45 protein-coding genes and 1 pseudogene (2 of these 46 cut by a window edge) are annotated in these 57,671 nt (G+C 69.5%); 21 read left to right on the forward strand and 25 right to left on the reverse strand.

The features are described from left to right. Positions 1-149, reverse strand: partial view of a sodium-translocating pyrophosphatase gene (locus V2J63_RS06685; RefSeq protein ID WP_331230238.1) — the start only. Its footprint begins 2,161 nt before the window's first position; the window shows 149 of its 2,310 coding nt (coding positions 1-149); it begins with the start codon at positions 147-149; its stop codon lies off the left edge, out of view. Positions 150-593: 444 nt separating this feature from the next. Between V2J63_RS06685 and V2J63_RS06690 the strand changes: the two genes are divergently transcribed. Both V2J63_RS06690 and V2J63_RS06695 read left to right on the forward strand, forming a co-directional pair. Then, positions 594-1,739: a glutathione-independent formaldehyde dehydrogenase gene (locus V2J63_RS06690; protein WP_331230239.1), complete on the forward strand. Its 1,146-nt coding sequence runs from the start codon at positions 594-596 to the stop codon at positions 1,737-1,739. A gap of 735 nt (positions 1,740-2,474) precedes the next feature. Beyond that, the gene (locus V2J63_RS06695) at positions 2,475-4,826 is read left to right on the forward strand and encodes a glycoside hydrolase family 43 protein (protein WP_331230240.1); all 2,352 of its coding nucleotides are present in this window, start codon (positions 2,475-2,477) and stop codon (positions 4,824-4,826) included. A 159-nt stretch (positions 4,827-4,985) separates the two neighbouring features. Here V2J63_RS06695 and V2J63_RS06700 read toward each other — a convergent pair whose 3' ends face one another. Then, positions 4,986-5,579: a DEAD/DEAH box helicase family protein gene (locus V2J63_RS06700; RefSeq protein WP_331230241.1), complete on the reverse strand. Its 594-nt coding sequence runs from the start codon at positions 5,577-5,579 to the stop codon at positions 4,986-4,988. Positions 5,580-5,747: 168 nt separating this feature from the next. After that, positions 5,748-9,743, reverse strand: a complete 3,996-nt coding sequence (locus tag V2J63_RS06705; protein WP_331230242.1) for a discoidin domain-containing protein — start codon at positions 9,741-9,743, stop codon at positions 5,748-5,750. 633 nt (positions 9,744-10,376) lie between these two features. Between V2J63_RS06705 and V2J63_RS06710 the strand changes: the two genes are divergently transcribed. The 4 genes from V2J63_RS06710 (at position 10,377) to V2J63_RS15770 (ending at position 13,971) form a co-directional block, all read left to right on the forward strand. Then, a complete protein-coding gene (locus V2J63_RS06710; protein ID WP_331230243.1) occupies positions 10,377-10,847 on the forward strand; it encodes a signal peptidase I in 471 nt (156 codons plus the stop codon). A 93-nt stretch (positions 10,848-10,940) separates the two neighbouring features. After that, the gene (locus V2J63_RS06715; RefSeq protein ID WP_331230244.1) at positions 10,941-12,779 is read left to right on the forward strand and encodes a DUF4012 domain-containing protein; all 1,839 of its coding nucleotides are present in this window, start codon (positions 10,941-10,943) and stop codon (positions 12,777-12,779) included. A 56-nt stretch (positions 12,780-12,835) separates the two neighbouring features. Next, complete coding sequence (locus V2J63_RS06720; protein ID WP_331230245.1) at positions 12,836-13,384, forward strand: LPXTG cell wall anchor domain-containing protein; 549 nt, start codon at positions 12,836-12,838, stop codon at positions 13,382-13,384. A gap of 119 nt (positions 13,385-13,503) precedes the next feature. Continuing rightward, positions 13,504-13,971, forward strand: a complete 468-nt coding sequence (locus tag V2J63_RS15770) for a CAP domain-containing protein (RefSeq protein ID WP_434056295.1) — start codon at positions 13,504-13,506, stop codon at positions 13,969-13,971. A gap of 259 nt (positions 13,972-14,230) precedes the next feature. On the opposite strand, the pseudogene V2J63_RS06725 reads toward V2J63_RS15770, so the two are convergent. The 11 genes and pseudogenes from V2J63_RS06725 to V2J63_RS06775 all read right to left on the reverse strand — a co-directional run. Next, positions 14,231-15,081 (reverse strand): annotated as a pseudogene (locus V2J63_RS06725) (IS30 family transposase); the annotation flags it as partial. A 55-nt stretch (positions 15,082-15,136) separates the two neighbouring features. Beyond that, on the reverse strand, positions 15,137-15,292 hold the full coding sequence (locus V2J63_RS06735; RefSeq protein ID WP_331230246.1) for a hypothetical protein: 156 nt from the start codon (positions 15,290-15,292) through the stop codon (positions 15,137-15,139). Between the two features lie 353 nt (positions 15,293-15,645). Next, positions 15,646-17,061 (reverse strand): tyrosine-protein kinase domain-containing protein, encoded by a 1,416-nt coding sequence (locus V2J63_RS06740; RefSeq protein ID WP_331230247.1) that lies wholly within the window; start codon positions 17,059-17,061, stop codon positions 15,646-15,648. A 16-nt stretch (positions 17,062-17,077) separates the two neighbouring features. Continuing rightward, positions 17,078-18,505, reverse strand: a complete 1,428-nt coding sequence (locus tag V2J63_RS06745; RefSeq protein WP_331230248.1) for an O-antigen ligase family protein — start codon at positions 18,503-18,505, stop codon at positions 17,078-17,080. 159 nt (positions 18,506-18,664) lie between these two features. Beyond that, on the reverse strand, positions 18,665-19,996 hold the full coding sequence (locus V2J63_RS06750; protein WP_331230249.1) for a lipopolysaccharide biosynthesis protein: 1,332 nt from the start codon (positions 19,994-19,996) through the stop codon (positions 18,665-18,667). A gap of 20 nt (positions 19,997-20,016) precedes the next feature. After that, positions 20,017-21,108 (reverse strand): glycosyltransferase family protein, encoded by a 1,092-nt coding sequence (locus tag V2J63_RS06755; RefSeq protein WP_331230250.1) that lies wholly within the window; start codon positions 21,106-21,108, stop codon positions 20,017-20,019. Further along, positions 21,108-22,016 carry a glycosyltransferase family 2 protein gene (locus tag V2J63_RS06760; protein ID WP_331230251.1) on the reverse strand — a complete coding sequence of 303 codons (909 nt, stop codon included), beginning with the start codon at positions 22,014-22,016 and terminating at the stop codon, positions 21,108-21,110. Before V2J63_RS06760 ends, V2J63_RS06755 begins: the two co-directional genes overlap by 1 nt. After that, positions 22,013-23,158: a glycosyltransferase gene (locus V2J63_RS06765; RefSeq protein ID WP_331230252.1), complete on the reverse strand. Its 1,146-nt coding sequence runs from the start codon at positions 23,156-23,158 to the stop codon at positions 22,013-22,015. Before V2J63_RS06765 ends, V2J63_RS06760 begins: the two co-directional genes overlap by 4 nt. Then, positions 23,155-24,063 carry an NAD-dependent epimerase/dehydratase family protein gene (locus V2J63_RS15775; protein WP_434056290.1) on the reverse strand — a complete coding sequence of 303 codons (909 nt, stop codon included), beginning with the start codon at positions 24,061-24,063 and terminating at the stop codon, positions 23,155-23,157. Before V2J63_RS15775 ends, V2J63_RS06765 begins: the two co-directional genes overlap by 4 nt. 32 nt (positions 24,064-24,095) lie before the next feature. Continuing rightward, positions 24,096-25,067, reverse strand: a complete 972-nt coding sequence (locus tag V2J63_RS06770; protein ID WP_331230253.1) for an MraY family glycosyltransferase — start codon at positions 25,065-25,067, stop codon at positions 24,096-24,098. Between the two features lie 3 nt (positions 25,068-25,070). Further along, positions 25,071-26,864 (reverse strand): polysaccharide biosynthesis protein, encoded by a 1,794-nt coding sequence (locus V2J63_RS06775; protein WP_331230254.1) that lies wholly within the window; start codon positions 26,862-26,864, stop codon positions 25,071-25,073. A gap of 205 nt (positions 26,865-27,069) precedes the next feature. Between V2J63_RS06775 and V2J63_RS06780 the strand changes: the two genes are divergently transcribed. Continuing rightward, positions 27,070-28,311, forward strand: coding sequence for an MFS transporter (locus V2J63_RS06780; RefSeq protein ID WP_331230255.1), 1,242 nt, complete (start codon positions 27,070-27,072; stop codon positions 28,309-28,311). Positions 28,312-28,451: 140 nt separating this feature from the next. Here V2J63_RS06780 and V2J63_RS06785 read toward each other — a convergent pair whose 3' ends face one another. Further along, positions 28,452-28,802: a hypothetical protein gene (locus tag V2J63_RS06785; protein WP_331230256.1), complete on the reverse strand. Its 351-nt coding sequence runs from the start codon at positions 28,800-28,802 to the stop codon at positions 28,452-28,454. Between the two features lie 225 nt (positions 28,803-29,027). Here V2J63_RS06785 and V2J63_RS06790 point away from each other — a divergent pair, with 225 nt between their 5' ends. Further along, a complete protein-coding gene (locus V2J63_RS06790) occupies positions 29,028-29,867 on the forward strand; it encodes an SDR family oxidoreductase (protein WP_331230257.1) in 840 nt (279 codons plus the stop codon). A gap of 39 nt (positions 29,868-29,906) precedes the next feature. On the opposite strand, the gene V2J63_RS06795 is transcribed toward V2J63_RS06790, so the two are convergent. Beyond that, entirely contained in the window at positions 29,907-31,265 is a 1,359-nt protein-coding gene (locus V2J63_RS06795) for a cryptochrome/photolyase family protein (RefSeq protein ID WP_331230258.1), read from the reverse strand. 145 nt (positions 31,266-31,410) lie between these two features. On the opposite strand from V2J63_RS06795, the gene V2J63_RS06800 reads away from it, so the two are divergent. From V2J63_RS06800 to V2J63_RS06820, 5 genes are all read left to right on the forward strand, one after another. Then, a complete protein-coding gene (locus V2J63_RS06800) occupies positions 31,411-32,427 on the forward strand; it encodes a LacI family DNA-binding transcriptional regulator (protein WP_331230259.1) in 1,017 nt (338 codons plus the stop codon). A gap of 239 nt (positions 32,428-32,666) precedes the next feature. Then, positions 32,667-33,695, forward strand: coding sequence for a TRAP transporter substrate-binding protein (locus V2J63_RS06805; RefSeq protein WP_331230260.1), 1,029 nt, complete (start codon positions 32,667-32,669; stop codon positions 33,693-33,695). A 21-nt stretch (positions 33,696-33,716) separates the two neighbouring features. Next, complete coding sequence (locus V2J63_RS06810) at positions 33,717-34,826, forward strand: M24 family metallopeptidase (protein ID WP_331230261.1); 1,110 nt, start codon at positions 33,717-33,719, stop codon at positions 34,824-34,826. Positions 34,827-34,845: 19 nt separating this feature from the next. Further along, positions 34,846-35,613: a 5-deoxy-glucuronate isomerase gene (locus tag V2J63_RS06815; RefSeq protein ID WP_331230262.1), complete on the forward strand. Its 768-nt coding sequence runs from the start codon at positions 34,846-34,848 to the stop codon at positions 35,611-35,613. 16 nt (positions 35,614-35,629) lie between these two features. Then, the gene (locus tag V2J63_RS06820) at positions 35,630-36,346 is read left to right on the forward strand and encodes a ribulose-phosphate 3-epimerase (RefSeq protein WP_331230263.1); all 717 of its coding nucleotides are present in this window, start codon (positions 35,630-35,632) and stop codon (positions 36,344-36,346) included. A gap of 132 nt (positions 36,347-36,478) precedes the next feature. Here V2J63_RS06820 and V2J63_RS06825 read toward each other — a convergent pair whose 3' ends face one another. After that, the gene (locus tag V2J63_RS06825) at positions 36,479-37,093 is read right to left on the reverse strand and encodes a helix-turn-helix domain-containing protein (RefSeq protein ID WP_331230264.1); all 615 of its coding nucleotides are present in this window, start codon (positions 37,091-37,093) and stop codon (positions 36,479-36,481) included. Positions 37,094-37,207: 114 nt separating this feature from the next. Here V2J63_RS06825 and V2J63_RS06830 point away from each other — a divergent pair, with 114 nt between their 5' ends. Next, positions 37,208-38,245, forward strand: a complete 1,038-nt coding sequence (locus V2J63_RS06830; RefSeq protein ID WP_331230265.1) for an NAD(P)/FAD-dependent oxidoreductase — start codon at positions 37,208-37,210, stop codon at positions 38,243-38,245. Positions 38,246-38,255: 10 nt separating this feature from the next. On the opposite strand, the gene V2J63_RS06835 is transcribed toward V2J63_RS06830, so the two are convergent. The 3 genes from V2J63_RS06835 to aztD all read right to left on the reverse strand — a co-directional run bounded on the left by V2J63_RS06835 (position 38,256) and on the right by aztD (position 40,944). Beyond that, entirely contained in the window at positions 38,256-38,990 is a 735-nt protein-coding gene (locus V2J63_RS06835) for a cation efflux transmembrane domain-containing protein (RefSeq protein WP_331230266.1), read from the reverse strand. After that, a complete protein-coding gene (locus V2J63_RS06840; protein WP_331230267.1) occupies positions 38,987-39,319 on the reverse strand; it encodes an ArsR/SmtB family transcription factor in 333 nt (110 codons plus the stop codon). The genes V2J63_RS06835 and V2J63_RS06840 overlap by 4 nt, the downstream gene beginning before the upstream one ends. A gap of 233 nt (positions 39,320-39,552) precedes the next feature. Then, positions 39,553-40,944, reverse strand: coding sequence for a zinc metallochaperone AztD (gene aztD / locus V2J63_RS06845; RefSeq protein ID WP_331230268.1), 1,392 nt, complete (start codon positions 40,942-40,944; stop codon positions 39,553-39,555). A gap of 374 nt (positions 40,945-41,318) precedes the next feature. Between aztD and V2J63_RS06850 the strand changes: the two genes are divergently transcribed. Continuing rightward, positions 41,319-44,225 carry an amidase family protein gene (locus V2J63_RS06850; protein ID WP_331230269.1) on the forward strand — a complete coding sequence of 969 codons (2,907 nt, stop codon included), beginning with the start codon at positions 41,319-41,321 and terminating at the stop codon, positions 44,223-44,225. Positions 44,226-44,280: 55 nt separating this feature from the next. Here V2J63_RS06850 and V2J63_RS06855 read toward each other — a convergent pair whose 3' ends face one another. From V2J63_RS06855 to V2J63_RS06865, 3 genes are all read right to left on the reverse strand, one after another. Further along, a complete protein-coding gene (locus V2J63_RS06855; RefSeq protein ID WP_331230270.1) occupies positions 44,281-45,102 on the reverse strand; it encodes an alpha/beta fold hydrolase in 822 nt (273 codons plus the stop codon). A gap of 209 nt (positions 45,103-45,311) precedes the next feature. Then, on the reverse strand, positions 45,312-45,758 hold the full coding sequence (locus V2J63_RS06860; RefSeq protein ID WP_331230271.1) for a DUF4383 domain-containing protein: 447 nt from the start codon (positions 45,756-45,758) through the stop codon (positions 45,312-45,314). Positions 45,759-45,975: 217 nt separating this feature from the next. Further along, on the reverse strand, positions 45,976-48,108 hold the full coding sequence (locus V2J63_RS06865; protein WP_331230272.1) for a hypothetical protein: 2,133 nt from the start codon (positions 48,106-48,108) through the stop codon (positions 45,976-45,978). An 826-nt stretch (positions 48,109-48,934) separates the two neighbouring features. Between V2J63_RS06865 and V2J63_RS06870 the strand changes: the two genes are divergently transcribed. Then, positions 48,935-50,275, forward strand: coding sequence for an MFS transporter (locus V2J63_RS06870; RefSeq protein ID WP_331230273.1), 1,341 nt, complete (start codon positions 48,935-48,937; stop codon positions 50,273-50,275). A gap of 50 nt (positions 50,276-50,325) precedes the next feature. On the opposite strand, the gene V2J63_RS06875 is transcribed toward V2J63_RS06870, so the two are convergent. Continuing rightward, positions 50,326-51,492, reverse strand: coding sequence for a MalY/PatB family protein (locus V2J63_RS06875; protein ID WP_331230274.1), 1,167 nt, complete (start codon positions 51,490-51,492; stop codon positions 50,326-50,328). Further along, the gene (locus tag V2J63_RS06880; RefSeq protein ID WP_331230275.1) at positions 51,489-52,289 is read right to left on the reverse strand and encodes a helix-turn-helix transcriptional regulator; all 801 of its coding nucleotides are present in this window, start codon (positions 52,287-52,289) and stop codon (positions 51,489-51,491) included. Before V2J63_RS06880 ends, V2J63_RS06875 begins: the two co-directional genes overlap by 4 nt. Positions 52,290-52,521: 232 nt before the next feature. Here V2J63_RS06880 and V2J63_RS06885 point away from each other — a divergent pair, with 232 nt between their 5' ends. The 5 genes in view from V2J63_RS06885 to V2J63_RS06905 are tightly spaced (at most 33 nt apart) and all read left to right on the forward strand, a layout consistent with a single transcriptional unit that may run on beyond the window. Beyond that, entirely contained in the window at positions 52,522-54,180 is a 1,659-nt protein-coding gene (locus V2J63_RS06885) for an ABC transporter substrate-binding protein (protein ID WP_331230276.1), read from the forward strand. Between the two features lie 33 nt (positions 54,181-54,213). Next, positions 54,214-55,149 carry an ABC transporter permease gene (locus tag V2J63_RS06890; protein WP_331230277.1) on the forward strand — a complete coding sequence of 312 codons (936 nt, stop codon included), beginning with the start codon at positions 54,214-54,216 and terminating at the stop codon, positions 55,147-55,149. Positions 55,150-55,161: 12 nt separating this feature from the next. Beyond that, positions 55,162-56,574, forward strand: a complete 1,413-nt coding sequence (locus V2J63_RS06895) for a metal-dependent hydrolase family protein (protein ID WP_331230278.1) — start codon at positions 55,162-55,164, stop codon at positions 56,572-56,574. Further along, positions 56,571-57,449: an ABC transporter permease gene (locus V2J63_RS06900; RefSeq protein WP_331230279.1), complete on the forward strand. Its 879-nt coding sequence runs from the start codon at positions 56,571-56,573 to the stop codon at positions 57,447-57,449. The genes V2J63_RS06895 and V2J63_RS06900 overlap by 4 nt, the downstream gene beginning before the upstream one ends. A gap of 9 nt (positions 57,450-57,458) precedes the next feature. Beyond that, positions 57,459-57,671: the start of an ABC transporter ATP-binding protein gene (locus V2J63_RS06905; protein WP_331230280.1), read on the forward strand. 825 nt of this gene lie beyond the right edge of the window; only the first 213 of its 1,038 coding nucleotides appear in the window; its start codon is at positions 57,459-57,461; the stop codon falls past the right edge of the window.

The following is a 57,671-nucleotide window of genomic DNA, read 5'->3' on the forward strand; positions in this document are numbered from 1 at the left end:
ATCGCGAGCGCGATCTCCTGCATCTTCGGCGACCCGTCGTCGGCAGCCAGCACCTGGCGCCGGAGCACCAGCGCTATGACGAGGGAGACCACCGCCAAGACGGCGATGGCCCCCACGATGGTCAGGCTTGTGGCACCCAGCTCGAGCATCCGCCCTCCTCGGCAGTGCGACGAGCACCGACGGCAGCGTCAGCGCTCGGACGGCGCAGGGCGGCATCCGCGCCGCCCCGCAGGTTGAGGCGGATTCTACGCACGGATCGAGCGGCCAGGTCTCCGAACGGCCCTCGACCATCCGGTACCGCTCAGCCGGTACCGGGCGGTACCACCGGGCGTCGCCGACGGGGCGGCGGCCTCAGCCGCGCTGAGGTGGGGGGGGGGAGGCACAGGTGGGGGGGGCGCGACCGGGAGGGGGGGGGGGGGGGCGTAGGGGGGCCGACAAAACAAGGAACAAGGGGGGGCACCCCCCCCCCCCCCCCCCACCCCTCGCCGTCTGTGTCCCGCCGGAGTCCGGCTGGTACCGAACCACCCCGAGAGGCGCCCTCCCCGACCCCGACCTAGCGTGGACAGCCCGCAGAAGGACAAGAGGAGACGCACATGAAGGCTGTCGTGTTCAAGGGCCCGTTCGATCTTGCCGTGGAGGAGGTGCCCACGCCCACGATCGAGGAACCGTTGGACGCGATCATCCGCATCACGACGGCGAACATCTGCGGGTCGGACCTGCACCCCTACGAGGGCCGCGCCGAGCTCGACGCCGGCATGGTCCTCGGCCACGAGAACATGGGGATCGTCGAGGAGGTCGGCTCAGGCGTCAACCGCATCAAGGTCGGCGACCGCGTCTCCGTCCCGTTCAACCTCGCGTGCGGCACATGCCGCAACTGCAACCACGGCTTCACCTCCGCGTGCCTGCGCGCCAACCCCTCCGGGCAGCCCGGCGCCGGGTACGGCTACCCCGCGATGGGCCCGTACTGGGGCGGCCAGGCCGAGTACCTACGGGTGCCGTGGGCGGACTTCAACCTGCTCACGCTGCCCGAGGGCACCGAGAACGAGGCCGACTTCACGATGCTCTCCGACATCTTCCCCACTGGGTACCACGGCGCCGAGCTCGCCAAGGTCGGTCCGGGCAAGACGGTCGCCGTCTTCGGCGCGGGACCGGTCGGGCTCATGGCGGCCTACAGCGCCATGCTCCGCGGCGCCGCCCGCGTCTTCGTCGTCGACAAGGAGCCGGACCGCCTGCGCCTCGCCGAGGAGATCGGCGCCACCGCGGTCGACTTCTCCAAGGCAGATCCGGCCGAGGTGATCATGGACGCGACGCAGGGCTTCGGGGTCGACTGCGGCATCGAGGCCGTCGGCTACCAGGCCCACGACCCGAGCGGCGAGGAGCACCCCGAGATGGTGCTCGACAACCTCGTCGCGGTGGTCCGGGCGACGGGCCACATCGGCGTCGTCGGCGTCTACATGCCCGAGGACCCGGGCGCGGCCACGGAGCAGGCCAAGGAAGGGCGGATCGCGTTCGACTACGGGCAGGCATTCACGAAGGGGATCAGCATCGCCGGGGGTCAGTGCCCGGTGAAGGCGTACAACCGCGAGCTGCGCGACCTCATCATCGCCGGGCGCGCCAAGCCGTCGTTCATCGTCTCCCACGAGCTCGACCTCGACTCGGCCGTCGAGGCCTACGACCGCTTCGACAAGCGCGAGGACGGCTGGACCAAGGTGCTGCTCCACCCGGGCAGCGCCGCGTAGGGCTCGCCTCTCGGAGGACGACGACGCCGCCTCCGCCCGCTCTCGGGCGGGGGCGGCGTCGCTGCGCGGAACTGGCCGAGCCAGCGGGCCCTCTCCCGTGGTGTCGCGGCACTCCTGCATGATCACGAGAGAGGGGGAGGGGGAGGGGGAGGGGGGCCGGTGTCCTGGCTCCCGACTCCGGGCGCCGGCGCCCGGTGGCCGGCGGCCGACTTCGGTCCCGTCTCCCGGAGACATGACGCGCGTCGCGCTCTAGAGTTAGCGCTAACAGTCACGCGCTCGGTCGTGGACGACGCAAGCGAGCGACTGGTGCACGGCCCTCTTTGGCAACGTACAGCGGCACATCCGGTCGGCCCGGGTGGGAGTCGCACAAGCGGGGAGGAGGAGACGATCAACGCAACGACCCAACCCGGTTACTGACCCACCACGTCGGCAGGTCCCGAGGACGCAGTCGCTTGGAGATCCGCACCGACCACCCGCGACAAACGACGTCGCCGGTGATCGAGGAGGGATCGGTGGCCATGAGCGAAGGCGAACTCACCCGCCTGGTCGTCCCGCCGGAGGGCGACAGGCCCTCGAGTGAGCGAAAGCAGAGCAAAGGAGCATGCGATGTCAGAACTCCCACACCCTCCCTCGTTGACGAGCCGGAGACCCAGAAGTAGAGCCTCGTCTCGCCTCCTCGCCGTCGGGATAGCAGGTGCTTTGTCCGTCGGGATGCTGGCAACCTCGCCGGCGGCCGTGGCCCAGCTTCCGGTCGAGGTCACGGCCCTGGCCACCGACGACGAGAACGCGCAGATCGACTGCAGCTCGGCGATCCAGTCCGACCTCACCGACGTGCGCGGCGACCTCATGCTGCCGACCGTCGGCAGCGAGTGGGGCTCGACCATCGCCTGGGCGTCGAGCGCGCCGGAGGTCATCTCGACGTCGGGCTGGGTGACTCGTCCGGCGAACGGTGAGGCCGCGGCGAACGTGACGCTGACGGCGACGGCGACCCTCAACGACGCCGTCGCGACCTGCACCTACGACGTCACGGTGACGCCGATGCCCGAGGAGAAGGTCTACGAGCGCTACCTGTTCGCGTCGTTCCACGGCGGGGACGACGGCGGCCGGAACGGCGAGCAGATCTGGATCAGCGCGTCCAAGGGCAACGACCCGTTCAACTGGTACGAGGTGAACTACGAGGACGGAACGTCCGTCTCCGACCCGATCCTCCAGACCGTGACCCCGCCCCGCGGGACGACCGGTCTGCGTGACCCCTCCCTCATCCGGTCCGCCGACGGCGACCGCTTCTACCTCCTGGCCACGGACCTCAAGACCTACCAGGACGGACAGTCCTGGTCGTACCGGCAGTCGCGCGGGTCCCGCAACCTCGTCATCTACGAGTCGGACGACCTCATCAACTGGTCCGAGCCGCGCTTCGTCGAGGTCGAGGACGAGCACGCGGGCAACGTGTGGGCGCCCGAGGCGTTCTACGACCCCAACCTCGGCCAGTACATCGTGTTCTGGTCCTCGAACCTCTACCCGGACACCGACATCGCCAACCGCAACACCTCGCAGATCTCCTACAACCGCGTCCGGATCGCGATGACGCGGGACTTCGTGACCTTCACCGAGCCGACCAGCTGGATCAACCTCGACCGGTCCACCGGCCGGCAGGGCTGGGGCATGATCGACTCGACGATGATCGCCACGGACGACAAGATCTACCGCCTGACGAAGGACGAGAACGGCTTCCGGGTCCTGCTCCAGTCCATCGACTCGTGGGAGGACCTGTACGACACGTGGGGCGCGGAGGAGACCACCCCGCACGTCGTGAACCGGAACCCGATCAACCCGCTGACGGAGAACCCGAACGCGTGGACGATGGTCGGCGACCCGAACGGGTCGAGCAAGTGGCAGATCCCCGGCCTGAGCGGCGGGAACCTCGAGGGCCCGCTCGTGTTCAAGGACAACGTCGAGGACATGTACTACGTCTTCATCGACTACGCCTCGGGCGGCGGGTACGTGGCCTGGCGCTCGCCCTCCATGGACCTGCCGCCGGACGAGTGGGAGTACCTGGGCCAGTCCTGGTGCAACACCACGGGCCTGTCCAGCAACTGCACGGCGGAGTCGGAGACCTCGCCGTACTGGTCGCTGCCGGTCAGCCCGCGCCACGGGTCGGTGCTTCCCGTCACGCTCGAGGAGTGGGAGGCCGTCATGAGCCACTACAACTCCCCGGTCCACGTGGAGACCTCGCTCGTCACGGAGGACGGCTCCGCCGTCGCCGAGGACGAGTGGGTCAACGAGGCGCCCGAGCTCGAGGTGACCTGGACGGACTTCAACGGCACCGACCACGCGCCCGCGTGGCTGCGCCTGGTCGAGGGCCACAACGACGGACCTCGCGTCGTCTCGCCCGACATCATCACGTCCGGGATCACCCAGGGTATGACGCTGCCGGTCAACGCGGTCGAGGGGACGAACTGGGCCCAGGTCGAGTACCGGGACGCCTCCCTCGGCGGAGACGACGTCATGCTGTGGACCGTCGACGTGTCCTACAAGCTCGACACGACGGCGCCGACCGTCACCGCCTCGGTCGACGGCGCGGAGCTCGCGATCGCGGCGACCGACCCGGCGCCCGCCAACGGCGCTGAGAACTCGGGCCTGGCGTCCTGCCAGTACCAGGTCGAGGACGGCGCGTGGACGGACTGCGCGCCCACCGTCACCCTCGACGCCGCGGCCAGCGACCGCACGATCACCGCCGTCGCGACCGACAACGCGGGCAACGAGACGACCGTGACGACGGTGGCCGAGGGCACGGGGCTCGACGTCACGACCGACGTCGCCATGCGCTGCGTGGTCGGCAGGACGGTGCTCGCCGTCCGGCTCGGGAACGACAGCGAGGTGCCGGTGAACCTCGAGGTCTCGTCGAGCTACGGTTCGAAGTCCTTCACGAACCTCGCGCCGGGCAGGGGCGTCGCCCAAGCCTTCACGACCCGCGCGGTGAACATCCCGGCGGGTGAGGTCGAGGTGACCGCCCGCGCGATGATCGACGGCGAGGAGTTCACGCAGACCTTCGTCGAGGACTACTCCGCCTCGAGCTGCGGCGGCTAGCTCGAGCGGATCGGCCGGATGCCGGCGGCGAGGACCCCCTCGCCGCCGGCATCTGTCGTTCCACCGAGCCCGCCGCGCGCCTCCGAGTTCCGGCGGCCGACGGGCAGCTCACCACTGACAGCCCAGTCGCTCCAGGCGAGCGTCAGATCGCGCGCGCACTTATCGCGAGCGGTCCACCCAGGTGAGGATCTGGGCGGCCGCTTCGTGAGGGGCGAGCCGGCTGTTGTCGAGGCGCATGTGGCGGTGCTCGCTGAGCAGGAGGGCGCCCGGAAGCGGTAGGCCGAGACTGGCCTCATGCCCCGTGTTCATGACGAAGCGCTCCATGTCGCGGACGTTGGAGTCCGACCACGGCACGTCCCGCTTTGACCGCTTCTCCGCCAGGCGCAGCTCGGTCCGGTTCCGCTGCAGGCGCGTGTCCAGGTCCGCGGCCAGCTCCACGAAGGCCACATCCGCGCGCCTTTCGACATAAGGGCGGATGTGCGTGGCCAACTCGTCAGCGTCCGTCTGCAGGTCAAGTCCCCAGACGTACGTGAGCAGCAGGTCCGTGCCGAACGAGGCGGCTTCCTCGACGACCTGAGCGCGCCAGGTGCTCAGGAGGCGATTGAACGGCGGCGTGCCGTAGTCGAAGACCTCCAGGAGAGGCTCGATCAACGCGTGGTTGTGGAGCAGGCGGAACTCGCTGCGGTTGGCGATCTCCCGTCCGACGGTCATCTTCCCGACGGCGGGAGGACCGAAGATGACAAGGAGCCGCATGAAGCGACTCTGCCACACAGGGGTCAGCGATCTACGCTGCCCGCCCATGCGCGCACCCCGAGGCGCCTCTCCTCACCCGCACGAGACGCAGTCGTTTGCGCCGTCTTCCTCTCGTGAGCACACTGCGCTTCCGCATGATCACGAGAGGAAGACGGACGTTGCCCGGGGTTAGCCGCAGGTGCGGGCGCCGTACGCAGCGGTCACGGTCGTCGTGCCGGGCAGCCCGTCGGCGGTGGACGACACCGTCACCTCTCCGGCCGGTACCGATCCGAGCCGGGTGGTGAAGGCGACCGACGTCGAGCGGTCCGCACCCAGCGTCACCGTCTTGGACCCGTACGGGCTCGTGATGACGGCCTCGACCGGCTGGTCGGACTCGTTCGTCACCCGCGCCGTCTCGACGACGCGGCCGACGACGCAGCGCGTATCCGCCACGACCGAGACCTCGAGCCCGGGCGGGAGCTCCGGGTTCGCGGCGCCCGGTGCGAGCACCTGGAGGCTCCGCAGGCCGGCGTCGCCCGGCGTCCAAGCGGTCGTCACCGCGACGTACCGCGCGGTCCGGTCGACGGCCACGCTGCCCACCTGCTCGCCGGCTGCCACCTCGGCGACATCCTCGAAGGTCAACCCGTCGTCGCTCGTCGACACCGTGAGGCCCGGCGCCGCGGCGCCGTCCCACGTCGCAATGACCGTGCCGATGTCGCGGGCGGCACCGAGGTCGGTCACCATCCGCCCGCCCGGGCCCGGCACCCACGAGGTGCTCGGGTCGCCGTCGACGGCGAGCGACGGTGACGTCATGCCCGCGGGCAGCACCGACGCCGGGAACGTCAGCGTGCTCAGCGCGTAATCCGGAACGGGGTACGGCGCAGCGTCGAGGAAGAGCAGGCGGGCCGTGTCCTCGGCCGCGTCCGCCCCGACGACGACGGCGCGCGTCTCGCCCGTCGCGACGTTGCGGACGTCCACCGCGGCCGCAGCGCCCTCGGGCGCCGTCAGCTCGATGCTCCGCCCGTCCGGCACCGACGCCGCCAGCCCGGCGAGCCCGCCTTCGCCGTCCCCGGCACTCACGACGAACCGCGGCGCGAGGACGACGGCGCTCCCGGCCGGCACCTCGACCTCGAGCTCCGACGAGCTCGCCCCCACGGTCTGCGACCCCGCGTAGAGCGCCACCTCGGCGCCGTCGTGGGGGACGGTGACGGTCGTCGTCATGGCGTCGGGGCTGAGGTTGAACAGGGAGACGTAGCCGTCGAGGTCGCTCACGAGCACGGCCTCGTCGTCGGCTGTCGCCACCGCGCGCCCCGCCGTCGCAGCGGTCACGGCAGCGTCCCCGACCACCATCTCGACGAGCGCGCCGCCGCCGTCGTCGGCGAGGCGGATCGTGTGCCGGGTGTCCCCGGACCGCGCCACCGTGATGGGCGCCTCGGCGCCGCGCACGACGAACCCGCCCGTGTCCTCGACGTTGATCCACCCGCCGGCCGACTCGAGGATCTCGTCGCCGCGCTCGCGGTGCCGCCCGACGGTCTCCCACGTGACGCCGTCGAGCGAGGTCTGGACGAGGTACTCCTGCCCGGCGGCGGACTCCCAGCCGAGCTGGGCGTGCGCGACGTCGCGCGCCTCGCCGAGGTCGACCTGGATCCACGAGTCGCCGCGCGTGCGGTCGGCGCGCGAGACGGCCCACCGGGTGGAGGCGTTGCCGTCGGTGACGAACCCGGGGGAGCGGCCCTCGTCGTTGCTCGACGCCGTCGCCGGGCGCCCGGCGGCGAGGTTCGCCCCGCCGCCCGGCCCGAAGACCCGGAAGTGGTAGAGCGAGTACCCGTAGTCCGGGTTGCCGCGCACGCCCTGCATGCGGACGTAGCGGGCCGTCACCGGCCCCGCCTCGCCGTCCGCCCGCGCGAGGCCGACGTCGTCCAGCCGCGCCACGTTGGCGTCCTCCGGCGCGTTGCCGTAGCGCTCGACCGTCGTCCACGTCTCGCCGTCGAGCGAGGTCTGCACGAGGTACTCCTGGCCCGCGGCGGACTCCCACGCGAGGCGGACGGCGCCCACCTGCGTCGCGGCGCCGAGGTCCACCTGCACCCAGGAGTCGCCGCGCGTGCGCTCCGCGGGGGCGACGGCCCAGCGCGTCGTCGGGTTCCCGTCGGTCACCCGGCCCGCCTGGCGCCCGTTCCCCGTGTCCTCGCTCGAGGCCGCCGCCGGCTTCCCCGCCGCGAGGTCCGCCGCGGCGTCGGGTGCGAAGACGTGGAAGGCGTACATCGAGTACCCGTACGTCGGGTTGCCGCGCACGCCCTGCATGCGCACGTACCGGGCGCTGACGGCGTCGAAGGAGAGCTCGTCCACGCGGGCGGCGTTGGCGTCGGCCGGGTCGGTCGGCCGCTCGACCGGGAGGGAGGCCGTGACCTCGCCCTCCGCCGTCGTGTACGTGCGGGAGCCGTCGAGCCCGTTGTACCCGCTCATGTCGAGGTTGCGGACGTGGACCGTCCCGTCCCCGCTGCCCGCGCCGGAGGACGCGTAGATCGCCGACCCGGTCGGCAGCGTCACCTGCCCCGCGTAGCCGTCGCCGATCCGGAAGAGCGAGGACGTGCCCTCGAACCCGTCCCGCGGCCCGGTGTAGGTCCGCACGGACCGCTCGTCCACGCGCGCCCCGGTGGTCGGGTAGAGGAACGGCGAGCTGCCGGAGATGTGGAAGAGCCACGAGTCGTGCGCCGGCACCCACGGGAACTTGACGAAGCCCTGCCGGCTCACGGCCCCGGCCCACGCCGCCTCGGACTGCTGCATGACGATCCCCGGCTCCGCGCCGAAGTCGCGCACGCCGGCGAGCGCCGCGAAGAGCTCGTCCTCGGGCGTGGGGACGACGGGCCCGGCCCCGGACTCCGCGGCGTGGACGTGCAGCAGGTAGGAGATGGCGATCTCCGCGCGCGCCTCGGGCTCGTACTTCGGCTCCCCGGAGAACTTCGTCAGCCGGTACACCGGCGGGTACATCTGGTAGTCGGTGAGCGCGGCGGCGAGGGAGGCCTCGGCGCGGGCGGCGTGCGGGTTGCGCAGCACCTGCCCCTGGAACGCGAGAGGCAGGACGTCGCGGCCGTAGAGGAACTCGCGGTCGTTGACGAGCGGCATGAGCGGCTCGCCCTGGGCGGACATGACCATCTCGATCGTGCGCCACAGCTCGGCCGAGTTCGGCTGGGTCAGGAGGATCTCGGGGATCTCCTGGTCGGCGAGGAGGAAGTGGATGGCGTTGCGGGCGCCGGAGCGCCAGATGTCCGACTGGTAGTGCGGCCCGAAGGAGCCGTGGTTCTCCACGAGGTAGGTGTCCCAGATGTTCTGGGTCGTGTTGCTCGAGATGGGCTTTCCGGCGACGACGGCGGGGTTGTTGCGGTCCGCCGTCGGCTGCCCGGCGGCGTTGCGGCCCCAGTCGGCGAGCTGGGCGGCCCAGCGGCCGGCGTCGGGGTCCTCCGGCGCCCACGCGAGGCCGGGTGCGAGGGCCTGGGTGTAGACGCCCGCCTCCTCCAGCGCGGTGTCGCCGTCGTGGTTGCCCTGCGGCCAGTGGGCGTTCCACCCGCCGGAGAGCGGGTCGCGACCGAAGTTGAGGTCCGCGGTGTAGCGGGCCTGCTCGGCGGCGATGGTCGTGAGGTTCGCCTGGGTCGTCGCGTCGAGCTCGTCCCACAGGAGCCGGCCGGCGGCGAGGAAGTAGGACTGGAACGTCGACTCCCAGAAGAGCTGGCGCCCCCACGTGCCCTGCGGGTCGACGAGCCGGTTCGACGCCGCGTAGTGCGTGATCGTCGCGAGGGTGTGCTCGCGCAGGGCGTCCTCGCTCGTGCCCGCGAGCTCGGCGTCGTACTCCCCGTGCGTGAGGAGGACGGCGTTGCCGAGGACGACGGCGAAGTTCATGTCCCGCAGCTCGTAGATGCCCGCGGCGGAGTCGTAGACGGACTCGGTCCAGCGCGTGTGGCGCAGGAGCGCCTCGTAGTAGTGGGCAGCCGTCGTGTCCGGGGCGCCGTACGCCGGCGCTTCCTCCTGCGCCTGCTGCGGAGGCGTCGTGTCCGCGGCGGCGGGCAGCCCGGGCAGGAGCAGCGCGGCGGCCGCGGCGAGGCCCGCGAGCCGGCGGCGGGTTAGTCGCCGCTGCCGCGGCGGGCGCGGCTCGGAGGTGCGGGTGGTCGTGGGGATCGCGCTGCGTCGCATGCCGGCACCTCGTCGTCGTGTGAGCCAGGGCGGGCGGGGGAGCGGCGCATCGTCAGCTCCGGCGACGGCGGCACCCCAGGTCCGTCATGGACGTTACCAGGCGCGTATGACAGCGCAGCCATATCGGAAGCGCCTCGCGAAGTCGCCGCGCAACGGCCCCGCGGGGTTTGGAAGCCGTCGACTTGCCAAATGGGTGAAGTTCGGGGCGCCTCGACCATGGGTGGTACCGTCCTCGACTATCGGCTACGAAAGTTTAGACGTTCGTCTAGACGGGTAGGCGGGACATGAGCCAGCACCACGATCCACCGGTGGCTGGGAGGACGACGGGGACGAACGCCGCCGACGCCCTCAAACAACGCGGAAGGTTCAGGGGCGGATGAGCGACGAAGCACTCGGCCGTGCGCGGGCGCGCACGGCGTCGATGGCCCGACGGGCACGGCGCACGAGGACGAGCACCATGAGCGGGGCCGCATCATGACCGCGGGCGGCTTTGCGGCCGCGCCGACGCGGCCGCGGCACCGGACCCGGACGACGACGGCGACCACGGCGGCGGATACGACTGCGACGCCCGAGAAGACGACGGCTCCCGCGCGGGCGAGGGGCACGGAGGCCAGGCTGGGGCCGGCGGCCATCGTGTCCGCGCTGCTCACCGGCGTGCTTGTCGTCGCGGTCCTGGCCGCACTGGCGCTCGCCGTCGCGCCGCGGGTTCTCGGGGGAGCGCCGCTCACGGTGTCCTCGGGCTCGATGGAGCCGCTCTACTCGGCCGGCGATGCCGTTGTCGTCGTCCCGGTCGCGGCGGCGGAGATCCAGGTCGGGGACGTCGTGGCGTTCCAGCCCGTCTCCGACGACCCCACGCTCATCACGCACCGGGTGGTCGCCACGGTGCTCGGCGGTGAGGGCGGCACCCAGTTCGTCACCCGCGGTGACGCCAACGCCGCCGATGACGCCCCGATCGTCGCGGAGCAGGTCATGGGCCGCGCGCTCTACCACGTGCCCGCCGTGGGGCGGCTGGGCACGTGGGTGGGCGACAACGCCGGCGGGTTCGTCGCGGCCACCGCGATGGCCCTCTTTGCCTACGCCGCGGTCCAGCTCGTCCGGCGGTAGACCCGGACGGCGACGCGGAGCCCGACGGCGGTCCTCGCCTTTCGTCGCACCGCACGCGTCGGGCGCACCCCCGGGGAGTGATGAGATGTACGCGTGAGCTCACTCCTTCCCCTCCTTGACGACGACGCGCCGGCGCCCGGCCGCCGCGAGCGCGGTATCGCCCGCAAGCGGCGCAGCCGGCTGCCGGTGTTCGTGGGTTGGGGCGTGGTGGTCGCCATCGTCCTGCTCGGCGTCGCGGTGATCCTCCTCGCGCTCGACGCGCGGACCGCGTACGCCGAGCTACGGGCGGCCATGCCGCAGGTCTCCGAGCTCAAGGCGCAGGTCCTCGCGGGGGACAACGAGGCTGCCGCCGCGACATCCGCCGAGCTCCAGGAGCACACGAACAAGGCGCGCGACGCCCTCCACGGCCCACACTGGGCGCTCGCGGGCATCATCCCCGGCATCGGCCCCAACGTCGACGCCGCGCAGACCGCCGCCGTGGTCGTCGACGACCTCGCGACCGATGTCCTGCCGGACCTCGTCTCCGTCACCGACGCGGTGAGCCCGGCCGCCCTCGCCCCAGTCGACGGCCGGATCGACCTCGTCCCCTTCACGACGGCGGCGCCCACGGTCATCGCGGCCAACGAGGCGGTCTTCGCCGCGACGGAGCGACTCGGCACGATCGAGTGGGACGCCATCCACGAGCGCCTCCGCACCCCGCTCGCCGAGCTCGAGGCCGAGCTCGGCGACGTCGCCGCGCTCACCGAGACCGCCGCCCGTGCCGTCCAGCTCATCCCGCCCATGCTCGGCGCGGACGAGCCCCGGCAGTACCTCCTCATGGTCCAGAACAACGCCGAGCCCCGGAGCACCGGCGGCCTCACCGGGGCCTTCGTGCTCCTCCGCGCCGAGGCCGGCGCGATCTCCCTCGTCGACCAGGGACCCGCGGGCTTCCTCGGCTCCTACACCGAGCCGGTCCTCGAGCTCACCGATGCCGAGGTGGCCCTGTTCGGCGACCAGATCGGCCGGTACCCGGGGAACATCACGGCCACGCCGGACTTCCCCCGCAGCGCCGAGCTTGCGTCCGCAATGTGGCGCACCACCCACGGCTCCGAGCTCGACGGCGTCGTCAGCATCGATCCCGTGGCACTGGGGTCCATGCTCGCCGCCACAGGGCCCGTCACGCTGCCCACCGGTCAAGTGCTCACCGCGGCGAACGCCGCCCAGACGATGCTCAACACCGTCTACCTCGAGATACCGGACCCGGCGATGCAGGACGCCTTCTTCCAGGTCGCCGCCGCAACGATCTTCTCTGAGGTAATGGCCGGCGCCGGCAACCCGGCGGCAGCCGTGGGGGCCTTGACGCTGGCCGCGGACGACGGCCGCCTCATGGTGTGGCCCGCGCGGCCGGAGGAGCAGGCGCTACTCGCCGCGTCGACGCTGACTGGAGAGCTGCGCGGGCGGGACGGCGACGCCCCGGTCATCGGCGTCTACCTCAACGACCTCAGTGCTGCGAAGATGGCCTACTACCAGCGCATGGACGTCGACGTCACAGCGAGGGCGTGCCACGCGGACGGCTCCCAGGACCTCACCGTGACTGTCACGGTCGCATCGGAGGCGCCGGAGAATTCCGCGGATCTTCCGGTCGCACTCGCGGGCAACGGAGAGGTCGTCGCGCCGGGCGACATGCGCTCGCACCTCCTCGTCTACGCGCCCGAGGGGGGCCGCATCACCGCAGTTCGTGCCGCAGACGGAACGCGCCAGCCCGTGCTGCCCCACGTACACGACGAACTCGTCGTCGCGGCGCGCGAAGTGATTCTCTCGCCGGGCGACGTATCTGTGGCCGAGTATGATATCGTTGCCACCGCGGAAACGCCGCTCCCTGCTGCGACTAGAGTCACACCAGGGCCCGGTAGCGGAAAGTTTGCAGTCTCGGCTACCCCCTGCGCCGGTTGACCGGTAGGGTGGGGCCGACAGACCGGGCGGTTCAGACGTACCTCAGGGGGAAATCCATGATTCGACGCGCAATTGGCGCTGCTGTTGCAGCCGCCGTCATCGTTCTCGCACCCACAGCTGCGATCGGCTACACGGGGGCTGACTACGACGCAGTCGTCTCCACGACCAACCCCGCGCCGGGCGAGGCCGTATCGGTCGTCGTGACGGCCCCGTCTGGCACCGACGTCACCCTTACGGTGAGCGCAGACGGTGTCTCCGACGACGCAATCCAGATCGCCGGCACGAAGGCGCTCACGAAGACGGCCGTGAACGGCGAGGCCGTCTTCTCCTTGACCTTGAGCGAAGAGGGCGTCTACACCGCTGTCGCCACGGACGCTGACGGCAACGTCATCGAGACATTCACCCTCGTTGTGGGCGATGGCGTACCTGGTGAGGGCGACGGAGACGGTGACGACGCCGCTGGCGGCGACAGCGACGAGGCGGCCGGTCCGGCACTTCCCGAGACGGGAGCGACTGCGACGCCGCTGCTGATTGGTGGCGCCGTGCTGCTGCTCGTGGGCGCGGGCATCGTGTTTTTCATGCGCCGCCGCAGCCAGAACGTCTGAGCAACGCAGCACTGAAGCGCTGACGAGGGCCCCCGCGGATTTACGCGGGGGCCCTCGTTGTTCGCGAACGGTGCGACTGCAAAAGAGGTGCAGCTGGAATGCGTGTACGGGGTCTGATCATGCTTACGTGGTCGCTAGTATTCCTGAGCGGCTGTGCGGGTGTCATAAATCCCGGTAAGGATCCGGTGTCGACTCTAACGGAAGTGCCGACGGTGGCGTTGACTACTAGCGCCTATGCTGATGAATTGGTGGCATGGACCAACGCGGCACGCGTGAACGAGGGGCTGGATGCCCTCGCGGAATCGTCATGCGCTAAAACCGCAGCACAGGAGCGGGCGCGTGACCTCAGTGGCGGCGAGCTTGAGCACGCGCCTCTAGCCCCGGTCATTGAGGCCTGCGCGCCTCGGACAACTGCCGCGGAAAACTTGGCGAATAGCGCGGCGGCGCCCGCAGAAGTTGTCGACGCTTGGATGGGATCACCAGGGCACAGGGCAAATATCGTCGACCCCGCTCTCGCCGAGATCGGTATCGGATGCGTAAAGCACGGCAGCGAGATTCTGTGCTCCCAGGTGTTCCTCGGACCCTAACGGGCTCATCCCGATTCGGGGTGTAGTCGGGGTCTCTATCTGCCGGCCCCGAGTAGTGATCTGGCGATGTAATTCGTCAGGTCGCCGCTGGGACTGCGTCCCAGCGAGCGGTTCGGCACGGCGTGCAGTGTCCGCCGCGCGGAGTAGACCGACATAGACGACGGCCACACCCCTGGGGTGTGCATGACGGAGGCGAGCCGGCTCAACGAGCTCGAGCAGGAGAACCGCGAGCTGGGCCGGGCCGAATTAGATGGCGGATTCAACCGGTGGTCGCAACGAGTTCTGCGAACTTCTCCGATGGTGTCAGACAGCGGAGCGTCTTGCGGGGCGGCCATTGAGAGAGTCCTGAATCGCTATCAGGTCCGGGCGACTGATGATGCTCAGATCGGTGTTCTTGAGCAGGTACTGGCGTAACAGGCCATTGGTGTTCTCGTTGCTGCCGCGCTGCCACGGCGAGTGCGGGTCGCAGAAGTAGATCGGGACCCCGGTATTCGTCGTGAACTCGGCGTGCTTGGCCATCTCGGCACCCTGGTCTTACGTGATCGTGCGCGCCAGCGGCGCCGGCAGCGCCATGATGGCCCTGCGCATCGCGGTCTCGACATGACGGGCGCTCTTGCCGCCGGGTAGGTGCAGCAGGGTGAGTCGCGTGCTGCGTTGGATGAGGGTTCCGACGGCGCTGCGACTGTTCTCCCCGAGGATGAGATCGCCTTGCCAGTGCCCAGGGACGGCGCGATCCTCGACTTCGGCGGGGCGCTCGCTGATCATGACCATGCCGGGGATCCGGCCGCGGCCGTCGGTCGCCGTCCGGGGTCTGCGGGCCGTGCGTCCCGACCGCAGACACCGCGCGAGCTCACGGCGTAGCTGCCCGCGGCCCTGGAGGAACATTGACTGGTAGATCGTCTCGTGACTGGCGTCGATCTCGGCCCGCCCGACCCAGCCGCGCAGCGTCTCGGGATTGATACCGAGCTGCTCACCCACGCGCCGGCACGCCGCCTTGCCCGACCCCTGGTCCCTGGCGTCCAGCACGAGCCGGACCGCCCGCTCCCGAAGCTCCTCGGGATACTTCCTCGGTGCTGCCATAACTCTCATCCTCCGTGGATTGCGAGCCTTCACGAAACCCGGGACGGTTGACCGTTGCAGCGTCCTCCGGGAGATCCAGGGCGGCTCACATCCGGTAAGCATCGGCCCGCACCTCCCACAGCTGGCTCGAGGCCGCGATCACACGGGCCCGGCCCGGGCCAGAGCCCGCCGGCGCATCGAGTCCGAGGTCGAGCTCGCGCTGGCCCTGGTTCAGCTGCTCTCTGGTGGCCTGCATCAGCACGGCGATCTCGAGTTCATCGTGAGCTGACCCGACATGGGTCAGGCTCCGTCGGACACAACCGCGCGGGTCCACTACTCGCACGGCCGTAGCCCTCCGTCGAGGGGCCTGACTTCACGGATAAATGGCGACACAGCGTGCGGCTACCCGCGCCCCTAGTGTCCCGAATCAGGCACACGCAGCGCGCTGACCAGCGTAAACACACTCAGCGGGGCCTTTTCCGTGGAAGCCGGCCAGGGGAGTCGGCCAGAGACACGCAAATGGGCCTGGCTAGGCACGTATGAGGTCATGCGAGCCTGTGGGCGACATGTGTTGTACAGCTTGAAGGCGGTCCATTCGACGCTCCCGCGTTCAACTCACCTGCCAGCGCGCTCCGACCTTTGATTCCTGCGAGCGTGCCGGTTGCGGTCACCAGTCTCCACCGAACGGTACGAATCATACGAGTAGCCATATCGGTCGCCGTCTTGCCTGGAAACCTTATTGATAACAAGGCCAAGTAGATGAGCATTCACAGTCGCAAGCGACTCGAGGGAATCCCGCAACTGCCCCTTATGGATACGGTCCGCCCCCACCACAACGAGCATTCCGCCAACCCCGCTGCTTAGCACGGCAGCGTCCGTGACAGGAAGTAGGGGCGGGCTGTCCAGTATCACCACGTCGTAACGGTCCGTCAGGTCGCGAAGGAGCGCGTTCATTGCCCGCGACCCGAGAAGTTCGCTCGGGTTCGGCGGAACTTGGCCGGACGTTAGAACGTCTAAGGTGGAACTTCCCCAGGGTTGAAGGACATCGTCCAAACTGGCCTTGCCGATCAGCACCGTTGTGAGGCCCACCCTGCCCTCGAGGCCTGTGTACTCCGCGATACTAGGCCGGCGGAGGTCTGCGTCCACGAGGACTACCTGTGATCCCGCGTCCGAGAGAGAGACCGCTAAATTGACTGCAGTGGTGCTCTTGCCCTCACCGGAAACGGAGGAGGTTACGACAACTGAACTAGGCCTGTCGGCAAGGTCTAGAAACTGCAAGTTCGTGCGGAGCCGCCGGTATGCCTCGGCTCTTTGCCCCTGAGGGTCATCATGCATCACAATCGGGTGCGCGGAAGCGTTCTCGTCGTAGCCGATGGTGCCGATAACCGATACGTCCGTAACCGCCGCAAGGTCCGTCTCGGTGCGAACCTTTGTGTCCAGCCGATCTCGTAGGGATGCGACGGCGATCCCGAGAAGGGTCCCCAGAACGAGACCGACAAGAAGGTTGCGCGGCGTATTCGGTGCACTGGGTGTGGCCGGGGGCAAAGCAGGCGTCATGATCGTCGCGCGCACCGACTCGGCTTCGCCAGAAGCGCCGGGCGTGAGGGTCGCAGCAGCTGTGGAAAGTTCCGCCGCGACGGCGTTCGCAATCCTGGCGGAGAGTTCAGGAGATTCCGAGGCCGCCGATATCTCGAGCACAACGGTCTCGGGAGGCACCGATACGCTCAGCATGGACGCCAGTTGGCGGGACGTCACGCTGAGGTCCAGCGCATCTATTACAGGGTCAAGCACAAGCGGGGACCTCGCGACCTCAGCGTACGAACTCATCTGTCGTTCGGTGAACGTCGATCCTTGGGCGAGCTCTGAGACAGAGCCGCCAGCCTGGGTCGCAAAGAACACACTAGTCGTTGCCGTGTAGTGAGGGGTCATGTTGAGGGAGATCGCCGCGGTTAACGCGAACGTCGCGAGCGCCACGATCAGCGCAGTCGGCCAGCGTTTCGCAAGTACTCGTGCGTAGTCAGTAAGTTCCACGATAGTTCACCTAACGTTAGATCGGGTCTGAAGGTTTATGATCGAGGCGTGTCTGCTTCCCCGTAGCGAGTGGCGATGGCGAGGCAGTTTGTCGCGGAGCCTGCACACCCGTTGAACTATGTGCGATGGCCAAGGCGATTCCGAAGAATGCCCACGCCGGGCGAAAGTTCTCCAGGTTGAGCGTCATTGCCTCGATCCCTAGCCCAGTAATGCCGAGTAGACATAACACTGCAACGGGAGACCCACGGAGGTGCGCGCGATAGAGCAGATGCGCAACCAGAAGGGGGAGCCATAGGAAAACACCTAGGCCCACCATGCCTGCTTCGGCGAGCAGGCTTAGGTATGTATTGTGGGTTACCAGCTCGATGCCAAGGCCGTGCATATCAGACGCTCGCGCTGGAAATTGTCCAGGGCCGATTCCGAGCATCGGGCGTGTCGACCACAACTGCACCGCAGCGGCCCAAAGGCGCGCCCGCACATCGTTCTGCACCTCACCGGAAAAAAGCGACAGTGTGCGTGTTAGCGCATCCGAGGTCCATGACACCGGCAGTGCGAGGAAGAGTACCGCCACGCCCGCCACCGATGCGAGCGCGGCTGTGCGAAGTTGCCGTGCCCTGGCGCCGCCCCCCGCTATAGCAACGGCGAAAAGAACGGCCACAACGAGGCTCGCGAGTGCCGCCCTCGAGCCCGTCAGCATGATCGCCACGATGATAGGTAGGAGGTGCCACGATAGAGGACGCCTTGTCGCCAGGACATTCGCAGCGGCAACCACACCGACGGACACGATCAGGTAGGTCGCATAAGCATTTGGATCTTCGAAGGTTCCAGTCGCTCGATACGCGAAACTCAGGCCTAGGTTCAGTCCTAGCGTGTATGCGCCTACGCCTAGAATGCCGACGAGAGCGGCAGCGGTGGCGGCGCCTCGCCAGAGCAACAAGATGCGATAGTCGCCCGCGCGAAATGCTCGTGTCGCCTCGGTGTAAAACCAGTAAAGGTAAACCGCGACGACGCCCAACTTAAGGCACGCAAAAATTCCAGCCGAGAGATCAGTTGAGTAGTGTAGGAGAGCGGCTGAAACGAGCGACAGCCACAGCGTCACCTGCCACCAAAGTGCGAAACTTAGGACGGGCGAACCACGATTGGTGGCACGTCCAGGCGAGCGCGGTCGCGCGAAAAGTGAAAGCACCGCCAGGGGAACAAGAACATCCGCCAAGCCAAGATTAACGCGAGCGCCGAGGGGTGCGTAAAAAGCTATGGGGAGCATGAGAGTCCCCAACTCTATGATGCTCAACTTCAGCCGCGTCGATACGACGAACGCTATTAAGAAGGCAAACCCTAATGCCACCACGAGCATTGCTAGCGAGCCACGAGACGACGCGACCGGTACGATGGAGAACCCGGCGATTGCAATGAGACACCAACGCGTCAACGGAGCGTCGTTCATGCAGAGGCACCGCCGTTCTCCATCGACACCCCGAGTCGGCGCGGCATGCACATACGACATTGCGGCGCTACTACCGTATCGAACCCTCCTACGTCTACTCTCCGGGCCACCGTGCTGCGCCTTACGAGCGCGGCAGGGTGGGGCCGCCAGGGGCACCTGTCACGATGCATTCCGAACATCCCTTCCGAAATGTTGGGCGACGGCACGATACGAGAGTGCAAGCGCTATCAGGTGCATGGCGGCGGCACACACAGAGTAGACCCATAGGGCGGTCAGTGGCGGCGCGTCAAGCTTGCGTGAGAGGTACAAGCTGGCGACAACGACGACGACCCTGGCAAAGTCCCATCCGACCTGGGTGCGGGTCTTCTGAAGAACGATCAGCGCCTGCGTCAGGGGCACCGCAAGGATCTGGCATCCGACCGCGATTGCAAGCGGCCGCGCATAGTCTCCGCTCATCGACCATTCGCTACCAAGCAATCCATGGAGAAGCGTGGGAGCCGCGACCAATATGGTGACGGTTGTCAAAACGGCCGCCGCAGACAGTCGTCGAAACGTCCGGATAAACAGTGTTCGTGCGCCCGGATCCTCTTCTCGGACGGCCCTAGCAAATCTGGCGAGAAATACTTGCGCAACCGAAGCTGCGACAAGCGCAACCGGTACAGAAACGCTTCGCTGCGCCATGCCGAGCCATCCCGCAACAGCGGGACCATAGAGCCCGGATACGAGCACGACTGGCAGGTGCACTCCTGCCACGTTCAGTAGCCCGGACGGCGCCAGTAGAAGGGGAAATCGGAGGTAGACCTTAGCGCTAAGCCATAGTCGGCCGAGGTGGGCCCGTAGCGGGCGCACCTTATTGCGGCGCCACGCGGCCCGAATCGACGAGCGGCTTAGTAGACTAACTACCCCAGCAAACTCTCCCGCAGCTTGGCCGAGGAGGAGGCCGGCGGGAGTCGGGGAAACGAGTCCCGCGCCACACTGGTATGTGACGAGAACAAGGCTCCGGATCACGCTTCGACGCGCTATCGCGCCGTATCGTTGACGTCGAAGCGCAAGGTAGTGAAGTACCGTGAAGGCTGCGGCGACGGAGGAAATGAGCGGCACGTAGAGTATCCACGGATAGAGGTCGTGGTGGCCGAGATGCGTAGTAATGAGTTCACCGCTCGCGAGAATGACCAGCGTGCCCATGACCCCCGTAGCGACAGCCATTATCAGGCTAACGAAAGCGACCGACACCGCGTCCGAGTCCTTCGCCGGTATAGCGATTGCGAGTTCATATCGTCCGGTCGCCAGTGGTCCGACCATCACGGCGACGGCAACCACAGCGGTAAAAACGCCGAAGCTATCGGGCGTGTAAAGGCGCGACAGAAGCGGCATACTCGCGAGGACCAGCACCTGACCCACAATAGTGCCCGACATAAGTTTCCCGAGGCCGCGGACGCCGGGGCTGATTCGAGCGGTGATTCCTGCCGTTACAGAAGACAGCGTGAACACGGTCGGCCCTCCGGACTCATTTAGGAAAGTGCCGTGTTCTGGAGGACCGTGTGGACGAAGGCAAGTCGCTTTTGCTCTTTAGGGCGCGCCGAGACGAGTTCCATGGTCTCACGGGGTACGGAGCGCCCCTTCCAGTGCCGTACGAAACTGCGCACCGCTGTCACGGATTGCTGGTCCACTTCGAATCCATATCCCAGATTCAAGACGCCCTGCGCCCTTGGCAAGTCAGGATCTTCATGGGCTATTATACACGGCAGCCCTTTCGCCAAGTACTCGCGAACCTTCAGGGGTGATGGAGTGCGGCGCCCGACACGCTCCAGGGCCAGATTGCCGAACCCCACATCCATGGTGCGGAGGACGTCATTCAGCGCATCGAGACCTTGAAAGGCTAGGACATGCACGTTTGACGGCGCGTTGCTTGGAACGTCCGTTACGCCGACGACGAAGAAGTCAAATTCTGGGAGTTGCTTTGCGAGGGCAAGGTATTTGTCCACGCCCTGCCATGCGTAGGGCGATCCGACACTCAGGATGCAACGCGGTCTGGCCACGGTGCTCGCTGGGGGTTCCGCGTATGCTGGGTCAGTGGCTGGCAGAACGATGCCGTTTGTGATCACCGTGTGGGGAACGTTCGATAAATTGAGGTGCGGAAGATTGGCGAGACTCGGATCTACAAAAACGATACCGTTTACGCTGCGGATGAGCCAGGGAGCGAGCCCTGCCATGATGCGTTGCGGAGCGGAAAGCAACTTTTTTTCAGCGGCGATATCGCCGTGCAACTCCAGCACCGTCGGCCACTTGCGGGCAGCCGCAATCACGGCCGGAAATGGATCGGAACGGAGGTACATAGCGTCGAATGACAAGCGTCGCAGTGTTCGCGGAATCTGTAGGGATGCGTGCAGCGAGTTTCGCCCGGACAAAACATGTAGCCCATGTCCTTTGGGTGCTTCTATGTGCGGCATCCTACTTTCTTCGCGGCAACACACGATTATCTCAGCGCGTACGCCGCTCTGGCGCCACAGGTTCATCCGATCGAAGAGTCTATCAAGAATGCCTGGATGCCGTGAGGGGTCGAAGCCGAAGACGTTGGCGATAGTGAACTGGCGATCGGGCACTAGGATGCTCCATCTTGCGAATGCGGCGAACGTTTATTGCGCTGGGTTTGGCTGGTCGTTGCGAGGTGTCGAGCGAGCACAACAATGACCCGGCGTCCGTACTTCATGACCGAGAAAAAAGATACCATCGCCAGAGTAGGAAGGCGGATGGCTCCTGCCGTGTACAGATGCCTATAAGCGAGAAGCTCCCCCTTCTCCATTGCGAGAAGATCGGCGCTCAAGCCAGACTCACCGAAATGTGGCTTGTGCTGTGCGCCAAGAGGAGTGCCGATCAACACTGCTCGACCCCCGGAGTGCACTATGCGCAACCAGAGGTCGTAGTCCTCACTATGGCGCATTCCGACATTGAAACGGTGGGCAACGTCGCGACGAACTAGAACGCTCGACGTTACGAACAGGTTCCGCCTTAGCAGCGTCCATCGTCCAATCATCCTAAGCGGGATCTGACGGGTGCGGACTCGCGTGATCGTCGTGGAAGCTGTCGGCGAGTCGACGATGTGTCCTACAAAAGCTACGTCGGGGATACGCTCAAGTGCATCTACCTGAACTGCAAGTTTCGAGGGATACCAGGAGTCGTCGGCGTCTAGGAAGGCGACATACGCGCAGTGTGAGCGCGTCCAGCCCGTGTTGCGGGCCGTCGCGGGCCCCTGATTAGACTTCATTCTGACGACAGTAATAGGGAGGTCTTCGTAATCGGCGACGATGGCGGTCAGTAGCGCCGATTCTGCCTCTGCGCTGCCGTCGTCCACCACTATAACCTCGGCCGGCGCGAAGACCTGGGAGCGGATTGATTCAAGTGCGCGCCCGATCGTTCGACTCGACTCGTAAAAGGGTATGATGACTGTCACGTCGGTGCTCGGGATACCGGTCGAGCAGCGGTGATCCTGCGCTGAATGCTGGCCGATCATCGTCGTTCCGTTTCATCGGCGATGATTTTGATGTGCTCTGTCCAAGCGCGCCATAGGTCGCTCTGATTATACCTGCTAAGGATGTGATCGTAAGCGTTCAGGCCGAAAAGCGCGGCTTCCGCGTCGTTCGAAATTATTCGGCACAATGCATTGGCGAGCTGGCTGGAGTCTCCGACGGGTACGCTTAATCCGGTGTGATTCGCAATGACGGCCTCGCTCGCGCCGGTCGCGTTGCTCGCTACGGTTGGCACTCCGTATGAGGCCGCCTCTAGTACTACGTTCGGCAAACCCTCGCGATAAGAGGGGAGCGCCAACGCGCGCATGCCGCGGTAGAAATCGGACAGGTCCGACTGGTGTCCCATCAAGCGAACCCCAGGCGTGCGCGCTAGGCGGTTCTCGAGCGCGCGAGAAGCGCCGTCGTCTTCCGCGGCACCGGCTATGTGCAGTTCGGCACCGGGACATCTGTTGCGCACAATTGTCCATGCGTCGGCGAGGTCCGCGAGTCCCTTGTCCGGAGTGATGCGTCCGACGAATCCAATATAGGAGCCGTCTCGACTTCGGTAACTGTCGGGAGCGCTCAGTGGTGCCACGCCGTTGGCGGACCCGTTGTGTAAAATTTCAACCTCACCCTCTCGTGCGAGACGTAGATGGACGAGTTGTCGTCGGAGTTCATAACCCACGGCGACCGTGCTCGTGGCGCAAGCGATGGCTAGGCGCTCGCTCAAGGAGAGCAGGAAGCGAGTCGCGCCTGAGGTAGTCTCTAGTCGCAGCCCGTGCACGACGTAGATGGATGGTGTGCGGGTTAGGCGAGAAGCAATCGTGCCTAGAAGTCCCAGTTTGGGTGAGCCCCAAACAGCAATGGCGGGGCGCTCGACGCGCAATATGCGAATGAGTGCCAGTAGGGTCGCCAAGTCCCTTATCGGTCGGGGGTCTCGGGCGGCTGAAAGTGGAATGTAGCGCGCGCCCTCCGACTCGGCAAATGTGCGGGGGTCACCCTCGTTAGAGCATGTGAGCGCGACGTTCCACCCTGATCGCGCCAGATGTTGGTGGAAGCCTGAAAAAAACCCGCGCACGGAGTGGCCGCTCGTGACGCCGAATAGTATCTTCGGCGTTTCAGTGCGTGACCCATATCGTGCTGTCATGCTCGCCCCTCCCAGTTTGACCGTGGCGCAACTAGGTGTGGGATTGTGTCGAGCCACCCAGGGGTGCGCGGTTGGCCGAACCAGAGAAGTTCAAGGCGACGTGCGTTCGCACTCATGGCTGGATGTGCCATGCCGCTCACGCGAGCGAGTCTGACCAGGACGCGGGCTACTGACTCGGGGATGGTCTTGGGTGGACGCCCGCCGATAAGGTGGAGGAACTCCGCGGTAGTCAGCCTCTCGTCCGGGGTTAGCACCACAGGCGGGAGTTTGCCCGGGAAGGTCGCAAGGAATTCGACACTCATTGCTACGGTGCGGACCTGAACTTGAGGCGTGTGCCGAACCCCTCCGCCGGCCACGCTGGACAGTCGGCTGGCCGCAAGGCGCCCGACAGATCGACTCACGGACCGTTCCGGCCCGTGCACTGAGGTGGGCCGCAGGGTACAAACCTCAATCCCGGGTACCGACGCTACCCACCGTTCGCCAAGAGCTTTGCTGGCTGAGTAGGGCGAAAATGGCGCCGATCGCATGGTTTCGTCAAGAGTCGTGCGGCCTTGTACGGCGGCGGAACTTATATGGATTAGACGCGGCACGCGTGCGCGTGCGCACGCGCGGGCTAGGAGGAGCGGCCAATATGCGTTCGCGCCGATTAGTTGCGGAGAAGTGGGAGCGCTCGCGTCGGCGATTCCGGCGGCGTTCACGACAGCGTCCGAGCCGCGAACAGCGGCCTCTAACCATCGCTCGATGTCAGGGTCGTGGGTGTCCGGCCGGGGAGTACCGCTTAGATCACCGTCGTAGGTGAGGCGCGGCGCGCTCGGGGAACTGACTTCATGATCATGAAGGCGCGCCTCCGCGGCTATGGCGCTACCAACGAAGCCGGTTGCCCCGAACAGTGTAAGAGAGGTCATGAAGTGCTGTAATCCTTACTGGGAGTTCCGCTCTAGCGGCGACTGGTTGGCGGTGCGGGGCTCCTCCGGAAGCGCAGTGCGTTGGGCAAGAAGATGTAGACTAGCGTGCATGTGATCGCTGCGATGGTGGCGCCAGTGGCGGGTAGAAAAACATAGCCTAGAGTCAGGATGATTGAGAGCCCGGCGACAATCAGAGCAACCGCCGAGTGGCTCAAGCCGCGATTGTGAACGAGGGTCTGGTAAATGTGTTCGCGATGGGCTGCCGTGAGTGGCGCTCCGCGCAGCATGCGACGAATTAGAGTGAAGCCCGTGTCGGCGGCATAGAGCGCAAGCGGGGCTAGCAACAGCTTGAGGGGTACCTCGCTGGTGGCGCCGACGAGTATTCCGCCTGTCGCGAGTGCTCCGAACAGATAGCTTCCTACGTCGCCTAGGAACATCTGTGCGCGAGGAGCATTCCAGGGAAGGAAGGCAATCGTAGACCCCGCGGTCAGCGCGCCGACTAAGGCGAGTGCCGGAGTCTCGTTCGCAACGCCGACATAAACGGCTGTGCCCGCCCAGACAGCGAGCGATAGCGCCGTGATGCCGTTTATTCCGTCCATGAAGTTAACGACGTTTACGACGGTGGGCATAAGTATACCGCCTAGCAGCGCCCACACCATCCCACCCAGGATCAGACCAAGAACGGCACCGGCCGCCGCCTGGGAAGCTAATCTGGGGCGTACGGCAAGAGTTAGTTGGTCATCGGCGAATCCAACTAGCGCCAGTGTTAAGGCTGCCACAACAACTGCCCATGGCACACGAGAGCCAGAGATGGCCGCGAAAAGGGAGCCCGAGGCGATACCTAGGGCGCATGCGATACCGCCGCCTCGAGGTGTCGGGGCGGTGTGTGACGAACGGTGGTTCGGTAAATCAACGACTCCGTGCCGTGTGAGTGTGGTGCGAACTAGAGGTGCCGCGGCGGTCGTAACTGCGAATGCGATACCCGCGGCGAGCCAAATATCCACACGTCACCTGCCGGGCGATGTGTACGCCGACCGGGTCGGATTGAGGTTCGTGCCGGTGCTTGCAATCCAGTGCTCGGGAAACGAATCGGCGCCTTCCCACTGCCGTGGGTCGGTAGCTGGCACGGCGACGTGGGAGATGAGCGGATGGAACGGCCGGCTGCCGGCCTCGTCCACGCTGAAGAGGTCCTCGTCGAGCTTCTCTCCCTCTCGGAGCCCGGTGAAGACGATCTCGATCTCCTTGCCGGAGTGGGCGATGAGCCGACGGGCGACGTCGAGGATCTTGATGGGCTCACCCATGTCGAGGACGAGCACCTCGCCGTCACGGCCGATCGCGGCTGCCTGGATGACAAGCTCGCACGCCTCGGGGATGGTCATGAAATAGCGGGTGACGTCGGGGTGGGTGACCGTGACCGGTCCTCCGCCCTCGATCTGAGTGTTGAAGGTGTGGAGCATGGATCCGCGCGAGCCGAGGACGTTCCCGAACCGGACGGAGAGGTAAGAGCCCGTGGCCTCGGTCGCTTGCCAGGCGGTGAGCTGCTCGGCGATCCGCTTGGTACGACCGAGCACGCTGGTGGGGTTCGCGGCCTTGTCCGTGGAGATGTTGACGAACTGGCCCACGCCGTAAAGGCCCGAGAGCTCGAGGAGGTTGAGCGTCCCCATGACATTGGTTTTCCAAGCCTCGTCCGGGTACTGCTCGAGCATGGGCAGGTGCTTGAGTGCCGCGGTGTGAAAGACCACCTCGGGCTTGTGCCGGGTGAAGACCGCCTCGAGTGCTTCACGGTCGCGGATGTCGCATAGCACCATGTCCGGCGTGTCCAGCAGGCCCCGGCCGTAGATCGATAGTTGCACGCCGTGCAGCGCCGATTCATCGCGGTCGAGCAGGATCAGCTCGGCCGGGCCGAACTTGTGTACCTGGCGGGCGAGCTCGGAGCCGATTGAACCTCCCGCGCCAGTGACGAGCACGCGCTTACCTGTGAGGTAACCCGCGATGGACGAGATGTCCGTTTCGATCTGTCGGCGGCCGAGGATGTCCGAGATCTCAACCTTACGCACGTCGCTCAGCTGGACGCGGCCAGCGAACATCTCGCTCACGGGTGGGAGGACGAGGAGCTTCATGCCGGCGCCCTCGACAAGGTCGGAGATCTCCGTGATGAGTTCCGGGCTCGCGTTGGAGATGGCAAGGATGACAGTCGTGACGTCCTCGCTCTTGGCGACCCCGAGGAGGTCTGACCGGTTGCCCAGCACGGGGATGCCGACCATCCGGAGGTTTCGCTTGCTCCGGTTATCATCGATGAGCCCGACGACGCGGTAGGGGGAGCTCGAGTCGGTATGGATGAGGCGGAGGAGTTGATAGCCCGCGTCGCCCGCGCCGTAGACGAGGGTGCGCTCGGCGTCGGCGGCGATGATGCGCGCGCGGACCCGCCAGACCCGGTAGCCCCAGCGGCCTGCCGCCGTCACGAGGAGTGCCATGGCGGGCGCCATGAGGGCGAGCCCGTTCGGAAAGTTGTCGAGCGGCCGGATTCCGATGAAGAGGCCGACGAAGGCCAGGCCCACGACCGCCGTCGACGCTGCGATCCCGAAGGTCTCCTCGAAGCTGCCGACCCGGTAGCGGCCCTGGTACAGCTTGAGCGCGAGTCCGATGACGACCTGAAGCCCGGCCGCGAGGCCGAGGTAGAGGATGACGGCGGACCACTGCACGTCCGTCAGGTAGAAGCTGTAGCGGCTGCCGACGACGAACGCGACGGCCAGCGTCCAGCTCGCGACGTCCCAGAGGACCATCGCGGCGCGCCGAACCATAGGTCTGTTGAACAAAGGAACCCCACCCGTTCCGAGGAAAAACGCTGACGCCTCCGGTATAGGGGCGCTCCTCCAGGGTACCCAAATCTTCACGTGTCATTCTCGTGAGAAGGCCCACCTCGAGTCTATACCAACGTCTACGCGCAAGGGTCCGCGGCGTGGGCGGCTAGGACGTATGGTGCGATGAGGTAGAGGATGGCCCGCCATGACCTCCGCCGTGCGCTCCGACGGGCCGATGTTCCCTCTCCGGAGCGTCGTGCTCGGAGCGTTCGTCCCCTCCCTCGCCTTCGAGGTGGGCGTTGGAGCAATGCTCCCCATCATCGCCATCACGGCGACGGGCCTCGGATCCTCCCTCGCCCTCGCCGGGTTCATGGCAGCGCTCCTGCCGCTCGGCCAGATCCTCGCCGACCTGCCGGCGGGCTCCCTCGCCGCCCGGCTCGGCGACCGGGGGGCGATGCTGCTCGCCGGGCTCGTGGCCGCCGTCGGATTCCTCGGGTGCGCCCTGGCGCCGGGGCTCGGGGTGCTCGGCGCGAGCGTCCTGCTCATCGGCGCGGCCAGCGCCGTCTTCAACCTCGCCCGCCACGCCTACCTCACCGAGATCACCCCTCCGCTGCGTCGGGCGCGCGTCCTGTCCACGCTCGCCGGGGTGCACCGCATCGGCCTGTTCATCGGTCCGTTCGCCGGGGCCGCCGTCATCCACGGCGGCGATGTCCAGGACGCCTACTGGCTCGCCGTCGTCACCTCCGTGCTCGCCACGGTGTCGGTGCTTGCCGTCCGGCAGGAGAAGACCGCGGGCGGTCGCGCGCCCGGTGGGGCTAGCGGGCCGCGGCGGAGCATGACCTCGGTGCTGCGCGAGCACAGGCAGGTGTTCGCCACGCTCGGCGTCGCCGTCATGCTCGTCGGTGCCGTGCGCGGCGCGCGGCAGACGGTCCTGCCGCTGTGGGGTGAGCACCTCGGGTTCGACCCGGCGGTGACGAGCCTCGTGTTCGGGCTCGCCGGCGCCGTCGACATGCTCCTGTTCTACCCGGCCGGGAAGGTCATGGACCGCTACGGGCGGCTGTGGATCGGGATCCCGTCGATGGTGGTCATGGCGCTGAGCATGGTGCTCCTGCCGTTCGCGACGACAGTGGCCGCGGTGAGCGTCGTCGCCGTCGTCATGGGGCTCGGCAACGGCATGGGTTCCGGGATCCTCATGACGCTCGGCGCGGACGTCGCGCCGCCGGCGGAGCGTTCGCAGTTCCTCGGGATCTGGCGGGTGCTCCAGGACGGGGGCTCGGCAGCAGGGCCGCTCATCGTCTCGGCGGGCGCCGCCGTCGGCTCCCTCGCCGCGGGGATCTGGACGATGGGCGTGCTCGGGGGAGCGGCGGCGGCCGCGCTCGGAAGGTGGGTACCGCGGTGGTCGGTGCACGCCAACCGCACCACGCGCCGTCGGGCCGGGATCGGGTAGCCACCGCCCGGACCGGGATTTCGCAGGGGCATCCGGGGCGCAGTCACGGGCCCCAGCTCCGCTGAGATCTGTCCGACAGGGACGGGTCTTCGGTGCAGTGGGGCCCGTCCACCGTGCTTCTGCCGCGCGTGCGGCAGGACCTACCCGACGCTGCGCGCGTCGCGGTAGGTGAAGCGCTCGAAGCCCAGTTCCGCGATCTGCGCGGCCAGCTGCCGGCACTCCGCGTCCCAGGCGTGCGCGTCCCACCGGGCCAGCTCGTCCGCGAAGTCCGCGCGGGTGCCGGTGGAGCGGACCTGCTGGAGCGCGTACTCCCGCTCGCCGCGAGCGCACACCCGGCGGGCGACCTCGAAGGCGTCGCGGGCAGCGGTGGCGTGCGGGTAGACGGTGGTGCGCACCTCGTGCTCGACGCCGGAGGCGACGACGAGGTCGAGGCTCTCCCAGATGGTGCGGACGGCGTCGATCTCGACGCGCGGGGTGGGGTGGTCGTTCATGCTCTGGCTCCTCGGTCCGTCCGGTCTTGGATGAGGACGACGCTACGGACCGCAGGTGCGCGGGACCCCAGGATGTAGGGGTGTGTTGGGACGGTGGGCACAACATGTAGAGGTGGCATGTCCCGAAGCGGTCGCCGTGCCGGGACGTACGTCCCCACCGCCTTCCTCGCGGGCGCTCGCGGACGTGCCTACCCTGCACACGCACCGACGACCGAGGAGACCACCGTGGACCGCAGTCGACCCATCGCCGTCACCGGCGCCACCGGCAACCTCGGCGGCGGCGTCGCCGCTGCCCTGACGGCGGCCTCCCGGCCGCTGCGGCTCGTCGTGCGGGACGCCTCCCGCGCGCCGAGCGGCGAGCACGAGGTGGCAGTCGCCTCCTACGGCGACCTCGACGCCTCGACCGCGGCCCTGCGCGGCGTCGACCTCCTCTTCATGGTCTCGGCCTCGGAGAGCGAGGACCGGCTCGCCCAGCACCGCACCTTCATCGACGCCGCCGCTGCCGCCGGGGTGCGCCACGTCGTCTACACGTCCTTCCTCGGCGCCTCACCGGGAGCGACCTTCACGCTGGCCCGCGACCACTGGCACACGGAGGAGCACCTGCGCGCTTCGGGGATGGCCGTCACCTTTCTGCGCAACTCGTCCTACCTCGACTTCCTCCCCTCCCTCGTCGGAGAGGACGGCGTCATCCGCGGTCCCGCCGGGAACGGGCGAGTGGGGGCCGTCGCGCGCGCCGACATCGTCCGAGCGGCGGCCGCTGTCCTGCTGGACCCGGCGACGCACGCCGGACGGAGCTACGACCTCACCGGGCCTGAGGCGCTCAGCCTCGCCGAGGTCGCCGAGACCATCACTCGGGTGACCGGCCGGACGACGCGCTTCCACGACGAGACGCTCGAGGAGGCGTACGCCTCGCGCGACGTGTACGGCGCACCGCGGTGGGAGGTCGATGCCTGGGTCTCCACCTACACGGCGATCGCCGCCGGTGCGCTCGACGTCGTCAGCGACGACGTCGAGCGGCTCACTGGCCGCACGCCCCTCAGCCTCGCCGACCTGCTGCGGCAGTAGCGGCGCCTGCGCCCGCGGCTCCTCCGCCAGGGCCGCCCGCTACGTCTTGGCGTCCTCGTAGCGGCGCAGCGCCTCGGCCCGCTCGGCCGCGTGGTCGACGATGCGCTCGGGATACCCGTGAGCCAGGCCGCCCGGGATACGCCAAGGCTGGTGCACCGCGGCGCCGGGGATGCGGGCGAGCTCCGGGACGTACCGGCGGACGTAGTCGCCGTGAGGGTCGTACCGCTCGCCCTGGGCGACGGGATTGAAGACGCGGAAGTAGGGCGCGGCGTCCGTGCCGGTGCCCGCCACCCACTGCCAGCCATGGTTGTTCGAGGCGAGGTCGCCGTCGCGGAGGTGGTCGAGGAAGTACCGCGCCCCGTGCTGCCACCAGACGTGCAGGTCCTTGACGAGGAAGCTCGCGACGACCATCCGCACCCGGTTGTGCATCCACCCCTCGGTGAGGAGCTGGCGCATGCCCGCGTCGACGAACGGGTAGCCCGTGCGGCCCTCCTCCCACGCCCTCACCCGCTCCGCCGCGGAACCGGCCGGGTCGTCGTACGCCATGGCGCTCAGGTCCGCGCGCAGGTCGCCCCAGGCGGACTTCGGCCGGTGCCACAGGACGTCGGCGTAGAACTCCCGCCAGCACAGCTCGGTGACGAACCGACGGGCGCCGTCGGAGCGCCCGGCCGGATGGGCGGCGACGTCCGCCAACATCGTGCGCGGGTGGATCGTGCCGTACTTGAGGTGGACCGACATCTGCGACGTGGCGTTGAGGTCAGGGCGGTCCCGGTTGCTGCCGTAGCCGGCGAGGTCGTCCTCGAGGAACTCCTCCCACCGCGCGCGGGCCGCACCCTCACCGATGGCGATGGTCGGCGTAGCCGGCTCGTCGCCCCAGGGCAGCGGCGTCGACTCGACCGGCCGGTGCCAGGTGAGGCCGGCGGGGACCGTGGCCGGGGCCGGCCAGCCGTGCTCGTGCCAGGCGCGCGAGAACGGCGTGAACACCTTGAAGGGCTCGCCGTCGGCCTTGCGCACGAGCCCGGGTCCGACGGCGTAGGGCGTGCCGGTCGCCACGAGGGGCACGTCGCCCAGGGCGAGCTCGACGCGGTGGTCCCGGCGACGTCCGTACGGCGTGCTCTCCCGGCTGACGTGCACGCTCGAGGCCCCGACCTCGCGGACGAGCCGGGGGATCTCGGTCTCCGGGTCGCCCACGCGGACGACGAGCGCGCCGTCGTACGCCGTCGCGAGGTCGGCGACGGCCGCCGCCAGGTGGGCGCGGCGGACCGTCCCCGCGGAGGCGAGGAGCGTCGGGTCGGCGACGAAGACCGGGAGGACGTCGCCGCCGGCCTCGTGCGCCGCGAGGAGCGCCGGCAGGTCGGACAGGCGGAGGTCCCGCCGGAGCCACAGCAGCGCAGTCATGCCCGCCATCATCCGGAAGCGGGTGGCGTCACGCGCGTTGTGACCGTTGACACACGCGCAGTCGGCGTGCCAACATCGCGGCGTGGGAAACCGGGTTCCTAAAGCAACCGCGAAGCGGGCTCGGCCGCAAGCGACCATCAGCGATGTGGCCGCCGAGGCCGGCGTCGCGCGCGCCACGGTGTCGAAGTACCTGGCCGACGGCTCGCGAAACTATTACGTCGCGGAGTCGACTCGCGAGCGCATCGCCTCAGCCATCGAGCGACTCGGCTATGAGCCCAATGCCGTCGCGCGCAGCCTGTCCAACAGCCGGTCCTACACGATCGGCGTCATCGTTCCGAGCATCACGAACCCGTTCTATCCGGGTCTCATCGCAGGCATCGAAGACGTGGCCGGCGCCGAGGGGTTCACCGTGATCCTGGGCAGCACGGAGGGGAGTCTGGAGCGTGAAGAGCGCATCGTCAGCTCTCTCCGTCAGCGGCAGGTGGACGGCATCGTGCTGGCCTCACAACAGGTAGAGGACGGGGTCGTGGAGCGCCTGGTCGAGTCCGGCCTGGACGTCGTCCTCGCGTCCCGCCCCGCCTCCAGCCTCATGACGGACACGGTCATGGCAGACGACATGGGCGGTACGCACGCGGCGATGGAGCACCTGCTCGAGCACGGTCACGAGCGCATAGGGCACATCGCGGGACCGGCCGGCGTCGCCACCTTCCGCAATCGCGCCGAGGCGTTCCGGGCCTCCTGCCACGAACACGGCGCGGGTCGGAACGCGACGCCGGTCGTCGTCCAGGCTGAGTCCGCCACCGTTGAAGGTGGTGCGCGCGCCGCGGAGGAGCTCCTCGCATCCCCGGGCGTGACCGCTGTCTTCGCCGCCAACGACCTGATAGCGATGGGCGTTCTTAGCTACTGCGCCAGCATCGGGCGGCGGGTTCCGGAGGACCTCGCCGTCGTTGGGTTCGACAACGTGTGGGTGTCACGGATGCCGGGGATCGACCTGACGACGGTCGACGGAAAGACCCGAGAGGTGGGACGGATGGCCGCAGAGCGCGTGGTGGAGCGAATCCGCGACCGATGGGCGCCGGTGCAGTCGGCGCCGGAGCCCCAAGCCATCACCCTCTCCACCGAACTCGTTCGCAGACGCACCTGCGGATGCCTGACCGCCTGACCGCCTGCCGACAGCTGTAGAGCGGAAGCCGGATCTAAGCCCACCAGTACGCCAACGACGGGAGACGGCATGGTCGATGTGGGCCAACGACGGCAGTAGGAAACCGGTATCACGTCGGTATAGCCCGCCGGCCCCTACGGTTCGCGACTTTGCCGGGGAGCCTGTGCGGCCTTCCGGGCACGTAGATGTTTCACCCCGCAACAGAGCAAGTTCTAGAAACTCAATGGAGAGGATTTACGATGACTGCGACGAAGACGATCCGCTGGGCTGGTGCCCTCGGTGTGGCCTCCCTGCTGCTGGCCGCTTGTGGCGGCCCCTCGGACGAGCCGGCGGATGGTGCGAGCGGCACCGGAGACGGCAGGGAGATTCCCCTGTCGCTCAACCAGACCGAGGACCACCCCAACTTCCTCGCGCTGAGCGAGTTCGCCGAGAACGTTGCCGAGCGCACCGAGGGGCGAGTGAACATCCGGGTGTTCCCCAACGCTGTGCTCGGTGAGCAGCAGGAGAGCGTCCAGCTGGTCGGGGACGGGTCCGTCGGGATGGCTAGCATCTCCGCCCCGCAGATGGTGAACCTCAACGAAGACTTCATGGTGCTCGACATGCCGCTGGTCTTCGACTCGGAGGAGCACCAGATGGCGACTATCAACGACATGGAGATCGTGGGCGAGCTGTACTCGTCCCTCGCGGACAGTCAGTCGTTGACGGTGCTGGGTGCGTACACGCAGGGCGCGCGCTCGGTGTACAACTCGCGCGGACCGATCGAGACGCCTGAGGACCTTGCCGGCCTGAAGGTTCGCGTGCAGGAGAGCCCGCTGCACATCGCGATGATCCAAGCGATGGGAGGAACGCCCACACCGATGCCGTTCTCCGAGGTCTACACCGCTCTGCAGGGTGGCGTGATCGACGCAGCGGAGAACAACGCGCCGTCCTACCTCACGCAGCGGCACTACGAGACCGCGCCGTACTTCTCCTACACGAACCACCTCATCGGAGCGGACTTCCTCGTCGTCAACTCAGAGCTCCTCGCATCCTTCTCCGAGGAGGACCGGGCGGTTGTCGAGGAGGAGTTCGCGGCTTCTGTGGAGACCTTCATGTCCATCTGGCAGGAGCAGGTGGCCGCAGCGATCGAGGAGACCACTGCCGCGGGGGCTCAGTACAACGAGGTCGATGCGGAGGCCTTCCGGGAGGTCCTGCAGCCCGTCGTGGACGACGCCCTGGAGACCGAGACGCAGCGTGAGCTGTTCGAGGCAATCCGTGACCGAGCCTGACCACGGACGGCGGTGCCGCCCGTGGCTGCAGTGAGGCGAGACATCGACGAGCAGGCCCGGCGCCTGTCAGAGACGGCGGCAGCGGCCGGGCTGGACCGGTTGCTGCTGGCGGACCCGCTGTCGTTGTCCTGGCTCCTCGGGGTGCGCTGGAGCGTCCGCATGGGCTCGGACAAGCCGTGCTTTGCCGTCCACCTCGACGCCCGGTCGGGCGGCCTACCCGCGGTGCATGTCGTCACCCCCCGCAACGAGGCGGCGCGCCTGGTCGAGGTCGAGCTGGCCGAGGTGGCCTACTCCGGGGAGATGGGTGTCCTCACGCACGAGTGGAACGAGGGTCCGTGGTCGGTGATCGACACTGACGGCCGACTCGGGTCCGACATGCCGGCTGCCGGGGTGCGGAGCATCGCGGAGGACATTGCTCGTGTCCGCCGAGCGCTCGTCGCGCCTCAGAAGCTGGAGCTCGCCGCCGTCACCGCGCGCGTGACGCGGATCGTGGAGGCGACGGCGAGGCGCGCCAGAGTCGGCATGACGGAGAGGGCTCTCGCTGCGGAGACCGTCGAGGCCCTGGTCCGTGACGGGCTGGAACCGCTCGTCGTGCTGGTGGGGTCGGGTACCGACCTGGACCGCTTCAAGCATCCGCTGCCCCGCGACGTGCCCATCGGCGGCCGGTTCATGGTCTCGGTCGGTGCACGGGGGGCGGGTGTGGTCACCAGCGTGACCCGCTATGGCACCTTCGACGGGTTGACTGCGCGGGAGGCGGACGAGTATCGGCGTCTCCAAGAGGTTGAGGCCGTCCTCCTGCGCAGCAGCACGCCCGGTGCCCGACTCGGCGCGGCCCTCGACGCGGGGAAGGCGGCGTACCGCACGCACGGCTTCCCCGCCGAGACCTGGCGCGAGCACCACCAGGGCGGGATCGCCGGCTTCGCACCGCGAGAAGTCATCGCTGGCGGCACTGACGACCCCGTGCTCCAGGAGGACATGGTCGTGGCATGGAATCCCTCAGCTTCCGGATGGAAGGTCGAGGACGTCGCACTGGTGTCAGCCTCCGGTGCCCACCCCCTAGGCCAGCCCGGCGAGGGCTGGCCCGCGCATGACGTCGGAGGCGTGACCCGCCCCGCCGTCCTCGAGATCTGAACCGACGAAAGGCATTGTGATGAAGAGCGTGCACCTGCTACCCGATCAGCTCGCCACCCGGCGCAGCCCGGCCGAGATAGGACAGGAGCTCACCTCGGTCCAGCGGCTGGAGGTACGAGACAGGACGGCGGTCACCACGCAGGACGAGGAGCTCGTCGTCGTCGTCATCCAGGGCGACCTCAGCTGGCACCACGAGGGCGACCAGGGCGACGCGACCTATCGCGACATGATCTACGTGCCCGCCCGCAGCGAGGTTTCTCTGACCTCGGCCGACGGGGCGACCGTCATGTGCTTCTGGGTGCCTTGCGACCGGGACACCGCCTTCGTCCACATCCCTTTCGCGGAGGTTGACGCAGACTCCGGCCGTCACCACACCTACGGTGATCCGGCGATCGGCAGCCAGCGGGACGTGTGGGACTTCATCGATGGAGATTTCGACTCCCAGCGCGTGCTCTGCGGGCAGTCGGTCGGGGAGCCAGGCGGGTGGACGGCGTGGCCGCCGCACGAGCACGGCGCCAAGCGTGAGGAAACCTACGTCTACTTCGGTCTCCACGGGTCGTTCGGCGTCCAGCTCGTCTACGAGAGAGGGGAAGGCATGGATGACCCGATGAGCGTCTCCCTCGTTCGGGAGGGGCATCTCGTCTCGGTGCCCGGGGGCTACCACCCCAGCGTCGGCAGCCCTGCCGGAGGCATGTCCTACATCTACTTCATGGCCTCTCGGCAGAAGGAGGATCGCAACTTCATGGACCTGACGATCCAGCCCGAGTACGGCGAGACGTTCGACTGACTGACAGGGCAGACCATTGATCAACGCACCTTCGCTGGCCAACTCAAACCTCCTTGACCTCGGGGAAGACCTCGACGCACTCGTGCGTGGGGGGTGCCGCACGGTCCATGTCGATGTCATGGACGGGCACTACGTACCGAACCTGTGCTTCCCCGTCTCCGCCGTCGCCGCGATCAAGGACAGATATCCGGACCTGGTCGTCGACGCTCACCTCATGGTGGACACCGTCGAGGACTACATCGAGCCGCTGCGCGTCGCGGGCTGCGACGCGATGAGCTTCCCCATCGACGCCACGCGGTTCGTCCGCAGGACGCTGTCCACGATCCAGGCCGCGGGCATGCGCGCCGGGGTAGCGATCAACCCGTCGCAGGACGTCGCCGTCGTCGAGCCGGTGCTGCGCTACGCCGACTACGTCGTCCTCATGTCCGTCGAACCGGGCTTTGCGGGCCAGACGTTCCTCGACGGGTCACTCGACCGACTCGACACGCTCGCCAGCCTCCGTGAAGCGACGGGGTCCTCCGCCCTCATCCAGATCGACGGCGGCGTCACCTATGACGTGGCGGAGGAGGGCGCGCGGCGCGGAGCCGAGATCTTCGTCACCGGAGTCTTCACCGTCTACGACCCCGAGCTCAGCCGTGAGCGTGGGATGGCGGAGTTCGACTCCAGGATGGCTCGTGCCGGCTATCCCGCCAGTTCGGAGCACCTCGCGGCGTTGCGTCGGACGACGGACTAGCGTCGCGCACCTCCGCCCCCTGCGGCGCCGGTCAGACGCGCGGTCGGGACGCTGTACGTCGACGGCGGCGCACCTCAGGTGCGCCGCCGTCGGCACTCTCGCGGGAGTAATCGCTACCGGCAACCGGTCCGATTACTCCGCGCGCTTGGGGCGGGCGCGGACGTGCGCCTGCTGCCCCTGGGGGCCGAAGAGCGCGAGGAACTCGACCGGCTCGGTGTCGGCGTGGCCGATCCAGTGCGGCAGGCGGGTGTTGAACTCGACGGCCTCGCCGGCGTCGAGGACGAGCTCGCGGTCGCCGAGCACCATCCGCAGCCGCCCGCTGAGGACGTAGAGCCACTCGTACCCCTCGTGCGAGCGCGGCGACGGCTCGGGCGGGGAGTCGGTGGCGTGGAGGATGTACTTGTACGCACGCAGGCCGCCTCCGGCGCGCTCCGTGAGCGGGATGACGGTGCGGTCGCCGTGGCGCTCGGGGCGCAGGTGCACGCGCGGGTCTCCCGTGGGCGGGGCGTCGACGAGCTCGTCGATCGGCACGGCGTACGTGCGGGCGAGGGGGAGCAGCAGCTCGAGCGTGGGGCGCCGCCCGCCCGACTCCAGGCGCGACAGGGTGCTCACCGAGATGCCCGTCGCCGTGGAGAGCTCGGACAGCGTGAGCTCGCGGTCGGTCCGCAGGGCGCGCAGCCGCGGGCCGACGCCCGCGAGCATGGCGTCCGCATCACTTCCGGCGGATGCGCTCTCGTCGTCGGTCATGGCTCCTAGTTTGCCATAGTGGCAAAGGCGGTTGCTGCTGCGGCTCGTCCCGGCGCACACTCGGGGCAGCCGGGCGCGGTGCCCGGCGGCAGGGTGAGGCAGAGGAGACGGGCCATGAGCGGAGCGCACGCACTGGACGGAAGCAGGACCTACGACGTCGTCGTCATCGGCGGAGGTGTCGCCGGGCTGAGCGGGGCGCTCACCCTCGCGCGGGCCCGGCGCTCCGTCCTCGTCATCGACTCCGGCGAGGCGCGCAACGCGCCGTCGGCCGGGGTGCACAACTACCTCGGGCGTGAGGGCACGCCGCCCGGCGAGCTCGACGGCATCGGCCGCGAGGAGGTCGCGCGCTACGGCGGGCGCATCGTCCCCGGGGCCGTCACCGCGGCGACGCGCGACGACGACGGGCTGTTCGCCGTCACCACCGCCGACGGCGGGTCCGTCCGCGCGCGCCGGCTGCTCGTGACGACCGGCGTCGTCGACGAGCTCCCGGACGTGGCCGGGCTGGCCGAGCTCTGGGGCCGCAGCGTGCTCCACTGCCCGTACTGCCACGGGTGGGAGGTGCGCGACCGCGCCGTCGGGATCGTCGCGACGGACATCGGCATGGCCATGCACCAGGCGCTGCTGTGGCGGCAGTGGACCGACGACCTCGTCCTCTTCCAGCACACCGCGCAGGAGCCGACGGCGGAGCAGCGGGCCCAGCTCGACGCGCGCGGGATCCGGCTCGTCGTCGGTGAGGTCGCGGGGGTCGAGGCGGCCGACGGCGCCGGCGTCATCGACGGCGACGAGGCCGACGGCGGGCGGCACCTCACGGGGGTGCGCCTCGCGAGCGGCGAGGTGGTCGAGCGGCACGCGGTCGCCGTCGCGACGACGCTCCACGCCCGCGCCGACTTCCTTGGCACGCTCGGCCTCGAGCCGGCCGAGCTGCGCTTCGACGACGTCGTCATCGGCGAGGCCGTGCCGGCGCTCAACCCGATGGGCGCGACGGCGGTGCCCGGCGTCTACGTCGCCGGGAACGTCACGAACCCCATGGCGCAGGTCATCGTCTCCGCGGCCGCCGGGATGATGGCGGGGGCGGTCATCAACGGCGAGCTCGCCACCGAGGACACCGAGCGCGCCGTCGCGACTCGCGCGGCAGGCGCCGTCGTCCGCTGAGCGCCGCTGCCTAGACCCGGCTCGCGTCGTCGGAGCCGCCGCACGCGCACGCGCACCCGGCGTCGTCGGCGCCAGCGGCGTCAGTGCTCGACGCGAGCAGGGCGACCGGGGAAGCGCAGCAGTCGTCGCCGCGCCAGGCCTCCAGGCCCTCCTTGACCGCGACGGCGGCGATGATGAGCGCCGCGAGCGGGTCGGCCCAGGTCCATCCGAGGGTGGAGTTGAGGACCAGGCCGACGAGGAGCACGGCGGAGAGGTAGGTGCACAGGAGCGTCTGCTTGGAGTCCGCCACGGCCGAGGCGGAGCCGAGCTCGCGGCCGGTGCGCCGCTCGAACCACGACAGGAACGGCATGACCGCGAGGCTCACCGCGGCGAGCGTGATCCCGACGGTGGAGTGCTCGGGCGCGGCGTCGGTGAGGAGCGACCGGACGGCGTCGAGGCTGACGAAGACGGCCAGGCCGAAGAAGGAGACGGCGATGAGTCGCATCGCCGTGCGCTCGCGCCGCTCGGGATCCGCTGCCGAGAACTGCCACGCCACCGCGGCGGCGGAGAGCACCTCGACGAGGGAGTCGAGTCCGAACCCGACGAGCGCCGCTGACGAGGCGATCCGGCCGGCCGTGATGGCGACGACGGCCTCGACGACGTTGTAGGTGATCGTCGCGGCGACGATCCACCGGATGCGTCGCGCGAGGACGGCGCGGCGGGCGCTGGTCAGCACGCCGGAACCGGGGGTGGTGGCGAGGCTCATGAGCAGGCGCACCCCTCCGGGCCGCAGCACGACGCGTCGACGGCGACGGCAAGGTCGAGGAGGCCGTCCAGCGCCGGCGCGAGCGCGTCCCCGGCGAGGCGGTACCAGGTGCGGCGGCCGTCCGGGACGGAGTCGACGAGGCCGCACCCGCGCAGGCAGGCGAGCTGGTTCGACATCACCTGCCGGGACACGCCGAGCGCCTCCGCGAGGTCCGACGGGCACGCCGGCGCCGCGCGCAGCTCGAGCAGGATGCGGGTCCGCGTCTGGTCCGACAGGGCGTACCCGAGGCGCGCGAGCGCGGTGGCGTGGGCGAGGGTGACCGTGCTCATGGCGACGACAGTACACGGGTCCGTGTACTGATGGCGGCGCGCCGAGACGATCGCGTCCGGGCCGCACGATGGCGGCCGGCTCGCACGTGGCCCCCGAGCAGTGGAGGTGCTCAGGCGAAACGGCGGCGCCCTCCCGGTGCTGGCGGGGACGCTGGGGGCGTCCGCGCGGGCACGGGGAGGGCGCTCGTCGGTGCTGGCTGCTGGCCGGTCCCGGTGGTGGGGCCGGAGCGAGGTCAGTGGTCGTGGGTCTCGCCCTCGTGGTCGTGGCCCTGGTCCTCGCCCTCGTGGTCGTGGTCCTCGCCCTCCTCCTCGTGGGCGTCCTCGGTGCCCGGGGCGCCGGCCTCGATGGCGGGCGGCGGGGAGCCGGTGACGGACGTGATCTCGTCCGGCGTGTGCGGCAGGTCGTAGCTGCGCATGACCTCGCCGGTGGAGAGGCTGACGGCGTGGAGCTGGTTCGTCGCCGGCTCGGTGACGTAGGCGATCGAGTCCGCCACGTGGAGGGCGGGGCGGGGCTGCTGCCACTCGAGCGGCTCCTCCCAGGGCGCGACGATGAGCGCGCGGGCGAGCTCCTCACCGGTGTCGGGGTTGATGACCCGCAGCGTGCCGTCCGTGGCGAGGACGAACGCCTCGCCCTGGGGGCCGCGGGCGAGGGAGCGGAAGCTGTAGCTCGCGCCGAGGTCGACGAGCCGGAGCGTGCCGGTCGCGGTGTCGATGAGGGCGATGCGCTCCGGGCGCTCGAGGTCCGCCTCCGGGTCGGTCTTGTAGTCCCCGAGGACGACGGCGGAGGTCTCGTGGCCGACGAGGTTGCCCGAGCGGGCGTAGGCGTCCTCGACCGGCACCTTGGAGAACGCGCCGCCGGAGAGCAGGAGCGGGCCGTTCTCGCAGCCGACGACGACGGCCTCACCGGCGGCGACCGCCTCGCCGTGCAGGCCGGGGCAGTCGTCCGAGCCGGTGATCTCGTTGCCGTCGGCGTCGAGGACGACGGCGCCGTAGCGGCCGTCGTCGTCGCCCGCGCTCGAGAAGAGCGTGCCGTCGCTCAGCGCGACGGCGACGCCGTGGTGGGCTGCGTCCGGGGCCGTCCACGTGTCGACGTGCGGCTCGCCGTCGGCGAGCTCGGTCGGGTCGAGGACCTGCACCTCGCCCGTGCCGTCCGCGAACAGAGCCGTCCGGCCGGCGTGGACGACGACGTGCCCGGCCTCCTCGGCCGGGAGGACGAGGTCGGTCAGGCGCGGGTCGCCCGCACGGTAGTGCGCGTGGTCGCCGTGCGCCTCGGCGAGGAGGGCGCCGTCGTAGGCGTGGAACCCCTCGGCGGTGGTGATGAGGACGTGCCGCCCGTCGCCCGCGGCGTTGACCCGCAGGTACCCGGGGAGCTCGACGTCGTCGAGGATCTCGCCCGAGCCGGTGTCGAGGGTCATGATGCCGCCGTCGTAGGTCATGACGATGCGGGGGTCGAGGGTGGCGACCTCGACGAGCGCGGCGCCGTCGTCGTCCCCGGTGGCCGTGGTGGCCTCGGCGGTGGGCGTCGCGGTGGACGCGGCCGGGGTGGTTCCCGCGCCGGAGCATCCGGCCAGGGTGGCCGCGAGGGTAACGGCCGCGAGGGCCGGGAGAGGGGTGGGTCTACGCATGGTCGGGAGTCTCGCTCATCTATCTCGGTGACGGATCTCGGTGCCTCCGATGCGGACTCGTCAGCCCCGAGAGGGCTCGCTGGGTCTGCAGAGGCAGTTCAGGCGCCGCGCCGGGATCGCCGGGCGGCATGATCATGAGACTAGATAGTGAGAACCATTATCGTCAAGCCCGTACGTCCGCCTCGCCGCCTCGCGCCCTTCCGCCTCACCCCCTCGTCAGGGCGGAGTTGTGTCGTGGTGCCTTAACGCCTGCGAAACACCCACCACAACCAGGCGAAACGCCGCCTCAATACGTTGCGGGGGAAGCGGAAACCATCCCTTGGCCGCATCGCGCGCTCAGCCGCTTCAGCGGGCGCGCCGTGCTGGAGAAACCCATGACCCTGGACCCTCGGCAACGCCCGCGCCGGCGCAGACTCGGCGCGAGCGTCGCCGTCACCGCGCTCGCCACGACCGCCATCGCGGCCGGTGCCACGACACCCGCGCTGGCCTACAACACCGTCAGCGTCGCCGGCGGTGACGCCTGGAACGTCCACGACGCGGCGAGCCCGGGCATCGACACCGGCAGCGTCATGGACACCGACGGCCGGGCCCTCATGGGCTACGGCGGCCTGCGCGTCGACGTCGCGGGCGGTGACAGCCCGCTCAACGGGATCCTCCTGCGGGGCTTCGAGCTGACCTTCGACGGGCTCGACACGTTCACGACGGAGCAGGGTGTCTCCGTCGACGGCGTCGTGGTCCAGCGCGAGCTCCACGTCGACCGGGGGACCAGCACGGGCCGCTTCTTCGACTCCTTCACCAACTCGACCGGCTCCCCGGTGAGCGTCTCGGTCGCCTTCGGCGGCCAGCTCGGCTACGACACGGGGACGAACCAGAGCGCGATCGCCGGCACGTCCAGCGGCGACCTCGCCATCAGCGACGACGACGGCTGGGTCTCCTGGTACTCCCCGACGGACGGCGCCGGCTCGGCCAGCCAGAACGGCCCCTCGGCGACGACGGTCGGCACCCCGGGCTACGGCGGCTCCCTCGAGCGGATGGGCACCTTCCTGCGCGACCCGTTCATCAACGACCTCCCCGCGAGCGGTGACGACGCCAACCACCCGGCGTTCGTCAACACCCTGACGATCGACCCGGGCGAGACGCTCTCACTGGCGACGTTCGTCGTCACCGGCCTCTCGGAGACGACGGAGATCACCGACGGCGCGACCATCCCCCCGGCGGGGAGCCAGGTCGCCGCCGTCCAGGAGCGCGCCGCGGCGCTGACGGAGGCGCCCGACTTCAGCGACCTCACGAGCGCCGAGGTCTGCTCGCTGGCCAACTACGACCTCACCGCGCTCGCGGTCGACTGCACCGCACCGGCGGGCGGGATCCAGGACGACGTCCCGGTCGCCTCCCCGGTGACGCTGCGGACCAGCGTGGCGTACGACGTCGTCGGCAAGACGATCACGGACCTGCGCCGCGACATGGACGCCGGCACGACGAGCGCCGAGCAGATCACCCAGGCCTACCTCGACCGCATCGCGGCCTACGACCGCGGGCCCTTCGGGCTGCACTCCGTCATCACCGTCGCCCCGACCGCCCTCGCGCAGGCCCGGGCCGCGGACGCCGCGCGCGCCGCCGGCGACGACCGGCCGCTGCTCGGCATCCCGATCCTCGTCAAGGACATCGTCGACACGATCGACATGCCCACCACCGGCGGCTCGCTCGTCTTCGACGGCTACCAGCCCACCGCGGACTCGTGGCAGGTGGCGAAGCTGCGCGAGGCCGGCGCGATCATCCTCGGCAAGGCCAACCTCGCCGAGTTCGCCAACGACGGGCACTTCAGCCCCAGCGCGTACGGCCAGGTGTGGAACGCGTTCGACCCGTCGCGCAGCTCGATCGGGTCGAGCGGCGGGTCCGCTGTCGCCGTCGCGTCGAGCTTCGCCGCCGCCGCGATCGGCACGCAGACCGGTGACTCGCTGTGGGGCCCGGCCGGGGCGGCGAGCCTGTTCTCGCTGCGCGGCACGGACGGCATGCAGAGCAGCGCCGGCACGATGCCGCTCACGCTCATCCAGGACTACGTCGGGTTCATCACCCAGTCCACGGACGACCTCGCCCTCCTCCTCGAGGCGACCGCCGTCGACAACCCCGACGACGTCCTCGACGACGTCGCCAACGGGCACCGTCCGGACGACTGGATGGAGTACCTGTCCGAGGACGCCCTCGAGGGCAAGGTCATCGGCATCCCCGAGGGGGCGTTCATCGACCCGTTCGGCACGCCCGAGACGAGCGAGGCGCTCCAGGCCCGGTTCGCGCAGTTCGAGGCGGCCGGCGCGACGCTCGTCGAGATGCCGGCGGCCCCGTCCGCACCCGGCACGCGGCCCGGCGGTGACCTCGGCTACGAGGGCTGGGCGCAGTGGATCGACGCCCACCCGGACAACCCGTACACGCTCGCCGAGCAGATCACGCGCAGCCCGCTGCGGATCCCGACGCGCGTCAACACCACGCCCTACACCGGCACCGGCCGGATGAGCGACGCCGAGCAGCGCGCGTTCGAGCAGTGGCGCGCCGGCTGGCGCACCGCCCTGGGGGAGTGGATGGACACGAGCGGAGTGGACGCCGTGCTCTACGCGACCGAGCTGAGCGACATCCACCTCAACGACTCCGTCATCCCGAGCTTCGGGCGGATCGACCCGCAGTCCTCGGGCGCCGGTGTGCCCACCGTCGTCTTCCCCGCGGGCGTCAACGTCCACGGCAACCCGGTGGGCTTCCAGCTCCAGGGCAAGGAGTTCCAGGACGCCGAGCTCCTCGGGTTCGCGTATGCCTTCGACGCCGTCGAGGCCGGCCGGGTCCTCCCGTCCATCTCCCCGGCGCTCGCCTACGCCCCGGCCGCGCCCGCGCAGGTGGTCGCGCCGCTCCCGGCGCTGGCGCAGGCGCAGCCCGTCGTGCCGTGGGAGCCGGAGCCCCCGACGGAGGAGCCGACCGAGCCCCCGGTCGAGGAGCCGACGGAGCCGCCGGTCGAGGAGCCCACGGAGCCCCCGACCGAGGTGCCCACGGAGACCCCGACCGATGTTCCCACGGAGACCCCGACCGGCCCGGCGCCCGGCCAGGGTGACGGCGACGACGACGGCGGCGCGCTGCCGGGCGACGGCGGCCCGGTCTCGGGTGGCCCGGGCACGCTGCCGAGCACCGGCGTCGACGGGATCGTCATGCTCTGGGCGGCGCTCGCCGCAGCAGGGACCGGCGCCGCGCTGCTCGCCGGGACCGGCGTGAGGAAGCGGAAGTCCATCCTCAGCGAGGTGTAGCCGGACCGGCGGAGGCGGCGCCCGTGATCACGGGCGCCGCCTTCGTCGTGGGCCGTCAGGCGGGGCCGAACCAGTCCTCCGCCGCCTCGCGCAGGGCCGCGTCGGCCTCGCGCGGGTAGGGGAAGCACGCGTTGTGCGCGCCCGGGAGGACGACGGCGCGGGCTCCCGCGAGCTCGGCGAGGTGGCGCGACCACGCCGCGGGAGCAAAGCCGTCCCGCCAGCCGGTGGTGACGAGCGTCGGGATCCCGAGCGCGCGCAGCTCGGGGGCGGCGTCCTCGGGGCGGTCGGCCATCGCGTCGAGCAGCAAGCGGAGGAGCGGCACGCCGCCACTGCTCACGTACGACGGGACCGCGGCCGGGAGCTCGCCCCCTGCCTCGCGCGGGAGCGTCGTGAGCGCGCGGGCCACGAGGGAAGGGACGGTCCGCGAGGAGGGGACGAAGGTCGGCCCGGCGAGGACGACGCCGGCCAGCCGCTCCGGTGCGAGCAGCGCCGCCCGGAGCACGCCCTGGGCGCCGGTCGAGTGGCCGAGGAGGATGACGTCGCGCTTGCCGCTCGCCTCGAGCCAGCGGACGATCCCGGCAGCGAGGCCGTGGACCGTCGGCTCGCAGGCGCGCGCCCGGCCGCGGTGCCAGCCCGGGAGGTCGAGCACGGTCGCGCGGGTCCACGCCGAGGCGGCGCGAGCCCACGGCGCGATGTAACCCGGGGCGCCGAGGCCCGGCACGAAGACGACCTCGGGGAGGCCGCGGACCTCGCCGGCGCTGAGCGAGCGGACCGGACGGCCGTCGACGACCGTCGTCGTCCGCGCGAGGGCGTAGTCGCCGTGGAGCTCCTGCCACCGCGCGCGCCACGGCTGGGGGTGACGCTCGGTTGTGGGCATGGCGCACGAGCGTATAGGCCGGGGGGCGGGGATGCCGCGCCAGGCCCGGCGGTCCAGGAGTGCGTTGGGGTGTGGCGCCGCCAGGTGGGACGGCGTCGGCCCCCTGGGCTGCGTGATCGTGCATACGTGCAGGACAACGTCGGGCCCCGGCCCCGCTCGCGTGGAGCGGGAACCGGGGCCCGATGGTCGTGCCGTGCGCGGGGAGCGGCTCAGCGGCGCGTGGTGCTCGTGCCAGCCGCGCGGCCGTCGTCGCGGCGGGGCCAGAGGGCGATCGCGAGGCCCGCGAGGGCGCTCACGACGTGGAGCCAGTTGTCCGCCTGGTTGATGTTGAGGAGGTTGGCGTCCGGGTTGTCGGCCACGATGAAGCCGTAGATCGCCGCGGCGCCGTAGCCGATGGCAAGGAGCCAGCCATAGGTGCGGGCGCTGCTCGCCTTCGACCACATGATGACGCCGGCGAGGCCGATGACGAGGTGGACGATGTTGTGCAGCGGGTTGATCGCGAAGCCGAGGAGCGTCTGGTCGTGGTTGTGCTCGGTGAACCCGTCGAAGCCGGTGACGAAGAATCCAGCGACACCGACCAGCAGGTAGACCACACCGATGACGAGCGCGAGGTACTGGTGCGGAGCCTTGCGGTCCGTCGCCGTTGACTGAGCCATGATTTCCCTCCAGAGGTGACGAGGTGCACGTGCGATCAAGGGTTGCGCATGACCGGTTTGTCCGCACGCCGGGGTGAAGGGCAGATTCCGACGAACCCGGCGGTTCTTCGATTGTTGACTGCCCCACGAGGTGCGGACACCAGGTGGAGATCACTGTTATGTACGTGGGCGGTCGACCTGGGCCAGGAGTCGACTCGCTGACGGGCGAAGCCCGTCGTCAAGCCTCGTTCGACGGCGGCGCCCCCAACCACGCGGCGAGGTCAGCCTCCTTGGGTGGAGCCTTAAGGGAGGCGCCCATGCTCGTGAACAGCTCCGTCACGAGATCAGGACGCTCGCCTGGGACGACCTCGAACTCTCCACGTGAGGTCAGAAGGTCTGCGATCTCCAGGCGCCACGCGCCCAGCCGCCCCGGAACGTCCAGTGTGAGGCGTGCAGTCTGCCGAATTCTCGCGGCTTCGGCTGGCGTCGTGTTCAGCAGTGTGTCGAGGTGCGGGGTCCTCAGGGTGGCGCTGGCCGACGTGGCACCGATGCGCTTGAGCATCGTCGCGTGGGGCTCGATCACCGTCAGTTCGAGGAAGTCGCCGACCGGCTCACGCCCGAATGCGCGTCTGTACGAGCTATGTTCCTTCAGGTGCTTGAGCTGCGGGTCCTCGATCCGCCACTTGTCGAGCCACTCTTCCCCGACGGCGGCGCGCAGATGTTTGACGGCCTCGTTCCATCTGCCGTCCGAGGCGAAGGAGCAGGCCCAGTCATAGGCGACGACAGGGGGCCACAGCCGTGGCTCCATAGCCTGCGCGCTGTCTGCTAAGAGCTTCGCCGCTATGAGAGTTTCCTTGGCCTTACTCAAGGCAGCCTGGGCGGCGTCGGCCCGGGCGGCAGCAGCCGTCCGGATGACGGCAGGCGTTCCCGGCACACTGGCATCGGCCTTCGCCTTGGCAGCCTCCTTCGCCGTGCGGCACTCATACGCCACCAACAGATTGAGCGCCGGCGCCAGGCGGGCGCGCATCGTCCTAAGCCACGACTCATCCACCCCGGGGGCGTACGTCGCGCTGCGAACCGCCGCGTCGAGCGCGTAGATCGCCGCGACGATGTTCGCCCTTTCCGCGCCCTGCGGCCCGTCCGGGCATCGGACGTAGGCGCGGTTGACGAGGGCGGCGAAGCGCGAATATCGAGCACGCAGAATCAACGACTCCGTCGGACTCGGTTCCTCGAGCGCGACGAAGTCACCCAGGAAGCTGGCATACAAGAGAAGGTCGTGCTGGTCAGTCGACTGGCGGAACCGGTGGTGCCAGTACTCGAGCAGCACCGGCCGGTTGTCGGGGTCCTCGGCCAGGGCCCGGCCGAGGATCTCGCCGCGCTCAGGCTTGTTGTGAACCAGATCGGTCTTGGCGACGAAGTGCAGCCCGATCCCTATCCAGTTGCTGGCGCCCGCAAGGGTGGGCATCGCGTAGCGTTCCGCGAACGCCGCGACGACGACCGCCGCACACATGCGGTGCATGTCGGGCAGCACCGGCGTTGCGTCCTTTCCCACCGCGGTCGTCTTTCCAGAGGAATCTGCCAGCGGCACGCGCAGACCAAGCAGGTCGCGTTCGACGACGTCCGCGCGCACCACCCGGCCGTGCTGTGAGACGGAGACCGCGTGCACGTCATCCGACTCGACCTGGATGCGAACCACCCATGGGGTGCGGGGGACGAGGAGCTCGAGGACTTTGTAGACCGCCTTGGCGACGCGGCCCTCGGGCGTCGTCGACAGCCCGGCCATGGCGAGGCCTGTGTCCCCGGCCGGAGCCGGCGTCTCAAGGCCCTTGAGGTCGCCGAGCGTCAGCTCACGGATGAGCGCGGCGACGTGCCCCGACGCGTTGTGGTCGTCCTTCCCGGAGTTGTCGGTGACCCGGACAGACAGGCGGAGCGACTGGCTCATGGCCCACGCCGTCAGCACCGCTCCTACGGCGAGGGTCAGCGCGATGGCCCCGAGCACGTGCTCGTGCTGAGGGAGGACGATCGGTGCCAGGGTCCCCATGGCGAGCACCGCCACGCCGAGTGCCATGCGCACGAGCCGGTCACCTTCACTGACCGCTACCGCCTTCCGGCCGGGGCCGCCCGGGCCGCTGCCGCGCCGCCCGCCGGTGGTGACCCACGTCGTGAGCCACCCGACCGGCCACGTCAGCAGCAGGGAGACGACAACGCCGACGGCGAAGATCGCCAGGGCGCCGACCGCCGTGTCCACAAGCGGGGCGAGGTGCTTCTTCGACAGTGCCTCCCACGACGTCTCCACCTCCTCGCTCCATGTCGGCGACGCCTCGGCGGCGAGCGAGCCCCGGTCGCAGGACCTCGCCGCCGCCCGCAGCACGTCCTCGAGCGTCGGCGCCGGCGGCGTCGCGGGAAGCGCGGGCGCCGAGCACCTCAGCGCCGCCGGTAGCCGGGTTGGCTCCCGATCGAGATCGACGCCGGGAAGGAGCAGAGCGAGCTCCGCCCTCGCCCGCTCGAGCGGACTCGGGGACCCCGTCGCGTCGGAGGACGGCTCCTCGGTTGCGGTCGTCCCTCGCGAAGGACTCGCAGGAGCGGCCGACGGCGAGGGCTCGTCGAGCGTCGCGGCTGCGTCCGCGGCTCGCGCGAGCTGCTTCCCCAGCGCCGTCCGGCGGAGCGCCTCGTTGCGCTCAGCGTGACAGCTCGCCCCCGCCCTGTCCGGGCGCAGGAGGTCCTCCACGCCGTCCGTCCCGACGCCACGGAGGTCGTCGATGAGGGTGAGCGCCTCCGCCGGTTGTCCCTGGGCGTTGAGGGCGGCCGCACGCGCGCAGACGTCGTCGACCGTGGAGATCGGGGAGACGGTGGCGACCGAGGCGAGCCCGGCCGGCGCCCGCGCCCCCGGCCCGGCGTGAGCGGCAGACGCCGCACCGGCGAGGACGGCGAGGGCGAGAGCGCCCACCCATGCCGCGCGCGACCGACGTCGGACGGGGCGGTCAGCACGGTCCATGACGGCTCCTCGTTGAGCAACGCACGACCTTTTCGGCGAGCGTAGTACGAGCGAGGGGCGCGCGGAATGCGCCCGGAGGTAGACGGCCCTTTCGGGAATGCTGTTCGATGACGCAGGGCATCCGCACCGACATCGCACCCAGCGGCGCGGGGCGGGCGGGCACAACCTGGTGCCGCCCGGCTGGAGTGCCCGAGGAGGATCCGTGCCGACGCAAGCAGGCCGACGGCGTCTGACCGTCCTCATCGTCAGCAACCTCCTCGGCGGGGTTGGGATCGCCTCCGGTGCCGCGGTGGGTGCGCTGCTCGTCGAGGAGCACGGCGGCACCGCGATCGCGGGCGTGGGCCAGGCCGCGAGCGTCCTCGGTGCGGCGATAGCGGCGATCCCGCTCGCCACGATGGCCGCGCGCCATGGCCGCCGTCGGTCCCTCGCGACGGGCTACGGGATCGCGCTGACGGGCGCGGTGCTCATCATCACCGCCGCGCTGCTGGGGCAGATCCTCGTCCTGCTCCTCGGGCTCGGGCTCTTCGGGGTCGCCCAGGCGGTCAACCTGCAGTCCCGGTACGCGGCCACCGAGGGGGTGCCCGTCGCGAGCCGCGCGAAGTCGATGTCGATCGTCATCTGGGCCACGACGATCGGCTCCGTCGCCGGCCCGAACCTCAGTGCCGTCGGCGCGCGGCTCGGGGAGTCGGTGGGGGTGCCAGGGCTCGCTGGGCCGTATCTCTTCTCGCTCGTGTCGTTCGCCACAGCCGGCCTCGCCGTGGCGCTGTTCTACCGGCCGGCTCAGGCCCCGGCCGTGGACGAGCTGGACGACGGCGAGGACGCCGTCGCTCCTCCGGTCGAGTCAGCCACCACCACCACGGCCGCCATCGACACGACACCGACGATGGGAGCGATCCAGGCACTGCGGTGGGCGCTCGGCCGACGCGTGCCGCGTTTCGCCGTCGTCCTCCTCGCCGGCGGCCACGCCGTCATGGTCATGGTCATGGTGATGACCCCGCTCCACCTGCAGCACAACGGGATGTCCCTCGAGGTCGTCGGGATCGTCATCAGCCTCCACGTGCTCGGGATGTTCGCCCTCAGCCCGGTGTTCGGCTGGCTCGTCGACCGCTTCGGCGCGATCCCGACGGCGACTCTCGGGGTCTTCGTGCTCGTGCTCGCCGTCGTCCTCGGGTTCGCCGCGGCCTGGACGCACGCGCACGGCTCCCTCACCGCGGTGGCGCTGACGGTGCTCGGGCTCGGCTGGTCGGCGACGACGATCTCCGCCTCCGCGCTCATCACGAGCACGTCGACGGACGCCGTGCGCGTGCCCCTGCAGGGCGTCACGGACGCCGGCATGAACTACGCCGGCGCCAGCGCCGCGGCCGTCGCCGGGCCCGTCCTCGCCGCCGGCGGCTTCCAGGCGGTCAACATCGGCGGTGCGCTCATCCTCGTGCCGGTCATCGTCCTCCTCGTCGGCCTCCTCCGGCGCCCGGAGCACCCGGCGGAACCGCCGTCCACGACGACGCCCGCGACCGCGCCTCCCGCGGCGGCCGGAGGCAGCTGAAGTCCCCGGCTCTCGTGAGGTTCACAGTGCTCGCCTTGAGCGCGAGTCCCTCAGCGGCGCGCGAGCGCCTCGGCCATCTGGGTGACGGCGCGCTCGAGGATCGGCCGCGGCGTCGCGACGTTGAAGCGGGAGAAACCGATGCCGGCCTGCCCGCACATCGCCCCGTCCGTCATCGCCACGCCCGCCTCGTCGAGGAAGAACGTGGCCGGGCTGACCCCGAGGTCGAGCTCACGGCAGTCGAGCCACGCGAGGTACGTGCCCTCGGGTGCGACGTAGCGGATCTCGGGAATCTGCCCCGCGAGGAGCACGCCGAGCGCCTTCCGGTTCGCGTCGAGGTAGCCGAGGACGTCGTCGAGCCACTGCCCGCCGGCGGTGTACGCGGCGGTGTTGGCCACGACGCCGAGGTTCGCCGCGCCGTGCTCAGCCATCATGCCGACCTTCGCCCACACGGCGGCGTCGGCGTCGTTGGACAGGACCAGCTGGGCGCACTTCATCCCGGGCAGGTTCCACGCCTTGGAGGCAGATGTGGCGGTGACCGTGTGGCCGGCGGCGGCCTCCGAGATGGACGCGTAGGGCACGTGCTGGTAGCCGGCGAAGACGAGTGGGGCGTGGATCTCGTCGGAGAAGACGCGGCCGCCGTGGCGCTCCACGACCTCGCTGATGGCAAGCATCTCCGCTCGCTCGAGCACCCGGCCCACCGGGTTGTGGGGGTTGCACAGGATGAGGAGGTTCCCGCCGGCGCGGAAGGCGGCGTCGAGGGCGTCGAGGTCGTAGACGTAGCGGCCGTCCTCGACCGCCATCGGCACCTCGATGACCTCACGGCCGAGGGCGGGCGGCATGGAGACGAACGGCATGTACGCCGGGGTCGGCAGGATGACCGCGGAGCCGGGCGTGGAGAAGTGCCGGATCGCGGCCTCGAGCCCGGCGAGGACGTCGGGCAGCGGGCGCACGCGCTCGGCCGGGACGTCCCAGCCGTAACGGGTGCGGGACCACTCGGCGTAGGCCTCGGACATCCGCGTCGCCATCGCCGTCGGCAGGTAGCCGAAGGAACCGACGTCCACGGCGCTGTGCAGGGCCTGGGTGATGGCCGGGGCGGTCCCGAAGTCCATCTCGGCGACGAAGGCGCCGATCGTTCCCGGGAACGCGGTCCATTTCACGCCTCCGACGCCGCGGAGCTCGTCGATCGTGACCTCGTCAAAGCCGGTCGCCTGAATCATGAGGTTTCCCTTCGTTTGGCCAGGCGCGCCTCGGTGCGCTTGGTGGGTGTGCTGCCGTTCTGGTCGTCGATCTCGTTGAGGTAGTTGTAGATGGTGAAGCGGGTGACCTCGAGGGACGTCGCGATCATCTCCACGGCGTCGCGCAGGAGGAACATCCCCCGCTCCTTGAGGGAGCGCACCACCGCGAGCTTGTGCTCCTTCTTCATGAGGTTGACCGGGACCGCCTGCTCGCGGATCGCCTCGTGGATGAGGGTCGCGGCCAGCTCGTCCACGTCGCGGACGAAGACCTCGCCGGCGGCGCCCGGTTCGTGCGGCTCGGCGTCGGTCGGCGCCGGGGCGCCGCCGTTGGCCCCGATCATCTGGCCGGCCACGCGCTGCAACGACTCCCACAGGGAGAGGTCCGAGTTGATGCACAGGGCGGCGAACGGCTCGCCGCCGCTGTCCCGCAGGACCATCGTCGTCGAGCGCAGGGCCCGACCGTCCGCGAGCTGCGTGCGGTAGCCGATCATGTGGCGCAGGTCGCCCGACGCGGCCTGCTCGAGGAGGAGGTCGGTCGCTGGGTCTCCCACCCGGCGGCCGGTGACGTCCCCGTGGACGGCCACGATCGAGTGGGGTAGGCACCCGAGGTCGTGCAGGACCACCTCGGAGTAGGTCGGCAGCGCCTGGCCGAGGGGTTCGACGAGGTCGACGAACAGGGCCATGAGCCGGTCCCGCTCGTCGGCCACGGCCGCCGGAGGGGTCTCGGCCACGGCCGCCGTCGGGATGTCGGCGGGGCGTGCGGTCGTCCTGGAACTCATCACGGTGTCCTCTCCGGCGCGGGGCGCGGCGTCGCACGTCGACCTTGATGTCGACGTTCTCCCTGGGATGTTGCCGCCGTGTTTCTCGCCCGTCAACAGTTGGTTGCTTCTTTCAACAGACTCTTGTGGGACTCAATCAAGAGTTCCTAATGTCAACAGCACGTCGAAAGTTCCGTCCCCTCAGAGGCGGCGGTGGCCCTCCACCGATCCACCCGGCGTCCAAGGAGGAGCAATGTCTTCTGCGCACAGCCCCCTACGCACCGCCGCAGTCGCGGCCATCGCCGCGCTCGCCCTCGCGGCGTGCTCGAGCACGGACGACGGCGAGAGCGCGGACGCCGGCGCAGCCGGCACCGCTACCGGGGAACCCACCTCCGGTGGCTCCGCCACGTTCGCCGTCGACTCCGGATTCTTCGGGTTCGACCCCAACGTCACGCCCGCCGCGCAGGACGCCCGCGTCCTGCGGCAGGTGTTCGACTCGCTCCTCTACCTCGACGAGGACGGCGCCCTCCAGCCGTGGCTCGCGACCGACTTCGCCGTCAGCGACGACGGGCTCGAGTACACCTTCACCGTCCGGGACGACGTCACCTTCCACGACGGGACGGCCTTCGACGCCGCGGCCGTGTGCTTCAACCTCGACCGGATCGCGGACCCGGAGACGGCGTCGATCTACGCCATCGGCCTCATCGGGTCCTACACGTCCTGCACCGCGCCCGACGCGGTCACCGCCGTGGTGACGATGTCCGCGCCGTTCGCGCCGTTCCTCAACAACCTCACGTCGCCGTTCCTCGGCATGAACTCCCCGACGGCGGCCGCTGCGGTACCGCCCGCGGACTACCTCATCGACCCGACGGGCTCCGGCCCGTACGAGTTCGACAGCTACACCCCGGACGACCGCGTCGAGCTCGTCCGTAACGAGGCCTACGACTGGGCCCCGGGCAACGCCGAGCACACCGGCGCCGCGCACCTCGAGACGTTGACCTTCCAGATCATCCCGGACGCCACCGTGCGGATGGGCTCCGTGCGCAACGGCAGCGTCCAGGCGGGCAGCGGCGTCCCGGAGGAGGAGGTCGCTGCCTTCGAGGCCGACTCGAGCCTCGAGTTCGTCTCCCAGGAGCAGTCCGGCGCGCCGTACCAGCTCCACTTCAACAGCTCGAAGCCGCCGTTCGACGACCAGGCGGTCCGTGAGGCGGCACGCGCGGCCCTCGACATCGACTCCGCGGTGAGCGCCCTCTACATGGGCGTGCGGGAGCGGGCCTGGACAGCCCTCGCGCCGAGCACCATCGCTTACGCCGAGGACCTCGAGGGGGCGTTCGAGTTCGACGCGGAGGCCGCCGCGACGCTGCTGGACGAGGCCGGGTGGATCGAGGGCGCCGACGGCGTGCGCGAGAAGGACGGCGCACGCCTCGAGATCGTCTACATGGAGGCCTCGCCCAACCGGGAGAAGCGCCAGGACCTCGCGACGTTCTTCGAGGCGAACCTCGAGGACGTCGGCTTCGACGTCGAGGTGGTCTTCGAGCAGCTCGCCCAGACGACGACACGGTCGCAGGAGAACGAGTACAACATCAGCGGGCTGAGCCTCGTGGCCGTCGACCCCAACGTGCTCTACCAGATGTACGACCCCGCCTTCATCCCCGCGCCCGGGCGCAACGGCTTCAACGGCAGCCACACGGACGTCCCCGCGATCACCGAGCTCCTGGCCCAGGGTCAGCAGAGCACCGACGCCGACGAGCGGGCCGAGATCTACGCCGAGGTCCAGGCCACCGTCATCGACGAGGCGCGCTCGGTCGCCATCTACGTCCCGACGTACTCCCTGGCCCTCAACGGCCTCGCGGGCGTGCGCTTCGACGCCGAGGGCTACCCGATCCTCTACGACGCGTACCTCGCCGAGTAGGCCTCCAGCCCTCAACGAGAGGAGACGACCGGCATGGGCTACGTCATCGGCAAGCGGGTGCTCGCGGGCATCCCCACGCTCCTGGGCGTCACCGTCATCCTGTTCATCACCCTCCGCCTCCTCCCGGGCGACCCGCTCGCGGCTCTCCTGGGAGGGGCGGCGGCCACCCCCGAGATGGTGGCCAACCTCCGGACGCAGTTCGGCCTCGACCAACCGCTGCTCGTGCAGTACTGGCGGTTCCTCACCGACGCCCTCACGTTCGACCTCGGGACCTCCTACGCCTCCCGGCAACCCGTCAGCGGGATGATCGTGGACAAGATCGGCCCCACCCTCCAGCTGGCGCTCGCGGCAGCTGCCGTCTCAGCGGTCACCGGCATCGTGCTCGGCTCGATCGCCGCCATCCGGCGCAACGGCCCGATCGACAGCGCCATCCGGGTGCTCAGCCTCGTGACGACGGCGATGCCCTCCTTCTGGGTCGGGCTCCTCCTCATCATGGTCTTCTCCCTGGCGCTCGGTTGGTTCCCGGCCACCGGCAACGACGGGCTCATCGCCCTCGTGCTGCCGGCGATCACGCTCGGCCTCTCGGCGGCCGGGACGGTGACCCGGCTCGTGCGCAACAGCGTCATCGAGGTCATGGGCGACACCTTCGTCACGGCGCTGCACGCCAAGGGGCTGCGCTCCGGCGTCGTCGTCATGAAGCACGTGCTGCGCAACGCGATCATCCCCACGGTGACCATCGTCGGGCTCCAGCTCGGTGCGCTCGTGGCCGGCGCGGTCATCGTCGAGGCGGTCTTCACCCGGCAGGGCCTGGGCCAGATGCTCGTACAGGCCATCGCCGGCAACGACTACCCCGTCATCCAAGGCGTCGTGCTCGTCATCGCGGCCCTCTACATCGTCATCAACATCGTCGTCGACATCTCCTACGCCGTCATCGACCCGCGCGTGCGGTCGACCGCGGCGAAGGCATGAGAGCGGAGAACCATGAAGATCCTCATCGCAGACCGTGTCCTGTCCGGCGCCGATCTCGAGCTCGTCGAGCGGGGAGCCGTCGTCATCGACGGCGGCACCATCGCCTGGGTGGGCCCGGCCGCCGAGCTCACCACCGACGTCACGGGGGTTGACCCCGACATCGAGGACCTCGGCGACGTCACCGTGATGCCCGGCCTCATCGACGCCCACGTCCACCTCGCGTTCGACGGCGGCCCCGCCCCCGTCGCGCGGATGAGGGCGGAGAGCGACGCGCAGCAGGTGGCCACGATGCTCGCCAGCGCGCGGCAGCTCCTCAGCGTCGGGGTGACCACCGCCCGGGACCTCGGGGCGCGCGCGTACCTCGACGTCGTCGTCCGCGACGCCATCGCGGCCGGGACGGCCCGGGGGCCGCGCATCATCGCCGCGGGGGCGCCGATCACCGTCACCGGGGGCCACTGCTGGTTCATGGGAGCCGAGGCCGACGGGGTCGACGACGTGCGCAGGATGGTCCGCCGCCACCACAAGGCCGGGGTGGACGCCATCAAGATCATGTCCACCGGCGGCAACATGACCGTCGGCTCGGCGCCCTGGCACGCGCAGTTCACCACGGCCGAGCTCACCGCCGCGGTCGAGGAGGCGCACCGCCTCGGCAAGCGGGTGGCCGCCCACGCGCACGGCACCGAGGGCATCCGGCGCGCGCTCGACGCGGGCGTCGACACCCTCGAGCACTGCTCCTTCCAGACGGAGGACGGTTTCGGGGGAGTCGATCCCGAGCTCGCCGACCGCATCGGCGCCGCGCCGGTCTACGTGTCTCCGACCTGCAACGTGCGGATGCGGGAGATCCGGGCGCTCATGCCGGACAGCGAGTTCGCCCTCGCCGAGCTGTACCGGCGCGGGGCGAAGATCATCGCGAGCACCGACGCCGGGATCGACAACACCCCGCACCACGGCTTCGTCGGCGGGCTCGAGGGGATGACCGACGCCGGCCTGCCCGTCCACGAGGTGCTCCTCGCGGCGACGAGCCGGGCCGCCGAGGCGCTGGGGCTGGCCGGGGTGGCGGGGCAGCTCACCGCCGGAGCCTCGGCGGACGTCATCGCCGTGGCCGGGGACCCGCGGGAGGACCTCGCGGCCCTGTACGCGCTGCGGCTCGTCCTGGCGCGCGGGGTCCCGTTCACGCCCGACGCGCTGCCGCCCATCGCGCCCCTCTCGTTCGAGACCCTGCCCCCGCTCTTCCGGGAGAAGGTGCGGGCACGGGCCGAGGCGGACGCAGCGGCGGCCGGGACGGCGCCGGACGACGACGGCGCGAGCGTCGCGCCGTCGGCGGTCCTCCCCGCAGAGGCGTTGCCGGCGGAGGTGGACCCGTCGCTACCGGCGGTGACGCCGATGCCGCCGGCGCCCGTCCCCACCGGAGGGGGACGGCGATGACCACCCTCGACCCGGCCGTCGCCGAGCCCGTCCTCGCCCGGTCCCGGTTCGACCGCGCTCGCCTGCCGCGCTTCTCCGTCAACAACACCGTGCTCGGCCTGTCGCTCGGGTGGTTGGTGCTCGTCGTCGTCGCGGCAGTCCTGCCGGGCCTCCTCGCCGGCGGTGACCCCACGGAGCTGAACCCGGCCCGGGCGATGACCGAGCCGGGGACCGAGACGGTCCTCGGCACCGACCACTACGGCCGCTCGATCCTCACGCTCCTCGTCCACGGGGCCCGTAGCGCCATGATCATCGGCTTGTTCGCCACGGCGTTCGGGGTGGCGGTCGGCGGGCTCATCGGGCTCGTCGCGGGGTACGTCGGCGGCTGGGTGGACATGGTGGCGGGACGGCTCATGGACATGTTCATGGCGTTCCCCGGCGTGCTGCTCGCCCTCATGATCACCGCCGCGCTCGGCCCGACGACGACGAACCTCATCCTCGCCGTCGGCGTCGCCACGGTGCCGCAGTTCTACCGCGTCATGCGCGGGCAGGTGATGTCCGTGCGGGGGCGCCTGTACATCGAGGCCGCGCGCTCGAACGGCTTCCGCCAGAGCCGCATCCTCCTGCGCCACGTCCTGCCGAACGCCATCGCGCCGATCATCGTGCTCGCGACCGTGAGCGTCGGCGTCGCGATCGTCATCGCCGCCTCGCTCAGCTTCCTCGGGCTCGGCCCGCGCACCGACGTACCCGACTGGGGCCAGCTTCTCTCGATGGGTCAGCCCTACCTCGCCAACGCCTGGTGGATCTCGACGTTCCCCGGCGTGGCCCTCACCCTCACCGTCATCGCCGTCAGCCTCCTCGGGGACTGGCTGCGCGACACCCTCGACGCGGACTAGGAGAACGCCATGACCAGCTCGAAGGACACGCTCCTCGATCTCAGGGGCGTCCAGGTGGAGCTCGACCGCGGCCGCAGCCGGGTGCCGCTCGTCCGCGACGCGACGCTCGAGGTCCGTCGCGGGGAGGTCGTGTGCCTCGTGGGGGAGTCCGGCAGCGGCAAGTCCGTCACCGCCCGCACGATCATGGGGCTCACCCAGCTCGACGGCCGTATGCGGGTCAGC

The sequence above is a fragment of the Georgenia wangjunii genome (genome assembly GCF_036421975.1).
GTDB classification, from domain to species: Bacteria; Actinomycetota; Actinomycetes; order Actinomycetales; family Actinomycetaceae; genus Georgenia_A; species Georgenia_A wangjunii.

Excerpts from the sequence above, each read along its gene's own strand:
- V2J63_RS06690 (WP_331230239.1), top strand. The coding sequence starts at position 594 with ATGAAGGCTGTCGTGTTCAAGGGCCCGTTCGATCTTGCCGTGGAGGAG.
- V2J63_RS06700 (WP_331230241.1), bottom strand. The coding sequence starts at position 5,579 with ATGCGGCTCCTTGTCATCTTCGGTCCTCCCGCCGTCGGGAAGATGACC.
- V2J63_RS06705 (WP_331230242.1), bottom strand. The coding sequence starts at position 9,743 with ATGCGACGCAGCGCGATCCCCACGACCACCCGCACCTCCGAGCCGCGC.
- V2J63_RS06720 (WP_331230245.1), top strand. The coding sequence starts at position 12,836 with ATGATTCGACGCGCAATTGGCGCTGCTGTTGCAGCCGCCGTCATCGTT.
- V2J63_RS15770 (WP_434056295.1), top strand. The coding sequence starts at position 13,504 with ATGCTTACGTGGTCGCTAGTATTCCTGAGCGGCTGTGCGGGTGTCATA.
- V2J63_RS06745 (WP_331230248.1), bottom strand. The coding sequence starts at position 18,505 with ATGAACGACGCTCCGTTGACGCGTTGGTGTCTCATTGCAATCGCCGGG.
- V2J63_RS06760 (WP_331230251.1), bottom strand. The coding sequence starts at position 22,016 with ATGATCGGCCAGCATTCAGCGCAGGATCACCGCTGCTCGACCGGTATC.
- V2J63_RS06765 (WP_331230252.1), bottom strand. The coding sequence starts at position 23,158 with ATGACAGCACGATATGGGTCACGCACTGAAACGCCGAAGATACTATTC.
- V2J63_RS15775 (WP_434056290.1), bottom strand. The coding sequence starts at position 24,063 with ATGACCTCTCTTACACTGTTCGGGGCAACCGGCTTCGTTGGTAGCGCC.
- V2J63_RS06775 (WP_331230254.1), bottom strand. The coding sequence starts at position 26,864 with ATGGTTCGGCGCGCCGCGATGGTCCTCTGGGACGTCGCGAGCTGGACG.
- V2J63_RS06780 (WP_331230255.1), top strand. The coding sequence starts at position 27,070 with ATGACCTCCGCCGTGCGCTCCGACGGGCCGATGTTCCCTCTCCGGAGC.
- V2J63_RS06785 (WP_331230256.1), bottom strand. The coding sequence starts at position 28,802 with ATGAACGACCACCCCACCCCGCGCGTCGAGATCGACGCCGTCCGCACC.
- V2J63_RS06795 (WP_331230258.1), bottom strand. The coding sequence starts at position 31,265 with ATGACTGCGCTGCTGTGGCTCCGGCGGGACCTCCGCCTGTCCGACCTG.
- V2J63_RS06805 (WP_331230260.1), top strand. The coding sequence starts at position 32,667 with ATGACTGCGACGAAGACGATCCGCTGGGCTGGTGCCCTCGGTGTGGCC.
- V2J63_RS06815 (WP_331230262.1), top strand. The coding sequence starts at position 34,846 with ATGAAGAGCGTGCACCTGCTACCCGATCAGCTCGCCACCCGGCGCAGC.
- V2J63_RS06825 (WP_331230264.1), bottom strand. The coding sequence starts at position 37,093 with ATGACCGACGACGAGAGCGCATCCGCCGGAAGTGATGCGGACGCCATG.
- V2J63_RS06830 (WP_331230265.1), top strand. The coding sequence starts at position 37,208 with ATGAGCGGAGCGCACGCACTGGACGGAAGCAGGACCTACGACGTCGTC.
- V2J63_RS06835 (WP_331230266.1), bottom strand. The coding sequence starts at position 38,990 with ATGAGCCTCGCCACCACCCCCGGTTCCGGCGTGCTGACCAGCGCCCGC.
- V2J63_RS06840 (WP_331230267.1), bottom strand. The coding sequence starts at position 39,319 with ATGAGCACGGTCACCCTCGCCCACGCCACCGCGCTCGCGCGCCTCGGG.
- aztD (WP_331230268.1), bottom strand. The coding sequence starts at position 40,944 with ATGCGTAGACCCACCCCTCTCCCGGCCCTCGCGGCCGTTACCCTCGCG.
- V2J63_RS06850 (WP_331230269.1), top strand. The coding sequence starts at position 41,319 with ATGACCCTGGACCCTCGGCAACGCCCGCGCCGGCGCAGACTCGGCGCG.
- V2J63_RS06855 (WP_331230270.1), bottom strand. The coding sequence starts at position 45,102 with ATGCCCACAACCGAGCGTCACCCCCAGCCGTGGCGCGCGCGGTGGCAG.
- V2J63_RS06860 (WP_331230271.1), bottom strand. The coding sequence starts at position 45,758 with ATGGCTCAGTCAACGGCGACGGACCGCAAGGCTCCGCACCAGTACCTC.
- V2J63_RS06875 (WP_331230274.1), bottom strand. The coding sequence starts at position 51,492 with ATGATTCAGGCGACCGGCTTTGACGAGGTCACGATCGACGAGCTCCGC.
- V2J63_RS06880 (WP_331230275.1), bottom strand. The coding sequence starts at position 52,289 with ATGAGTTCCAGGACGACCGCACGCCCCGCCGACATCCCGACGGCGGCC.
- V2J63_RS06885 (WP_331230276.1), top strand. The coding sequence starts at position 52,522 with ATGTCTTCTGCGCACAGCCCCCTACGCACCGCCGCAGTCGCGGCCATC.
- V2J63_RS06890 (WP_331230277.1), top strand. The coding sequence starts at position 54,214 with ATGGGCTACGTCATCGGCAAGCGGGTGCTCGCGGGCATCCCCACGCTC.
- V2J63_RS06895 (WP_331230278.1), top strand. The coding sequence starts at position 55,162 with ATGAAGATCCTCATCGCAGACCGTGTCCTGTCCGGCGCCGATCTCGAG.
- V2J63_RS06900 (WP_331230279.1), top strand. The coding sequence starts at position 56,571 with ATGACCACCCTCGACCCGGCCGTCGCCGAGCCCGTCCTCGCCCGGTCC.